This window comes from Paenibacillus sp. J22R160, assembly GCF_059692135.1.
Map to the genome: position 1 here is coordinate 288,358 of NZ_JCAUAU010000003.1, position 57,671 is coordinate 346,028.

Consider the following 57,671-nt stretch of genomic DNA (forward strand, 5'->3'; position numbering starts at 1 on the left):
TTCGGAAGCAGCGGGCGTTTATTCATGGAAGGAAGCGAGGAAAGCAATCGATCTCATTCCACTGGACTTGGTTCTGCTCGACATGGAGGCTTCTGACATGTATGGGGAGGAAGTATGGTTTGACATGTTGGAGACATGTAACCGGAACAACTTAAAAACGATCATTTATACGACCTTGCCTGGCAGGGATGCTTTGGAAGAGCTGCCTATGCAGGCCGCACCGCATGCGATCTTGGTCAAGCCGGTTTCTCGGAGCGTTCTGTACCAAACGCTGCAAAATATAACAGGCAGTTTTGCTTCTGATGCTTCGGACAATACTTCGCATGCCGGGAAACAGGAAAGTAAGGAAGCCTGGCCCTCCTTTCCACGCATTCTGCTTGTCGAAGATAATGACATCAATCAGACCGTGGCTCGTTCCCTTTTGGAAAGTATGAATGGCGTCGTTCAAGTAGCTTCTAATGGTTTTGAAGCCTTGCAGCATCTGGAAACCTCAGATTACCAATTAATCCTAATGGATATCCATATGCCTGTTCTTGACGGAATTGAAACCGCTAAGCGTATTCGGCTTCAGCCCAATTGGCGACACATTCCAATCATCGCCGTCACAGCAGACTCTACCTTGGAGAAGCGCCTAGCTTGTATTCGCGCTGGCATGAATGAAGTGATCACCAAACCGATCATTCCTGACCGCTTGTTCGCCGCCGTGAGTACCAGCCTAAGCTTGAGCGGAAAAATGGCAGCTCCTGGTCTGGATACCGAGGAAGCTCTGGAACGGCTGCTTGGCAAAACCGACATTTATCACCACATGCTGCGGAGATTTCATGCACAGTCCAGAAATGTGATAGATCAGCTAATTACAGCTATTCAACAAATTAAATATGAGGAGGCCTTGCAACTCCTGCATACACTGCGCGGTTCGTCAAGTAACCTGTCTGCCAATCGCTTGTATGCCGCGGCAACCGCGCTCGAAGAGACGCTGAAGATGGCCACTCCTCTGGATGAATCAAAAACCATCCTGATCCAAAACCAGCTGCAATCCCTTGCGATTGCTTTGGAGGAGGTTTTCCACACTATCCAAAAATTGCTGCTTGATTGAAAAATGTGCGGTTTTATGTCACTATATGCATAGGGCTCCCGCTGCTGAGAGCATGCATTTTATACGTATAGGTGGTTTAATATCATGACAGTACAAAGCACTCCATACCGCATTTTGTTGTATTATAAATTCGTTACTGTGATAGATCATGAAGCATTAGCTCGAGAACATTTGGCTTATTGCAAAAAGCTCGGCGTCAAAGGGCGTATCCTGATTGCCCCAGAAGGCATCAACGGCACTCTGTCAGGGACCGTGGAACAAACCGACGCCTATATGGCTATGATGAACCAAATGCCTCTTTTTAAAGATATGGTCTACAAGATTGATGAGAGCGAAGGACATGCTTTCAAGAAGCTGTTCGTTCGTCCTAAAAAGGAGCTTGTAACCTTCCGTCTCGAAGAAGATGTGAATCCGAATGAGCTAACCGGCACCCATTTGAAGCCCAAGGACTTCTATGAAAAGCTTCAACAAGATGACGTTATCGTCCTCGATGGGCGCAACCATTACGAGTACGAAATCGGTCACTTCCGAGGCGCTATTCGCCCTGAGGTAGAAACGACACGCGAATTCCCAGAATGGATTCGCAACAATCTCCATGAATTTAAGGACAAGCCGATTCTGACTTATTGCACTGGCGGTATTCGTTGTGAGAAGCTGTCTGGATTCCTTATTCAGGAAGGCTTCAAAGAGGTTTATCAACTTGATGGCGGCATTGTCACCTACGGGAAAGATGAAGACGTGAAGGGACGCCTTTTCGATGGCAAATGCTACGTGTTCGATGAGCGGATTTCGGTCCCAATTAACCGAACAGACGAGGACATCGTCGTAGGCAAATGCTACCACTGTGGCAAGCCTGAGGATCGCTACATCAACTGTGCGAACGATTTGTGCCATTTGAAGCATGTATGCTGTGAGGCTTGCGAAGAGGAGCATAACAGCTTCTGCTCCACGGAATGTGAAGAGAAGACGCTAAGCTCACTTGAGGCATAATACAAATAAGATGAACCTAGCGGGAGATCGCAGATCTCCGCTAGGTTCTTTATTGTGCCGAGGGGACTCAGATTCGGCATTTGAAGGGTCGTAGGGGCAATTGATGGAAACCTGCGGCAAACTTACTATACATAAAAGATTCTACAAAAATATACTGTTCATTTTAGTTTTAACGTCCGACAGGCTGTACTTTTTTGCAATTCCGAATCGACGCCTCCAAAACTCTCAATATAAGTGGAGATGGAGCGTCTTTGCTTACAAATTCATGTGCAGATTATGGTTTTTCTGTAATTATATATACGCCATTGACAACGGTGTTAAATGTATAAGCAACCTCATTGGTATGTCTCGTTGTACCTTGTATTACAGGGACCGTATTGCCGTTTTTGTCTTTGACAACGATACCGTTCGCCCATGGAGATACCAAGGTGACTGATTTACCAGCGTCGCTGATGATTTCCGCTGACAGCACTTTACCGTTTTTCAATTCGCTGGAAACACGGAATGCATTTTTCGCGCGCAAGGTGACGAATTTGGCATCAACGTTTTTGCTCCATGCCGGGAATAAACGCATTTCGAACGTTCCTCCTGAAATGTCATTCAGCTCGTTCTGCAGCAGCATGCTGTTAACACTTTCAAGTGCACCGCTATTTTCATAAGAGGCACCGCTGTCATAGAACTTCTTGCTATTGTAGATCATGTTCAGCGTTCTATGGAATGCGTTGGTTAATTTATCAGCATCAACTCCTATTCTTGCGGCAATGGTGTACGATTTGGAGAACCCATTGAGTGTACCGCCATTGAAATGCGGATTAAAATAATCGCCATACTCGAAGGTATCCTTGGCAATTTGAAGAAGCGCAGGGTCTGACCCTATGTTGATCAGTTCACTCGGATGAACGGAGCCTTCCATAACAACAGGCTGGTTGTTATTCGAGATCTGAGCTGCCCACGGTAAATCGTAGTATTTAACTTGAATGGGGTTGCTGCTCTCAACGCCGCCAACAAAAATCGCTTTGTTGTGGCTAAAGCCAAGTGCGGCCAACTGGCTTACGGTAGTCGGGTTGTTCGTGCTTGTTGGAATCGGAGCCAGGTTGGCAAGTACCTCCGAGCATTTAGCAACCAAATCCGCATCTACATTTAAACGCTGCGCCATTTCCATATAATCTCTGAAAGTTGATCGGATATAGCCCATATCCATGGAAGCGTTGATATTCCATCCTCCTTCGTTATTTGCGCTATTATACACCCAGTATTTACCATCCTCTTTCTTAATTACAAAATCACAGTAAAATTGCACCACTTTTTTGATAGCGGGATAAATAAACCTCTTCAGATCTTCGTCATCCCTGTTGTACAGCCAATCCCATTCTAAGGCACGGGTGAACAAAGCAACGTTTGTCTTTTGGTCGCTTGACAATTGAGGGATCCTTTCGCTTGCAATCGGTGCAGGGTCCAACATTCCGTAATAAGCCATTATCGGCAGCGTATGCCTGTCGGCTTGAGCGCCCTGATATCCCCTATCAGCCGTTCTTTTTTGCTCAAAACTTAAAGAATTCACGAGATCCGCGTAATAGGGCTGAAGCATATCTGTGCGGTTGCTGGAATGCACCCCGTAGAATGGCGCTTCATAGTTATAGTTCAAAACGGCATGACCATCGGCTGCTGAATTATCATTCGTATTGAATAAACCGTTTAAACCACCTACTACATTCGGCTGCTCGGCCCAATCAGGCGTTTGACGAATGGCGGAGCCCAGTATATAAAGCGTTGTGTAGTAGTAATTTTGTATGACCGGGTCGGCTAACTTCACATACGATTTCAACCAATAATTTTTCCACCAATTCAGATGATATGCACGGGCTGTACCGATCGACGCTTCCGTTATGGCATTTAATTTCTGTACAGCGGTATTTTTCACAGTCGTTATATCTTTGGTAACGAGGATAGAACCAGTTCCTTGCGGCCCTTTCAGTCCGCTGTGCGTATACAACACGGTAGCGATTTTCGCCGTCTCCCCCAGATTCAGTGTCAACACAATGGTGTTGCCTGCTCCCATCTGATAGTTTCCCGCGATCACTTTGGTTGCCGTTGCTCCCCGGAAAACAAATCCGCTTTCATTATCTCGGGTCAGCCAAATCGCATTTCCGTCGGTTCCGCTAACATTGGTGACTCCGCTAGTTTCCGGACTCGTCAATTGAATTCTTACTTTTTGCGGCCCAGCAGCACTGCTGTCCAAGGTAACATTCGTAAACATGGCGTTCTGGTCATCCGCGACCCAGGTCTTGTAGCTGACTAAATTGCTGTTATACTCCATTTTGCTGCGGATTTCGGCATTCAGAATATCGCGTTCGTGCGAGAATCGTCCGTTATTCGTCTTAGGAGGATTGATCACATTGGCGCCGTTATTATACAAATCAATATCCGTAATACGCGCGGAGGTCATATCATTGGGGAAATGCAGCGTTGCATATTGGGGGGCTACAGGTGTCGTTGTGTACACCCTTAAGTATTTGGCGGTGATAGGTGCAGCAAAATCAAACGCATTGCTATAAACAGACGAATACACACTGCCGGTCACGCTCTTTATCGTCGTCCAATTGGTACCATTATTTGAAGTTTGGATATCATAGTCATAGAGGTTATACTTCGTTTCATCTGGAAAAAGTACACTATGATGCTTGATTACGATCTTGTTGAATGTAAATGACTCTCTTCCTTGAACACTGATCCATTTTGCCAAAGGACGCGGTAATCCGGTTGTTTGTGAAACTTTTTGCGTATAAGATATCCATTCTGTGCCCTCATTCGAATCAAAGGCATAGGAGGGACTATAATTTTGCGGATTCGCCTCATTATCTCCGGAAGAATTAGAAGAACCGAATGAGAACGGAGGTTGAGGGCTCGGAGGCACTGGAACAATGGGGTCACCGTTTGCAAATGTTAACCTGGCATTCATGATTTTTTTACCACCCCAAGCATTGCCGCTGGCAAGGAAATAGCTTTGCTGATTTTTCAAGGCATCGGAGACGACACCAAAGGTTCCATTGCCCATCAGCATGCCCGAATTCATATACTTGTTGTTAATGCCCGTATCCACTTGGGTCGACTGTATAGCTGTAAGCCCGGACAAGAGTGAGTTCAATTCAGGCCAATTGACTTCCGCTGAAGCTGGAACGATACTCATCGTCGTTTCATTGCTTTCAGAAGGGAGAGCCACACTATTTCCGGCAAAATCAGCCTTAACCATATACGTGCCTACGTCTATCGGAGGAGCGCTTCTCCATGTTGCACCAGGCGTTAGCGCTTTATATTTGTAAATATAAGGCACCTGGATCGGGTACGATACAGCCCCTGTCATCGGAACATTTATTCCTGTATAAGTGAAGGACTTGCTCTCCAGAGAAAGGTTGACGGTTGCTTTGCTTATCGTGAGAAGGGCGACATTGCTCACCGCACTGTTGTACGTCTCATTCCCTGCAAATGTAGCCTTTACGTCGTATTGGCCGATTTGGGATGGGGCGGCTTCTGTAAAAGCTTCTGTCACGCCATGCTTTTTATACAGATACGTATAGGGTACTTGCGTATAGTCAGCGTCTCCCTTGTAAGCGATGGGAGCGGTTGCGCCATCCGTATACCAGTTGATTGGTTCGCCCGTGTAACCGACTGTCCGATTATTCAAGGTAATGACTGGATCCCTGTTATACAATGTACTCACGGCATCGCTGCTGCTGAAGAGCTCAATTTCAGCCAGACGAGCTTCCATTCCGCCTGCGGCTTGTCCTACAGATTGCTCTGGTGTGCCATATTCTACTTTAAAATAACGGGCCGTAACAGGCGCTGCAAGTATACGCTGCGTGACATCATAGATGTTTTTATCCACCTGATCTACTTGAGTCCAGTTGACATCGTCCGTGCTTACGCTTACTTTGAAGCTTTGAGGATTTAAACCCTTGTCTCCAATTACCCCATTGTGGTGAAGCACATATTTGGAAATCGTCTTATCTGAGGGAAACTGAACTTTCAGCCAATGCGGCCTTACATTATGGTTAGATGTCCAGGTAGAGATAGCGCCCGAGACGCTCCCATCTATCGTTCTGACGGCCTTCATGCCATTCCACTCACTGCTCGCTGTTACCACAACGCCCGGCAATTTGGTCAGTGATTGCTCGTTTGGCGCTGCTAAGACGACATTTGTCTGAAGAGATACGAACACGCATGCCGCCAATAGACCGGCAACTGTTTTCCTAATAGCGAGTTTCGCAATACGATAACTGTTGAACATAAAAAACCTCCTTTTTTGGGTTTGCTGAAGTCGACTTCTAGTCCATAGACAACCTGCAGAAAGAAGCACTAACTATTAATAACATTGTAGTAGCTAAGCGAATAGTTACTTTTACGATAGAAGTATCATCACTCCTCCACGGGGTCTGCTGACTGCTGACATGCACTCACCTCCAATTATTTCCCAAGCATCAGCGATTACAAATTCAATATAATCAAGTCGTCTAGCGCACGTATACTGCTTATTTTTTATCCGAAACCGTCGATCTTCTGTACTTTTTGAAGAAAACCACCAAGTAAAAAACAAGCATTTGAATAATAGTATAAATGTGGAAAATTCCAACTCTTTAAATAAGAAATGACGAAGGTAATAATTACCCTCGCCACTTCTTAAACTTACTTTTTATTCGCTACCTTCCATGCATCAATTTGCGTTTGCATTTCAGCCAGCAGCTTGTCCATGCCTGCTTTTTTCAGCTTTTCATTTAATTTTGGCAAATGGACGTCTGGATCCAGCGCTCCTGTAATTAAGCCCGCTTTAAATTCGCTGATGGCGGAAGCACATTGCGCAAGCTCACTTTTCACTTTAGAAGGATCGAAGCTGAATCCAAGCACTTTAGACGAAATAGCTGCGCTGTTCATATCCGGTCCTGCTGGGTACCACTTTGGTTGCAATGGGCTCGTACGATAGGAGTTAAACATGTTGCCGTACTCCCATCCTGAAGCAACGTTGTAACCACTGTTAGGTATCGTTTCAATCAGATCTTCGCCTGTTTTCTTGTAGTGCTTGCCTTCAATTCCATAGTTCATAAGATTAAATAACTTAACGTCCGAATACATCAAATCATAAAACATCATGGCTCGTTCTGGATTTTTCGATGTACGGGGAATAGCTGTCAAAGTTCCAATAATAGAGCCAGTACTCATATAAGGTGCAGAAAATTGCGCGGTTAGGACGTTTTCTGGCTTCCCATTGCCGTAACGATCCGCTTGGTTAGCTGGTACATCAGGGTTCATAACGGCTGTTCTTGTAATATACTTACCAGCCTTCTCATCCGCATCAAGATCCGTAATAGTAGGTGCGTCTTTGCGGATAATGCCTTTTTGATACCACTCATGCATCAGTTTCAGGAAGTTGACATACTCCTTTGTCTCAAAGAGATTGACGACCTTCGTATTGTTGTCATTGATAAGAAGCACGCCTGGATTCGTATCCGCGAAGTACTCAATGCCAAGCGCCGACCCAACATAACTAAGTTGATCGTCGTTGCCTTTCACGCGAAAGGCATATTTATCTTTCTCGCCAGCGGCTACTTTTTCTAAGAATGGAGTCAAATCTTCAAGCTTCTTGGCTTTCGACGGATCAAAGCCGTATTTATCCGCGTAGGTTTTATTGATAAGCATGCCTGGTGTCCTTGCCAGAACCTGCGTATTAATAATGCCATACAATTTACCGTTAATCTTAGGGGCTTCCCATGCTTTTTCAGGTACCTGTTTTAGAATGTTCGTGCCATACTTCTTGAGCAGATCTGTGACATCCAGATATGCGCCTTTATTCACAGCAGAAACATAATCATTCGTCCAGTTCGATGTGTACATCAGATCTACACTTTCTCCTGATGCAAGCACCGCTTGCATTTTTTGATCGTAATTTCCCCAATCTACGAACTCAATATCGAGCTCTGCATTAATTTTTTCTTTTGTAATTTTGCTCATCTCTGCAAATACCGCTTTGGCATCGGGGAAGGCGCCTTGAGGCAAGTACCATTTGAGTTTCACCGGATCAAGTTTCTTTGTCTCTGTTCCCGGAGCCATTGTTTCTTTGGCGGCCGGTGAAGGTGAAGATGTAGGTGGGGTATCCCCCGTTTTACCGCAACCTGCAAGGATTGCAGAACTTAATAGAATTGCACCTAATACAAGTGAGATCGATTTCATTTTTCTTGTTTTCATTTCTTGGCCTCCCTAATTTTTCTATTATATTGAACACTCAAATGAGTGTAACAACCTAACCTTTGACTGCACCTAAGGTAAGACCTCTAACGATGTATTTCTGAAAGAAAGGAAATACGAACATCATCGGACCAATCGCCAGAACAGCAATCGCCATACGTGCAGATTCGCCTGGAATCTGATCCAGATTAATATTAAGCCCTGCCTGCATATGACTAGTCAAATGTTCCAGGTTGGACATGATACTTTGCAACAGGTACTGCAGGGGAACGAGATTGCTATCCGAAATATAAAGCATTGCCAACCACCAATCATTCCAATAGCCCAGCGCGTAAAATAAACCGACAGTAGCCAATGCTGGTTTGGACAACGGCACAATAATACCGGCGAATATGCGCAGCTCGCTGGCCCCGTCGATTTTTGCCGATTCGATGACCTCGAACGGCATGCCCATCAGAAACCCGCGCATGAGCATGGCAAACCATGCGCTCACACCATAAGGCAGGAATAAGGCAAATATCGTATCCTGTAGATGCAGAATCTTGGTCATGACCATGTAGGTAGGCACAAGCCCGCCATTAAAAAGCATTGTAAAAAATACATAAAACGTCGTAATGCGGTGGTATCGGTAATCTCTGCGTGTCATGACGTAAGCGACAGTGGTTGTTAGAACGAGGCTCAACATGGTACCCACGACCGTTACAATAATCGTAATGACATAGGCATTGATTAACTGCTTTGGTGTTTGCAGCAGATACGTATATGCCTTGCCTGTGATATGTTGAGGAATGAGGCTGTAACCATAATGAGCGATATCTGAATCGGAGGTTAAGGACACAGACAGCACATAGATAAGCGGAATGACAGTTACAATTGAAGTTAAAATGAAAAATAAATGATTTAAACCTTGAAACCATTGCTGTGCTCGACTTCGGATCGGCATAGCTATCTCCCCCTTCAGGCTAGAACAACGCGCTCTCGCTGTCGATTTTTTTGACGATCCGATTCGTTATAAGAACAAGCACAAGCCCGACAAACGATTGATAAAGTCCAGCAGCCGATGCCATACCAATGTCTCCTACGACCCTTAGAGAACGATAGACATAGGTATCGATAACATCGGTAGTGGCGTATAAGGCTCCTGCGTTGCGGGGAACAAAATAAAACAAACCGAAATCAGAATAAAAGATTTTGCCGACATTCAGCATAAAAAGCAAAAGGACCAATGGCACAATTAATGGATACGAAATACGCAAGATCTGCTGAAATCTGGATGCTCCATCCATGGCTGCTGCTTCATAATAGCTAGGATCAATTGACATCAATCCGGTATAGAAAATAATTGCCGTGTAGCCAACATTTTTCCATAGATACGTGAGCACCAGGATAACAGGCCAGTACTTAGGATCGGAGTACCAATCAACCGGCGATATATTCAGCCATTCCAGCAGCTTATTAACGGCACCGTAAGCAGGATTTAGCAGGATATACGTTAAATAGCCCACGACGACCCAAGATAAAAAATAAGGGAAAAAGAGTATAGTTTGAAAGGCTCTCACTGCTTTTCTTCCAAGCTCAGCTAACAAAATTCCGAATACGACCGATGCCGCCAGCCCGATAACAATGAACAGTGCGTTCAGCATCAGCGTATTGCGCGTTACTCTGAGTGCATCCTGGGATGTAAAGAAAAATTTAAAGTTGTCCAGACCCGCCCAATCACTTCCCCAAATCCCCTTAGCATAGTTAAAGTCCTTGAACGCTAGCACAGCCCCAAACATCGGTAAGTAGGAGAAAGCAAATACAAACAACAGTGCCGGAAGGGAGATTAAAAATAAGCTCCTGTTTTTTCTCAAATAGTTTAATTCTCTCTTCAGTGCAATCACAGTTTCACTCCTTAGGGTAAATTATTATTCAAACCTGATTGGCACCCTAAATGTAAAATACACATGGAGAAATGGTAAACTGCTCATTTTATTCTTACTTGTTGCATCAACCGTACTTTTTAGATTGTCGCCTGTTCACGAACTGTATTTTTTTGTTATTACACAAAAAACCGTTACGCAGCAAGGCTTTAGCGGCCTATGTTCACGTAACGGCTGGTCTCCTCACACTCGATCCTTTACCCGTTTGGCAATAAATTCACGTGGAGTTGTTCCAAATCTGGCTTTAAATACTTTATAAAAATAACTCTCATTTTCAAAACCAACTTTACGAATAACATCTTGAATGGTTAACTGCGAATTCTCCATCCACTCAACGGCCTTCTCCAGCCGCACCCGATTAATATAATCAGGAAGAGACATTTGTTTGTAAGCTTTAAAAATTTTTCCGACCTTAGCAGGGGAGACTCCAATAATTATCGCAATCTCTGCTGCCCCCAAATTCAAATCTGCATAACGTTCATCGATCAACTGCTCGATGCGAAGCGCTTTTGTTATATCTTCAGAGACTTGACTGCTCTCTACTTCCTGGTTACTCGTAACTTCATAAATGACCTCCATTAACTTGGTTTGAAACTCGTTGATCGTTTCAATTTCCAGCAGTTCTTTGCTCATTAGAATGGCATTTACTTTAACAGGTTCTTTTCGCGTCTTATTTAACTCATAAACAAGATACTTAAATTGATTGACAGTATGCAGCAAAGACAACATCATATCGCTGTATTCGAGTTTTTTCACTTCATCCAACAAAATAGCAAGTTTATCGGCTGATCCCTTATAGTTGACGTTCCGAACCTGGACAAGCAATTGATTCTCAAGATCAAGCACCCGATCCATAGAGGGGATCTGACCTAATTGCTTGAAATAATCCTGCGTTAACACAGACATTTTGCCAGCGAGGAACCGATACATGGAGACAGAGAGCGCTTGCTGATAAGCCGTCGTTAGATGGGTATGGGCTGTAACGCTTGCACTTAAAGCAGCAGTAATTGAAACATGATAACATTGCACCACATACCTCTGACACTCTTGAAGCAGCACTAAGATGGACGCTTCCGGTATTTCTTCCTGCGGATTCGCCTGTAGAATTACAGCTATGTGATCATTGCGCAAATCAACCGCTTCGGCTAAGCAAGCTTTACGTAAAAATTCCGAGACGATATTCATGATGGCGAATATGAGGAGCTCTTTCTCCTCCATCTTTTTATCAGACAACTGATTATAATTATCAAATTTCAAAACACAGACCATAAAGATTTGCTCCTGCCGGAAAGGCAGCTTGTACGCTTTGCAGCCCAATTCAAATTCCTCTTTAGAAACCGATAAACTGTTTAATACCCACTTGCTTAAAAAACGATTCTGTCTATGCTGCTGACCAGAGATCTTCTCTTGTTGAAACTTCTCAAGCTGATTAGCCGAATTCCTGTAAACATCTTGTAAAAAGATAAACTCATCCCTTGTCGCACTAGTCTCCCCTTGGGCTAGGTGGCTCGAACGCAGCTGCGAAACCAGCTGTTCTACAGGTCTATAGATCCCTCTGGATACTTGCAAAAGAACTAAGAGTGTTACAACCAGGACAATAGCCGTTATGACAATAATGCTCGTTCTTAGTTTTATTAAATAAACGTAGGCTTCATCATAGGGAACTGTTTTGAACAAAACCCATCCGGTATTATCAACCGGGATATAGGAAGCCAAATATTTGGTGCCATCCAATTTTACGTCAAAATAATTTTGCGACTCTCCCAACGATGGATACTTCGCTTGTAATAGTGCTTCTAACCTCGTTCCTTCTTCAGACAACTCCTGACTCACTTCAATAAAATCCTGCTTGTCACTGAGAATGAACATTTTGCTGAGCTGCTCGGCCTCTACATTGTTAATCGCTTTAATATTATTGAACAGCCATTCTAATTTAACATTAATAATGACAGCCCCATCCATACGGCCATGCTCGTCTGTCAGTTCATACATCACATAAGTGATCACTTTTTCCTTTTGTTCATGCTGTGAATCAAGGCTCACATTCATCTCTCGGATGAATGGCTTCAGTGGCGGCAGATCCGATCCTTTAGCTTGAAGCAAACCCTCTAATTCCTTATCTTGATAGATAAATTGTCCAAATGTGGAGTAATAGCGCTGCTTGTTATTGTTATAAATGTATACCGACTGGACGAAGGAATTGCTCCAAACGACGGAGCTTTTCAGCTTATTCATGACATTCATATAGTCAAATGTCTCTTCTTCTTTCAAGTACATTAAAGACCGCACATCATTATTGTTGTAAGTCGATAAAAGTAAATTACGAACCATTGCATCTAGATATTCTATGTTGTATTTGGTCTGTGCAAGGAGCTTCCTGCTATTATTATATTCGTTTTCAAAAACCTTCTCCTGCACGTTATAATAAACGACACTTGATAAAATAGATGTTACTAGTAAGATTAACGAAGCAAACCATAAGTAGATTCGGGCTAAATATTTTTTTGAACCCAGCCTCTTAGGCATTTTCACTCTGCATACCCCCACAATATCCAAAATGAAATTAGTTTACTCTATATATGTAACACTGGAATTTCCAGGATAAATTATATTCTAAATATTTCGACAGCTTTCGTCTATCCCTAAATTTAAAGTTACTTTCTTTTATAGGGGAGTCCCGTGAAAATAGCCTATCTACGCACAAAAAAAGGGTATCCACAAGTTGAAATGCTTGTCGAATACCCTTTTTTATGTACTTAAGATAATTGCTCCACAATGCGATCAGCAAGCGGATACACAAGCTCCTCCTCCAAGGTGAAGTGCCTGAGCAGGATTAAGCAGGCCGTCATTAATTCCGATGCCATCACATGCAGGAATTCCTCATCTATCGGCACTTTCATCGCATTAACACCGTCTACGAAAGTTTGCACAACTCTTTTTGCCAAGTCATGATCCTGTTCTAAAACGGTTATGGAACGGGAGACCGATAGCGCAGTCGTCGGATGCAAATAGGATTGCAGGTGAGGAAACAGCTCGTTTTCCTCCCACTCCGAATGCTGCTCCAGCTCTTCCACCAGTGAAAGAATCAGATCTTGGAGTTCAATCAATTTACACATGCCTATTGAGCAATCCTCGAGGGAGTACAAGGAAGCAGCCATCGTGCGGATTTCGGCAAGCTGCCCGCGCATCTGTAAATGTTCCTCCTTAAGACGTTCTACGAGTATGGGAAAATAGCCCGGATCCACGATATACTCCCTATTCGTTTGAATGCTCAAACGGTCTTTCATTCTACATCCTCCTTTGAGTTCTCCTCTGAAAACTTGATGAAGCAAACGCAAAAAGCTGACCTTTCTGCATTATCATTCTATGCAGGTGGGGTCAGCTATCATGCGAAGGAATAAAGAACGACTAGAACATTTATCGAATACGGCTCTCTGTTAATTGGAACTGATTCATGAGCTGGAGCAGCGATTGCGTAATCGCCCCGACATCTCCCGTCGTTTGGCGCACGTGCAGCATATCCTGCAGCAGTTCTTGCACGGTTTGCTCGACCTCCGCGGAGATTTGGCGGTTCTCCTTGCTCACACCCGCTACCTTCTCCATCAGCGCTACCACTTCCTCCACCACTTGCGTTTTCATGGTGTCATGGGCGCTCGCGCTACTGAGAATCTCAGAGGCCGCCGCAACAATTTGCGTCCCTTCCAATACGACCTTGGTGCCTTCCTCCATCGAGATGAAGGCTTCATTCGCATGGCGTTCGATCTGTTCAATCGTCTCGTTGATCTCCGTCGTCGACTTCTTCGTCAGATCAGCCAATTTACGAATCTCACCTGCGACGACCGCAAAGCCTTTGCCGTGCTCGCCAACTCGCGCAGCCTCAATCGAGGCATTCAGTGAGAGTAGATTCGTCTGAGCCGAAATTTCCTCAATGACTTTCAAAAGCTTTGGTATTTCTTGCGTAGTAAGCAGGAACGTCTGAATGGTCTGATTCGTTTCGGCTACCTTGGCTGAAATCTGATCCATTTTATAGCCGATGCGCCCCACTTCATCCTGGGCTACCGCAATTTGATCCGATGCTTTTTCTTCCAGCTCGCGCAGCGTGCCGCTCATATTTTGCGTAACATCCTTGGCTACGTCAATGTCCTTGAGTTGTCCGCGCAAAGAACGAATCATATTATGTATCTGAACGCTCATCCGACCTGTCGATTGCTCTGTCGAGCCGGTCGATTCATTGAGCCGATCTTGACTGATCTGAACCTCAGCCGCCGCTTGCTTCACTTGCAGCATGATGCCCTCAAGGGAATCGATCATATTGTTGATCCATTTTGCCAACTCCCGGGTCTCATCCCCTGCAAACTCCTGCACGCGCAATCGCTGCGTCAAGTCCCCGCTGCCTTCCGCGTTCAAGCGGATGAACTTATTGATTTGGGCAAGCTGCTTAACAACCTTCTTACTGCCTTTGCGTCTGATGATGCCGGAGCCGATCCAACCGTATATTGCACTGGCAGCAGCTGCAATCGCCGTGCCCAGCCCGCTTGAGATATGACCGTTTAACAGCCAAAAGCCACCAGCCGAGAGTAATATAAAACCTACAATAAATCTAATTTGCAAACTGAACATTTTCCAATCGATGCTGCGAATCCGGTATACCTCTTCCAGATCCCCTTCACACATCATCCCCCATATATCGGGGCAATGCGGCAATTGGAACGTAACTCCTTTCCCAATAACCGATATGTGGCGGTAATCCGAATAACCCGGAAATTCCACGAACAGGTTGTTCCCTTTGGCAATGGTTCCTGCAACACCCGGGTGCAGCTGTCCTGTTGCCGGATCTGTGAAGATCAGCTCCAGCTCCGTATGATCCTTAACGCCGACTATACCGAAATCCGTCCGTACGCCGTCTTTTAAATTATCGCCATGCGTAAAAGTCAGATCCTCAAACCGACTTCGGGACAACGCCGTACCTGGAGCAACCTGCTTATTCAACACCGGCTTCGCCATGAATAAATAGTTGTCGCCTGAGTCTGGATATATGTGTCCGGATTCCCGTTGAATCAAGTCCCCAAGCACATCGTTCGGCACGCGGCCGCAGATAGCCCCTTTCCACTCCCCGTTCTTCGCCAAAGGTAAGATAAAAGCCATCGTCATAGCGTCATGAAACGGCGAGGTGCTTGGACCAATTTGTAAGGTTAGCGGGTCAGAAAATGGCCCAAACAAACATTTCTCCCCTCTGCGTGTCTCCTCTAGCCCCTTCATAAGGCCGCTTCCAGCGACATACGTCTTCCCAACGTGAGCAGGGTAGGTCGAGTAAGTCACACCAGCTCTTTCATTTAATATAAAAATTTCCGAAAAATCAGCCCCACTCTTCAGCGCAGCAGCGAGCATTTTCTGTATAACTGCTGAATCTTGAGAAATCTGCGAAGAATTTGAAGCCGACTCGGATAACATCGCATGCAACCTGTCCAGATGAGACCAATAGGTTTCCACCCAGCTTCGCAATATTTCTGTCCGTGTATGAGCTATCCCTTCAAAGATATGTTCAACATCTTCCTTCAGGTGATGATTCAACCGATATGACCACCAAAGCGGCAATCCTTTCCGAAAACCTAGCCAATCAAACATACCCCGTCCCCCTATATTCACATACAATGTGAATTTTTTTAACATTTATCTTATTCGACATTTTATAGTTGTTTCTGTCGTAACGCAAGACAAAAATAGGAATTTTCGAAAATCTTTAATACTTTTTACCTACAAGGTATTTCCGTCATATTAATTTTACGTCAGCTATATTGACATAATTTTCTGAAAAATCTACAATATAAGAAAATATAGGCATCGCCATCAATTTACGTTATATTCTCTACCACAATTTAAGAATGAAGATCAGAAAGGAGGCCTGGTTTCTGCTTCGGGCCCTTATTTCCATGTAGCTTCCGAATGCATAGTTAAGAAACCAGGAAGCTGCGATGTCAAAACCTGAGAATCTGGTCACCACACCCTATGATCCCCACCCCTTTTACGATGAAATGTTTATGAGCGCCTATTCGGTTCGTACCCATTATCAAACAGTGTTCCGGCAGTTCATGACAATGAAATCTGGCAATTTGAACAAGCGCCAAACCGCTACCATGAAACGGATGATGGAAGAAGGAATTACCTTCACACTCTACAGTCCTGATCAGACCGAAGCGCTCGAACGCACGATCCCTTTCGATCCAATTCCACGTATCATCCCAAGGGATGAATGGCTTAAGCTTGAAAAAGGGCTTGGACAGCGCGTGAAGGCACTCAATTTATTTCTTAAGGACATATACCATGACCAATGCATCCTCAAGGATGGTATTATTCCAAGAAAAATGGTTCTCTCGAACTGCTATTTCCGGCCTGAAATGATGCGTCTATCCATTCCTAATGATGTGTACGTAACCGTTTCTGGCATCGACTTAATCCGCGATGAGCACGGCGAATACTTTGTTCTCGAAGACAACCTCCGATCGCCGTCAGGTTTTTCCTACTTATATAAAAGCCGTTCTATCATGACGCATTTATTCCCCGAGCTCGTGTTTAGCCATTCCATCCAAGATATTGAACAAAGTTTAAATGTGTTTCTATCCGCTTTGCGCAGACTTAGTCCTTCCGGGAAAAAAGATCCGGTTATCGGCCTGCTTACCCCAGGCTGTTATAATTCAGCATATTTCGAGCATACGTTCCTTGCTCAGCAAATGGGGATCGAGCTTGTAGAAGGCAACGATCTCGTCGTCATCGATCATAAGGTGTACATTCGCAGTATCAAAGGACTTCGCCAAATCGATGTGCTTTATCGCAGAATTGACGATGATTTCCTTGATCCACTTGCCTTTGACCCAAGTTCCATGCTGGGTGTCGCAGGCATCATGAATGCCTACCGCGCCGGCAACATCAACATCGTCAACGCTCCAGGCACTGGCGTAGCCGACGACAAAGCCATTTATGCCTATGTTCCAGACATGATCCGCTACTATTTGAACGAGGAACCGATTCTGAACAACGTGCCTACTTACATTCTCTCCAGACCGGATGAAAGGGAGCATGTGCTTCAACATTTGAACACGATGGTCGTCAAAGAAACGTCCCTCTCGGGCGGATACGGCATGCTCATCGGACCTACGGCTTCGGAGAGCGAAATAGCGGATTTCAGACTGAAAATTATAGCGAACCCTGATCGCTACATCGCGCAACCAACCATTCAGCTGTCGAGAGCACCCGTCATGCTGGACGGCCAAATGGCAGCGCGGCATATTGATCTCCGTGCCTTCGTTATCGCAGGTGAATCGATTGAAGTCATTCCCGGCGGACTTACGCGGGTAGCGCTCAAAGAAGGTTCACTCGTTGTGAACTCCTCCCAAGGCGGGGGCTGCAAAGACACATGGGTGACGAATTCGTAGAAATCCACATTTAGATGGGAGGCCAGCGGAATATGGTGATGATGGGACGAACAGCGGAAGCTTTATTCTGGATCGGACGGTATACGGAAAGAACAGAGAATCACGCGAGGTTAATTGATGTATATTATCATATCCGTGAGGAACGGGAGAGCGGCAGCGGTCAAATTTGGAGCCGGCTAATCGATACAATCGGCGACAGAACTGTTTTTAATGAGCAATATAGCAGCTGCACGGAGCAGCACGTCCTTCAATACATTACACTCGATAAAAATAATGTGAATTCCTTACTCGCCTGCACCAATCATGCCCGGACCAATCTGCGCAATATCCGGGAGAAAATGCCCGCAGAGCTGTGGGACATTATGAATGGCTTGTATTTGTGGCTAAAAGAGAAAGATGTCCGCGATATCACAAGCGATTCACCCCATTTATTTTATCGTTTCGTCCGAGACAATTTATCGATGTTTCACGGGGCAGCGACCTCTGTCATGCCGCGCCAAAATGAATGGCATTTCATAGAAGCAGGACGATATCTGGAGCGCGCTGAGAATCTGCTTCGCTTGCTGCAATCCTTATGCCAGGATTACGCCAAGGAGGAAATGTCCTCCTACCCGCTTATGCTCTCTGTACTAAAATCAGTTAGCGGTTATGAATCGTTCCGCAGAGAGTATGCGGACACGGTTAACCTGAACAATATCATCAAATTCCTGATGCTGCATGAGGCCTTTCCAAGATCAATCAGCTACTCTTTTCAAGCGTTGGAACGTTCCTTAAAGAGCATCCAACTCGAAGATCCCGATTTGAACATGACGGTACACAAACTAGCCAAGCTGGCAGGGAAAGTGAAAGCTAACCTAGCCTGCATGGATGAGGAAGATATTTTATCCGGAAAATTGGAAATGACCTTACAGGCTCTCCGTGAATCGTGCAACCTAATGGGCTTACGGATGTCCAAAGTCTTTTTTCCCTCCAGGGAGGAGGTCATTGCATGAAGAAGCTGGAGATTACGCATATTACACGTTATTCCTATACGGATACGGCACAGGACAGTGTCAATGAAATTCGCTTGACTCCGCTGACTGACAATCGTCAATCCTGCTACCATCACAGTATTATCACCGAACCTGTATCTGCTTTTTTTACGTATTCGGATTACTTTCATAACCGTGTGCATGCCTTCACCGTGAATAAAATCCATCGTGAACTCACCATCAAAATGAGCTCTACCGTTGTGACGCACGATAACGATAACATCCCGAGCGCAGCTCTCTCCCCCTATGAGGAGAAGGCGCTGCGGCTCAGTGATGATTTCCAAAATGAATACGCGGAATACTTGCTCCCTACCAGCTACACGGGGCTCACAAACGAGATCAAGACCTATTCAGATGCGATTAACGATCAACATATTTCCTTATATGACTTGCTGAGCACCATCAATACTACGATCCATCGCGATTTCACCTATGATCCCTCTGCTACGTCCGTACAGACCACTGTAGGTGAAATGTTGAAGCTTAGAAGAGGCGTGTGTCAGGACTATTCGCATTTGATGATCGCCGTTTGCCGAGATAAGGGCATACCTGCAAGATACGTGAGCGGCTATCATTTTGTCGGCGATTTGCAAGGAGGCAGCGCTGAATTTACGCAAGCCTCCCATGCCTGGGTAGAGTGCCTAATTCCAGGCAGCGGTTGGTTTGGGTATGACCCTACCAACAACTGCGAGGTCAATTGGCGCTATATCAAGTTAGGCCATGGCCGCGACTACAACGATATTGTTCCTGTCAAAGGGGTGTATCGCGGTGCCGGACAACAAGACCTTGAAGTCATCGTAGACGTCAAACTGATTGAGTAAGCCTATCAGAAATAGGTGAGGAATAGGCACTTGCTTGCTCCTCACTTATGTTTTGGGCACCCAACACTGGGGCTCTGTCGTGATTGTTTCTCCGGTTGAAATAGCTTTCTCGATCATCATCCCGAGATACTGGTCCTGCGAGGCTTCTTCAAGGCTATAGAAGCTAGGCCCTCCAAAGGTGTACTCAGCCATTTTCTGCAGGCAGGCGGCTATAGCAATTTCGTCATCGTATAATCTTGCTGGAGCGAATGGGTTCTCATAAACCCATTTGTCACCGCATAGAATTCCTTTCAGATAATACCCTTCCGCATTTTCCAGCTCGCCTCTGTTCATGCGCTGCAGCTCCAATCGAAGCTCTGCGCATGATTCCTGCTGAATCAGAACCCGATTATCGAAAATTTCCCCGCGTTCTCCTCTAACGGACAAATGATTGAAGCGTGTCCATGAGCGGTGCTGGTCTTTCGTAAAATCATAGATGCCTAGGCGATCGCCAAAATCCAGCCAAGCCAGATCTCTCTGTGAAGGAACGAGTTTATCTTCCGTAGGCGGACCACTCCGTGTGGGACCCTGAACCCACGCGGACTCAAAACGCATCGCCTTAATCCGAACATCTTCGAAATTGACTCCTAACATTTTCCGAATTAAACTGACGCCATGGTATAAATGTGAAATGGAAACCGTTGTTTCCGTAATTTTACCCAATTGCCCGGTACGAATAAGCTCCAAACGCGCTTGCTGAGCTGGATGAAAATGGTACTGCTCCGCTACCTGAACACGAGCACCTTTAAGGGTTAACCGTTCATGCAATAGCTGAAGTCCACCCAAATCAGGTGCAGGTGGCGTTTCCAACAAAACGGGAATCCCCCGCTCCGCCAACGTCAGAAGGTAGTCTAGACTTTGAGAGGGGGAGACGGAGACAACGACAAAATCCGGATGTTCGCTTTCTAAAAGCTGTTCAAGCGAGCGGTATGTCGCTGTCCCCCACTTCGCTTCCATTTCCTTGCCTTTGTCTTCACTTCTGACAACCATTCCGCTAATTTCAAACCGCTCAGGCAGCGCCTGCGCAATTCGCAGAAAATATTGCGCACGAAAGCCGGCACCACCGATCAAGCTGAATTTCACTGGTTTCATCATAACTACCTCTCCCTCTGCCATCATTTAATGAGTTCTGTCGGGTTCATGCCGGTAAATTTCTTGAAAAGCGTGCTGAAATAGGGTACGTTTTTGTAGCCCACACGCTCCGCCACTTCATAAACGAGCATGTTTCTTTCCAACAGCAGTTCTCTTGCCTTCTCAATACGCACGCGTGTTAGGTAGGTATTGAACGTTTCGCCGGTCATATTTTTGAAAATGATCGACAAATGATTCCGCGAGATATACACCTTATCCGACAAATCGGCAAGCGTCATATCATCTGCGTAATGCTCATGGATATATTGTGTCATGAAATCGACAGCTTGTCTGTGTTTGCTGTTCCCTTTCCATTGCCTGCTGCTGAAAATAACAGATATTTTGGCAGTCAGCCAATCCGCTAATTGCCCCGGCAAAGTCAATCCGACCATTTCTTTCACAATCTGATCATTCGGGAAAATATCATCGAGCACCATGCCGACCTCATAGAGACAATAGGCAAAAATGCCCCACAACTCCCCCGCCAGCATTTGCACATAATCCGGTGTTATCCCTTTTTGTTCCTTCAACTGCTGGGTATACTGTGCCACAAGCTGCTGAGCCTGCGATTCCTGGGAAGCCTTCATAGCACCGGCTAATTCAAAATAAAACTTGGCCGGCCGCATCACAAGCGTCCCTTGATCGTTTCTCATCTCCTCGCTATAAACGAACAAATCATAAGCCGAATCAACGCGACGATCCCGTAAATCAATCGCTTGGAACGCTTCCTCCGTCGAATCTGGCATTTCGGTCCACGCTTCTTTGGTACCTCCGATGCCAACACGAATGACCAGCTTCAAATAGCTATTGATGCAATCGATGAGCCGGATCCCCAGCTTGCTAAGCTTCTGCTCCAGCTCTTGCTGTGAACTGTCAGCTGTGGGATGAAGGATAAGTACCGCCCTTGTTCCATGAAGCTCTACATATTCAACAGCTGCAAAAGCTTCGCGCGCCACCTCACAGACGATATTGCTAATCGCAAAACGGAACAAGCTCCAATCCGGCAGAGACAGGTCCGATGTGCGAACATCACGAATCAGGTCGATGCCAATGACTACATGCTTGCTCTCGCACCAAAAACGGTAAGGACCCGGCAGCCGATCCTCATTCCGATAGGAGCTGTCCAGGGTTCCGGCCACCGCCGACTTTACCCACTCTTTTTCAATAAAAGGCTCGTACAGCATTAATTTCTGTTGCAACTCATCCTGCTTGATCCGCTTCTCTTCTTCTTCCATCAGCTCTCCGATGGCTTTTCCAAGAATCGTTTTTAACGTAGGGACACTAATTGGCTTAGATAAATAATCACTAACATTGCACCGAAGTGCCTGCCTCGCATGCTCAAAATCTGAATATCCGCTCAAAATAATAATTTTCCCGCAAAAGCCATCTTTCCTTAGCTGCTCAATCATATCAAGACCATTCATGACCGGCATATAAATATCCGTAATGACAATATCTGGGGCAGCCGTTCGAATGAGCTCCAGTCCGTCCTGTCCGTTCAGCGCTTCTCCAACCCAATCTGCGTCAAGCTCTTCCCAAGGTATCGCTCGTTTCATTCCTTGAAGAACCTGGCGCTCATCGTCAATGATAGCGATCTTCCACACAACGCCTGCCTCCTTAATTTCAACCTTTGTTCAATCATAACTGCTGCTACGTCATATACCATTGGCCCGGAACAGGCTTTTGTTCCAGGCTTAATTATCCCCTATTTGAAAACATACCTTTATACTACCAATTCAGGCTCATCTTTGAAAGAAGAGGAATGCACGATTTATTTTAAAATACAACGAACTAGTCCGCTTTCTCCAGCTGATCCTTTACGGGCGGTTGAGCCAGACGGGGAAGCACAATGATCACACGTGTTCCTCCTTCTGGCCGATCCTGCAGCGTAATGCCATACTCGCCGCCGAAATATCCCGCTATCCGCTCCCTGACATTTCGTATACCATAACCGCCTGTATAGCGTTTATGTTTCTTCTCTACCATTTGCTGAAGACCAATCCCATTGTCATCTATTATAATTTGAAGGTTATCCAGCGTAGCCAGCAGTCGAATTTGAATGTGGCCTTGACTGCGCGAGTTAAAACCATGAACGATCGCATTCTCCACAAAAGGCTGAAGTGTTAACTTCGGGATGAACAGCTTACGAATGTCAGGGGACGCCTCGATGCCATACTCGAGCCCTGTTCTCCACCTCAGCTGCTGAATCTCCAAATAACACTCGATGTGCATAAGCTCCTCATCGATGGTAATAAAGCTGTCCCCATTCGAGAGGCCAATCCGAAACATGCGTCCCATTAGCTCCAGAATACGGCTAATCTCATCCTGACCCGCTTCGATAGCCATCCAATTCAGCTGATCCAGCGTATTGTAGAGGAAATGCGGGTTAATGTTCGCCTGAAGCGCCTCAATTTCCGCCTTTCGCTGCTGTTCGTATCTGCGCTGCAAGGAGAGATATAACTCCTCGATTCGTTCATTCTGTTTGCGGTATCCAGCGAACAAATAACCGAACTCATTTTGATAATCGACTGGAAGCTCCACATTGTTACCGCCTACGGAATAGACGCCCATTGCGCTCACGAGTTTCTTGATGGGCTTCGTGAATTGGCGGCTCAAGAAATGCGTTAAAATCAGCGTTAGCAGGACAGCAGCAATACCAATGATACCGATGACTTCGGCCAGCCTGATACTGCCTGCGGTAATTTGCTGCCAAGGGGTAATTTCAACCAACGTCCAGGTAGAATCGAGTAACTTCGAATAAACCAGGAGGGAATCGCCCGCTTCACTGCTGCCCTTGGTGCGTAAGAAGCCCGATTGCTTCTGTTTCGCATCGCTTTCCATCCATTTGGACAGTTCGTTATGATCGGGGATCTGACCAATTTTCAAAAACTGCTCTCCACGCGAGTCAATCATGAGTCGATTCGTTTCCGAAGAATGTCCCGCCAGCAAGCTTCTGATCTGATCCGCCTTCACGTGAATGACCAATACACCTAAGTATTTGTCGTCATACACGATTTTTCTGGCAAAGCTCAGAACGGGCACATCGCCTTGAAAACTTGGAATTAAATGCTCGATCGACCATGTGAAGTCGTTCCCCGTCAACAGCTCAGACCAAGACTGCTTGTTCAAATCCGCCATGTCTCGAAACTGAATGTAGCTCTTTGCATCGCCTTCTAGCGGTCGATTCATATACAAATCAATCCCTTGGATGAGCGGAATTGAATACGTCAAGTTCGCGAGCGCCTTCTCAACGCTCATTGAACTCCGATAGCGGTCGAACTCATCCTGCTTATTAACCAGGAAGGTGATGAGCTCGTTGTCGCGCGACGTAGATAGAGAGATTTGTTCAATGGTAACAAGCCTTGTCGTGATTTCGTTATTCAACTCATCGAGCAGCTTCTGTTGGTATTGAAACGTCGTTTGGGCAAGCTCCCTTGACGAAATGCTATAACTGGCCCATACGCTGCAAGCCAATACTACAATGATAAATCCAGCAAAACTACGGAAAAACAGATGATCGATTCTAAACTTTTTGAAAGGATTCGTCATGCGGTCTTCGCTCCCATTAAGTATCCGATTAGGCGAAAGAAACGGTAAAACAACGAACTTCCTCGTCGCTTTACCGTTCTATGAATTCCTTATTTGTTTTTCATCTTATCCTTTAATGCCCGTTGTTGCAATCCCTTCGACAAAGTACTTCTGCAGGAACATGAAGACCAGTGTCGCAGGCACAATCGATACAAGCGACATCGCCAGCAGCTGTCCCCACTCCTGACCGGACTGGGAATCATTAATCATCCGGAGAGCCAGACCAACGGTGTACTTATCGACCGAGTTAATATAGAGCAGATGCCCCAAGAAATCGTCCCAGTTCCAAAGGAAGCAGAAAATCATGACCGTAACAATTGCTGGTTTCGTAAGCGGCATAACAATTCGCCAATAAATACCGAACCAAGAGCAGCCGTCTATTTTCGCCGATTCATCCAGTTCTTTGGGAATACCGCGCACGAATTGGATGAGCAGGAAGACGAAGAATGTTCCACCGGCGCCGCTAGCGAGCAAATGAGGCACAATAAACGGCAAGTACGTGTTCACCCAACCCAATTGATGGAACATTGCATACTGCGGGATAATGAGCACTTGTCCAGGAAGCATCAGCGTGACCATTAGCAGTGAGAACCAGAAGGTTTTTAGCGGGAAATCCAATCTTCCGAAACCGAATGCGACAAGTGTGCTGGAGATCAAAGTTACGGCAAGAACAGCAGCTTCTAGTCCGAACGTGTTGAGGTAAAAGTCAGTGAACGAATGTCCCGGAACCGAATTCCAGCCATTTACGAAATTGCTCCATTGCGGCGACGCAGGAAAAAGGTTCGGCGAACTCAATTCACTATTGGATTTGAGCGATGCGCCGATCCACCAGAGGACCGGATAAGCCATCAATAAACTGAAGGCAATCATGAATAGGTGACGGACAGCTTGATTCCATTTGATCGTCATTTGTTCTTTTTACCTCCTGTATCGGTTTCGTAAAATACCCAGTATTTGGAGGTGCCCGCAATAATAGCCGCCACGATTACAATCATAATGAGCATAATCCAGGCCAGCGCAGATGAGTACCCCAATTGGTACCGGCTGAAGGCCCTTTCGTATAAATACATGGCATAGACGTAAGTCGAGTTCATCGGACCGCCGTTTGTTATGACGTAAGCCGAGGTGAACATTTGAAACGCGCTAATAACACCCATAATCAGGTTGAAATATAATGTCGGTGAGAGCATCGGAAGCGTAATTTTAAAAAATTGCACAAACCGGTTCGCTCCGTCCACTCCGGAAGCTTCATACAGATCATTTGGGATTTGTTTGAGTCCCGCTAAGAAAATAACCATGGAAGATCCGAATTGCCATACGGTTAATAAAATAAGCGTCCACAAGGCCGTGCTCGGATTAGTAATCCAGCCAATTCCTTGAATGCCGAACTTCGCAAGGATTTCATTAAAAATACCATCGACGCCGAAAATGTTCCGCCACAGCAAGGACACCGCGATGCTGCCCCCAATCAGCGATGGAAAATAGATCGCCGTACGATAAGCGGAGATCCCTCTCATCGCTTTGTTCAACAGTAAGGCGACTAGTAAAGCCGCAGCTAGCTTCAAAGGTACGGAGGCGAGCACGTAAAGGAACGTGATTTTTACCGATTGTAGAAACTTCGCGTCTGCTGTAAAAATTCTCTCATAGTTATGAAATCCAACCCAACTGATGGGCTCCATCAACGTATAGTCAGTAAAGGAATAGTACAACGATAAAAACATGGGATACGCTGTAAGCCCGAAAAATCCGAGCAGCCACGGTAAAATAAATAAATATCCCGCAATTGGCGCGTCCCAGCGACTTAGGAAAGAACGGCGTTTCTTCGTGCTCGCAGCGGCTTTCACGGCAACGGCTGTGGAACGATTCATGTAAGTTCACCTCTGCAGTTAGTCTGATTGCTTGTATACCTCAAGTATAAAGGCTGCGCGCCAGGTACTAAATGAGAGGAATCATCGAATTCTTTCAAAATATCCCGAAAAGCGGAGATGTGGAGGGATGGCGAGGGGAATAGAGCGGAGAAAGAGTACACCACGATATGCTTAACGCCGATTACTCCGGTTAACTGCTGCCTCCGACCGACTTACAACCGCAGTAACTGGAAACTCCACTTCAATTCCCCACCTCTAAACCACCTCCTGCACCAGTAACTGGAATTTCTACCGCTAATTCGCACACCCTACCCACTTCTAACCCCAGTAACTGGAGTTTCTCCTGCTGATTCGTGTACCACACACTCTTCGACCGCGGCAACTGGAATTTCTACCACTAATAAGTACACCCAACCCGCCTCACCCCAGCAACTGGAATTTCTCCTGCTAATTCGCACACATCAACCACTTCTAACCCCAATAACTGGAATTTCTCCTGCTAATTCAGCCAAATTGTGGCTTATTCTCAAACTATCGAAGATTTAGATGGAGTTTTTCCAGTTATTTCGGTGCCTGAACCTATGTGGATGAAATTAGCGGTAGATTTTCCCTTTATTCTATATCAGCCGTAGGGAACGACGAGGTGTGGAATTTTGTTGATGTGTATGGGATCGTCAATATCTCAAAAAAACTATTGCAAAAAAGAACATTTGTTCTATAATGGAAATAAGAGACGAAGCACGTCCCGATCCATTCCTACGAATGGATTCGGGGCGTTTTTTATTTTGCTAAAGGGGTTGTGATCATGACATTTGAAGAAGCACACGCAACATTGATTCACCTTCATACCGAAAACAGATCGGGAGAGCGTAGGGGCAGACTGGAAAGAGGGCACCAACATGCCGAAATACTGTTTCTAAGGAACGTCTGGTGGCCTCTAAGAGGCAACTTCAAAGATCTTCATCCTGAATATGAAGTACTTGATTGGCGGGGAAGATCCTATTTTGCAGATTTCGCTTGGATGCCGGGATACGTTAAGCTGCTCTTTGAGATCAAAGGCTACGCTTCGCATGTGCGTGACATGGATAGACAGAAATACTGCAACGAATTGAACCGTGAGACGTTTCTTCATGCTATGGATTACCATGTTATTTCCTTTGCTTATGACGATGTTGAGCAGCGCCCAGACCTATGCATCACCTTGCTTCGTATGGTGCTAAGCAAATATCAGCCCAGTCAAAAGCCTGTTTCACGCGTACAGCTTGCTGAAAAGGAGATTATTCGACTGGCAATAGAGCAGTCGCGACCTCTGCGCCCGAAGGATGTTGAGCTTCATTTTGAGATCGATCACAAGACAACTGTGCTCATATTGAAAAGAATGTGCACGAAAGGTCTACTCCATCCTACTTTCAGCGGAAGCAAGGAAAGAATCGTCCGATATGCACTAGCCCGGGAGGCGATAGAGTACTTTTGATGAGTGCAGAATTCATTTGATTAACGCCGATGACTTCTACTATTTTCCGCAACTGCCCCACGTTTCAGCACATATTAAGAGTAGGTTTTCCGGGTTTTCCGGGGTTTCCGGGATTCCCGCTATTACGCCCGAGCCATCACACGCATAAAAAAGAAGCAGCCAAAACCTGCTGCTCCATCACTAATATTAATAAATCTTTCTCCCCAACACATCGGCAATGCCGCTTTTGCGGTAGAAATACGTGTTGATCATATCGCGCCATTCTTTCGCATGCGCAGCCTGTTCCGCAAGGCGATCCGCTACGTGCTTATGCACCAGCTCGCCCACGCTTCCTTCCAGGTTAGCCCACTTAGTCACCAGCTGCTCAGCCCGCTCCACGCCTTCAAAATGCGTGTTATAAATATGCTGAATCACGGTTTGGCCAGAGTGCAGCACATGCGTATACGGCACGTGATGGAAAAACAGCAGCAGCTCATCCGGGCAGTTTTCAACCGACTCGTACGTGTCGTAATTGTTGCCTTTGTACTGCGCTGCATACCCAGTGCCTGTCGCCTTCGTCCGATCGACACCAATGCCATGACAATCCGCAAAGTGGTATGTCCCCCACTTCGAATACTCGTAACCGTCTACGTTCGGACCGTAGTGATGGTCTGGATTTACCATCCAGCCTACACCGAGCGGCGACGTATACGCTTCATAGATGCTCCATGAGTCCATGAGCATGCCCATAACCACGCTGACCAGCTTCTCGTCTCCGCCAAGTGTCATGCGAATCCATTCTTCCGCAATCTCTTCAGCGGACAGCTCTGGATTCCACGCCAAACGGCCGTAGCCATACAGGTTTGCCTGCGCCAACAAATGGCCTGTCCAATTGACATCGTTACCGATATTGGAGACGGCAGCAAAACCGCTTAATCGATTGCCGTGCAAAGAGCCATCGACAATACGTTTAATGCTGGAGCCTTCGCCTTTGGCGTAAGTCTCGAAATCGAGCACTTCTTTCCACTGTGGAACAAGATAGCACAAATGGCGCTGCTGACCGGTATATTCCTGTGTAATCTGGAATTCGATCATTTGATTCGTCGTCTCCATGGCTCCAATTAGCGGAGAAACAGGCTCCCGCACCTGGAAATCCATCGGGCCATTCTTCACCTGCAAAATGACATTATCCATGAATCTTCCATCCAGCGGTTTAAAATGATCATACGCCGCCCGTGCCCGATCGGTCGCACGGTCACGCCAATCCTGCTTGCAGTTATATACGAAGCAGCGCCAAATCACAATGCCGCCGTAAGGCTTAAGCGCCTCCGCCAGCATATTCGAGCCGTCCGCATGATCGCGGTCATACGTAAATGGACCTGGGCGATTCTCCGAATCCGCCTTCACCAGGAAGCCGCCGAAATCAGGAATCGCGGCGTACACTTCAGCTGCTTTAACACGCCACCATTCGCGTACAGCAGGATCGAGAGGATCGGCTGTCGATAGGCCGCCAATTTCAAGCGGGCTGGCATAGTTGACGCTCAAGAACAGCTTGATGCCGTATGAACGGAAGACAGCTGCTACCCTAGCAACATCCGGCAGGTACTCCTCAGTCAAGAATTTCGTTTCCCATTGGTGAACGTTCACATTATTCATGGAAATCGCATTGAGCCCCGAAGAAGCTAGCAGCCTCGCATAATCGCGAACACGTGTCAGATCCTCCGTGATGCGGTTGTTTTCAAAGAAAATCGACTTGCCTGCGTAGCCCCGTTCAATACTACCATCGATATTATCCCATTGATTGATCATGCGCAGCATGTTCACTGGGTTTTCAATAACATCTAACGCTTTCACTGATTGATGAGTGCTGAACAGTCGAAGTAGATGAAAGACGCCATACAAAACACCAGATGCCGATGAAGCACCGACTACTATATTTCCGCTTGCTTGATCCGTTTTGATCGCGAAACCTTCATGCACAACAGTTGATCGAGTCTCTTGGCCAAATGCGCGATCTACCAGCGCATTACCGCCGCCAAATGTGCCCAGCGCAATAACAGCTCTGCCTTCGCCAATCTCCTTACCCAACATCTTGCTGATGCCGCGGGATAGTTCCAGGACGGCCGACTGAATCACTTCATCCTTTTCCGTACAAACAATTCCACTGTACACCGCATATTGCTCAACTAATTCGCCGGGTGTTATTGTATGATATTCTAGCCACGCCTGGTAGCCAGTTTGTTGCGCCTTTATATCGCTCATGAGAAAAATTTCCTCTCCCTGTAATGACTATTCTAATATTTCAATGACTGTATGTTTGTTGTGTCTGTATGTTTATTGTGTCTGTATGTTTATTGTGTCTGTATGTTTGTGTTGTGCGTATTGATGTGTATTGTCTGGCCCACTAAACCGATTGAAAAACCGGCACTTCCGATATGAAATGTACAGGCAGACTGGGAAATAACGCCCCCATCATCTCTGCCAAATATTTCATTCCCGGTTCCTCGCTTTCAGCATGTCCGAGTGCAATTAAAGCCAGCTTTCTCCCTTGGTGAGCGGCATCACGCACATACTCTGGCGTTTCCCATTCGGGACCTTCCCCCGCGATGATCACGTCAACACCTTCCTGGAAGAGAGGAATAGCCATCCCTCCCCCGCCTCTGTACCCCGCAAGCAGCCCTATGCGCGTGCAAGTCATTGACCCATCTCCGGCAACTCGGACAAAAGAGATACCCAGCTTATTTTTCACATACAGGGCAAGCTCCTTCACCGTCATTGGTGGAACCGTCAGCAACGAGGCTGCAGGTCTATTTTCCGTTACAAAGGGTGTCCATTCTAAAGCTTGAATTAAGCCAGTCATGATGCCATCCGGCCGATATCGATGCCAATAATCGTGGAACCGGAAGATGGCAATCCCAGAATCCTCGATAAGTTTTTGCTTCGCTTGATAAACGGGATCATTTGAAAGCATCACAATCTGGTCATGATGATGATAAAAAGTGCCTTCATGCGTTATGAGCAAATTCACATCCATCTCGATAGCCTTTTGAATCACATAATGTGTTGCCATGAACGTCGTTGCAATGCCCTTTACTTCCATCGACGGATCACCGGATTTCAGTGTGTCAACCGTCACATCTAGCCGTCCAACCGGCTCGATTAACTGATTCAGGATATCTTGAACACGGATCGCCATAACCATAACCCCCTTTCTCTTCCGAGTTGTACAAAAAACAGCAAGAGCCGGAACAGGCATGTCCCGGACTCGTTTTTGCCTTATTTCTCGTATGCTTGTGCAGCCACTTTCAATTGTTCAAAAGCTTTCTCTGGTGTCGATTTCCCAAAGCTTAGCTGATCACGAACAAGCGGCCAATCCTTGTCGATGTAATTCGTCCAACCTTTGACGCCTGGATTCCACGTTTGACCGTCTTTCTCGGTTGCGTGCAGGAGCTCAGATCCAATTTTGTCTACGTCGCTCATGCTGGACTCCAGCGAGGCAGCAATTTCTTTGTTGACTGGCAAACCGCGTACGGTTGTCAAAATCTTTGCAGCTTCCGGATCGTTGACGAACCAATCCACGAATTTTTTTGCTTCTTCCGCTTTCTTGGATGTTGCGGAAACGCCCAGGTACAAGGATGGTTTCAACCAGCCGCCCGCTTCAACCGTGCGAGGCATTGTTACGAGTGCATAAGCGCCCTTTTTCAAGCTATCCCATGAACCGTAGTTGCTGGAAAAGCCCATACGGAACAAAATTTTACCGTTAACCATCAAATCCATTTTCGGATCAAACTCTTTATCGGAGGAGTTCACATCCGCAGGTGGCACGATGCCATTTTTGCGCATCTCATCAAAATTACGCGTCCACTCTAAGAAGGTAGCCTGATCAACATTGAATTTCCCCGTCTCCGATACGACCATGCCTTTTCCTTTCGCATATTGGAATGCGGAGTAAGCGAAATAGTCACCAGCATAATCCTTCGTGAAGTATTGACCTTCAGGAAGTTTCGTTTTTGCTTCCTTCGCGAGCGCGAAGAAATCATCCCATGACCAGCCATTTTGCGGTGCTTTCAAGCCAAGCTTGTCCATGGCAGCTTTATCATAGACCATCCCGTATGCTACTGAACCTAACGGCATAGCATATTGCTTGCCTGCAGCCTGGCCACCGGACAATACTTTTGTATCAATTTTAGCCACATCAACACCTGTCAGCGGAGCCAATTGATTGCGGCCCGCCCAATCCGAAATCCAGCCTGGATCAAGCTGCATAATATCCGGTGCATTATTGGCAGCTGCTTGCGTAGACAGCTTGTCCAAATATCCGTCAATACCGGAATACTCAGGCTCAAAAGTAACGTTCGGGTGCTTTTCCGTATACAATTTCAATGCAGCGAGTGTCGCCTCATGACGAACCGTCGCTCCCCACCACATAATGCGCAATTTCACCGGTTCATTCGATGCCGCAGCTGTTGTTGCTGCCGCTGTACCTTGTGAATCTGCCTTACTATTTGTATTGCCGCCGTTTGCGCAGGCTACTAGAGACCCGGCCAACGCGGTCGCTAACACAACTCCTAGAGAACGCTTCCAATTAATCATCGTGTGTAATCCCCCTACTTCGTCAGTGATGTTTTGCTTACATTTATAGTACCAATAGTGGATTATGCTTTATATAAGAGAGATGCACGATTTATTTTAAAATTACCCGATAATGATCATCATTATAGGCAACCTCTGATTCTTATGCAAAGTTTAACATAATACCTTCAAGTAAATAAAAGGAATTCAAGCTCAAATGTGGAATAATAGTAGTTATCAATTAATGAAACGATTAAACCCAAAATGTCTAGGAGGCTGTTTAGCATGAGATCAACGGGGATTGTAAGGAAAGTTGACGAGTTAGGACGCATCGTTTTGCCGATTGAGCTTCGACGCACGCTGCACATTGATATTGGTGACGCGATTGAAGTTTATGTCGATCCGGAGCGTATCACATTGAAAAAGTATATGCCTGCTTGCGTGTTCTGCGGTAATTTCGAGAACATGAGCTACTTCAAAGGTAAAATGGTTTGCAGCTCCTGCGTTGATGAAATTAATTAAAAAAAGCCTCCGTCCGTTAAGCTGACTGTCATCAGCTGCTGCGGCACAGAGGCTTTTTTATTTACTTCACTTCTACGTTCACTTGATTCGGACGATACACAGCTAACAATACACCTTCCCGATCTGTTGCAAACATGACTGTACGTTCCGTTTCAAGCTCAAAGGCATAGCTGCAGCTTGTACCCGGATCTCTCACTTCGATCTCTGTATCTACGCTGTACTCCGACACAAAATATACAGTTATGCGCATCCGCCTCTTAGCACCATTGAGCTCGCGAAAGAATCGCTCGGTATTCGTGCAGTGGAAACACTCCTGTACCGGCTTAAACACCCAGGGAGACAAGCTGAGAAAATCATCCTCTCGTCACGCTTCATCGCGCGAGATTCCGGATAAATGAATAAAGGCATATAGCATTGGCTCCTAGAGCCGCTATACGCCTTTTTCTGTATTAAAAGAGCTTACAATCGAGAGAGTAGGATGGATACGAGCATACCTGCAATCGCGATCCAAAATAAATAGGAACGCAGCACACGCTTTAAGCTCTTATCTTGACGTTCCATGACTGCCTTCTTCCGGGCAGAACTAGAATTCGTCTCCGCATCTAACTCATCTGTAACTTGTGAGCGCCAGTTCACGAATTGAAACCCAATTCCGCTGACCACAACGGAAATCATTAGTAAAATCAAAGAACCCATAAATAGTTTGTCCGAAATGGACTGCATCATATATCTAACCTTTCTGTCTTCGCCTCATTTGCCTTTCTATTATACTGCAAATGTGGCCCTGAATGCACATGAAAGCCCCAATCCGAGGATAACATATGGATTGGGGCTTTCTCATTTTAAAATTATAGCGTTTTATCGCCGGGTTTCCAGTTCGCCGGACAAAGTCCTCCGGCTTGAAGCGCTTGAAGCACACGCAACGTCTCGTCTACAGAACGTCCAACGTTCATGTCTGTAACGACTTGGTAGCGCAGTACGCCTTCTGGGTCGATAATGAACAAACCGCGGTGAGCTGCGCCTGTTTCATCATCCAATACGCCATAAGCGCGTGCTGTTTCTTTGGAGAAATCGCTGACAAGCGGGAATTTCACGGGGCCGATACCGCTTTGATCACGCGGCGTTTGTGTCCAGGCTCTATGCGTGTACACACTATCCACGGATGCTCCCACGATTTCGCAATCCAAGTCTAGGAACTCCTCATAGTTGTCGCTGAAAGCGGTAATTTCTGTTGGACATACATAGGTGAAATCGAAAGGCCAGAAAAAGAAAACAAGCCATTTGCCTCTATAGTCCTCAAGTGAAATTTTTTCTTCTAAAGTTTCCATATTTTTAGTGGACAGCAGTGAAAAAGTTGGTGCTGGCAGCCCTATTTTAGCAAAAGATTGGGAAGGTTGTACGGTTAATTGTGTCATGGTTCGCTCTCCTCTTTATATATCTATTTTTATTTTTATGAGTTAGACAGTTACTTCAGCCAAAGCTTTTTTGAGTTTGGTCACGTTGAGACCTAGAATTTTGTGTTCGCCAATCACCGTTACCGGCAGCGACATCATGCCCATATCATGAAGCTCTTGACCAAATTGATCATTTAAATCAATATTTCTTTCTTCATAGGCGACTTGCTGATCAGTTAAGTATTTTTTTAACTGCTGGCAGTAAGGGCAATTCGTGCTTGAATAAACAATGACATTAGACATATGATTTCATCTCCTCGTAGGTTAAAGGTTATTTATATTGCGGGATCAATTGGGCCCGTTTATTAATAAATTTATCAACAGCCATGGCCGCAATTGCCCCATCCGCTGCCGCAACGACCGCTTGTTTAACAGGTGTGCGTCTAACTTCTCCTGCGCCGAAAACGCCTGGAACCGATGATTGCATCGAACTGTCGAGAATCATAAAGCCTTCCTCATCCAGCGGAACTTGGCCCTGCAGGAAGTCTGTCCCGGGCTTGCTGCCTGATAAGAAGACGAAAACGCCATCCACCTCAAGAACTTCCTCCGTACCAACGCCTGTGCGAATACGAAGTCCCTCTACCTTATTGGTGCCAATCACTTCAAGCGGTTTGGCTTTATAGAGGATGTCCGTTCCCGGTATCTCCGGGGTATGATGAACGCCTTGCAGCTCGGGGCGCGGTACCACGAAGTGGATCTTTTCAGCAAATTTACTTAATGCTTGGGCTTCTTCCAGCGCTTCTTCCGAATCACCGATGACAGCGACCGTTTTTCCTTCAAAAAAAGCTCCGTCACACGTTGCACATGTACTAACGCCACGCCCTAGCAGGTTCTCTTCACCAGGAAGCATACGGTTGCGTCCTTTCGACCCCGTTGCAATGATAATTGATTTGCCTTCATACATACCGTCCGCCGTAAACACGACTTTCGTCTCATCTTCCACATCTACAGCCGTAATTGTCGTTTGAATGAATTCAGCGCCGAAGCCTTTTGCTTGCTCCCGCATCGTATCCAGCAGATCCTTGCCTGACAATTCTCCAGTCACGCCTGGATAATTCGCAATTTTGTGCGTGATGGCCAAAGCTCCCGTGTTCGGCGCCTTGTCAATCACCAGCGTCTTCAAGTTCCCTCTAGATGTATATATGGCAGCTGAAGCTCCTGCCGGACCTGCTCCAATAATAATGACATCGTACATCGCCGCTGCACCCTTTCTATCCGCTCAACTGCTTGTCCACTGATAATCGATATCAGATAATAATTATTATAAATAAATTAAAATGAAAGTCAATACTTTTTAATAATTATTATAAATAAGAAAAAGAACCGAGGATTCTCTTCAGAGAATGTCCTCGGTTCTAACGATCGTGTTAAATGCCAGGATAGCCTGGGGCATATGGATAGTAAGGATTAGGCGGGTAGGGGTAAGGATATCCGTAAGGAGGATATGGATAGTAGGGATCAGCCGCACCGTATAGAAGTGGGGCTACTACCCATGGAAGTGCATTGTTGAAACCGCCGCCGGGGTAGAAACCGCCATGAAATCCAGGGCCGCCGAAACCGGGGCCAATGTGACCAAATCCAGGTCCGAATCCAGGGCCATGACCAATACCACCGTGCCCTATGCCACCAATACCACCAATACCGCCATGCCCAGGGCCACCGATTCCACCAACACCGCCAATACCGCCATGCCCAGGGCCACCAATGCCACCGTGTCCGATGCCTCCGCCATGTAAACCGCCACCAACCGGCGGACGAAATTCTTGTTCTTCAGGTCTCGTCATTAAAGGATCACTCACATTCTTGTATAGTTGAAATGCCTAATACACTGTATGTGTGTGAATGCCTAGTTGGTGAATAGTTCGCTGAAATTGGGCGAAAAATAAACCTGGAACCCTCTATTTACAGAAGGTTCCCGGCTACTTAGTTAATTGAATTCGACATCCGCTTTTGCATCTGCCTCAGCACTCGCTTTTTTTTGTTCATAGGCATCCCTAAACGTATCAACAATCTTTGTATCATATCCATTATCCGATAACTTCGTGGTCAAATCGTTCATCATTTGATTGAAAACCTCATCCGTTTGAGCGATTTTCGAATTTGCCTCTTCAAGTAAACTTTGATCTTTTGTTATTTTATATTGATCCTTTAGCGCTGTGAGTTCATCCTGGCTTTTCTTCTGAAGCTGTAATAACTGTGCCACCGTATCGGATGTAATCGAATCATACGAAGGTTTCGTTACACCTCCGCTGCCACCACCACCGATTACACCTCCGCCTCCAGCTGCTGGAGCTTGAGGATCCGGTTTAGGAGTCTCCGGTATCTTCACCTCAGGATCCTTCTTATCCGGAGCCGTCACAGCTGAAACCGTATAGGTCACAGGATCCCAACTAATCGTTTTGCCCACAGACTCAGAGAAGAAACGAATAGGCACATAGAGACTACTGTCGAAGATATAACCTGGTAAATCCTCAGAAGGGCTCTTCGCGACACCATCGAAAATAAAGGCAACCTTCTCCTTGTATACATTTAGTTTGCTGGATACTAACTTTGTTTTGTCTACCTTTTCATTGCTTTTCGAATAAACCTGCGTGTTGAGCTTGTACTCTTTGATGTTAATTTTGTCTGTTTCTTTAGGTTCGGAAATCGTGACAGTGTATGTATCCGCGTCCCATTTCACTGCCTTATCCAAAGAATAAGAGATGAATCTGATCGGGACATAAGTACTGCCTTCATAGATAAAACCCATTTGACCTTCCGGCGGCGCGTATTCTTTACCGTCGAATGTGAAGTGCATTGGGACTTGATATACATCCACATCAACAGGTGTTTGTGCGGCGGATGCCACGGTACTCATTCCCATTAATAGAGCTAATGATAATCCTGCTGCTGCTTTGATATGTTTTTTCACCTAGATGGACACCTCGTTTAGTTATTTGGGTTGTAACGTATTTTTTTGAAAATGGTTGCTATCAATTTTTCATCAGCCAACACATAGGTAGTTAGTACTATCCTAAGTTCTAAGTGGTATTGATATCACTTTGTTTAATCATAAAATAGTTATTTTAAAAATGAGATCTAAATTTGCAGGAAAAAAGGAGCAATTATGAGAATTACCACATTAGCTGCTTACATTGGTTAAATACTACATCTCTTTTTAATACGTCTATTCAAATGTATTTAAGCATAAAACAATGAGGTGCGACATATTGGTCAATGGTATCGATGAAAACAAAAGTGATCACATTTTTCTGTTTAAAGGCTGTTTATGGGGCTTGCTAATTACAATCCCATTGTGGATTGTAATTATCTATTTACTAACAAAATACCTGTAAACTTTCCTTTCTTAAAAAAGGCTTAAACATAAAAAAGCACCCTATAGGGTGCTTAATCAATAATTTTATAATAAACAGACTTTTCTAATGCTCTCATTTCCTATTTCAAATCGCTGACCCTCTTCTGCCGAACAATGAGTACTAGAATTGGAACCAACATGTTCATGAATCTCATTTACAAACATAGCCTCAGCCATCAGATCTGCTCGTTTAGCAATTGCAAATAAACTAAAATAAAAAACACACCCCACAATCCAAAGAATACTTAATATGATCCAAATCATATTCTACTCTACCTCCCAATAGTTTGTTCCACATAAGAATCAGACGGAGGCCGTATCCGATAGCTGGCTGACATACTGGTTATTTTCCAGTTTAGTCCCTTTAGCTTTGCGTCACTGACTTTCATCAATTTTGCCATTGTCTTACGATTTATGTGATTGTCGTATATAGGATTATTTTAGCAAACGATACAAATGTGACATCAGCCATTAGAACTATTAATTCAATTCAACAATGAACCAAAAGTACTATACAAGTCAGCACCCACCGTTTAATACCGAGAAAGTTCCTACCATGATGATTCACCTACAGTTTCCATGTGAGCTCTCAGCACTACTTAGCTGTAAGAGCTTTCTCTATCTGACCAATTGCACTACTTTGCGCTGCTTGCTTCATAGAATAATAGGTTTGTTTCCACCCATCAATCTCAGCAGAGCCTACTCCCGCATTAATTGAATCCGAGAGAATCCCATTAAAGCTAGCATCGCACTTCGACTCCGCATCCACAAACTTTTGCATAAACATGCTTTGTAGTTCTTTAAGACCTAAATCTTTGTTTCCTTTCTTCGCACTTACCACACCGGAAACAAGATTGTTGATATTTCCTTGGCAGCTGGCTTTCAATGAAGTTAATTTGGAGTTATAAGTTTCGAGAAGTGCTGGATCTATCTTCTGATTTGTAGGAGCAGGCGACGGCGGGAGTTGAACCGTTAACTGGTCTTTTTCATCTTCAACAGAACTCTCTTGTATATTATTCGTCTGTTGGACTTGTTGGCTTTTCTGCGAATTTCCCTTGTCCTGTAACTCTCTAAGGATTTTTTTGCGTTCTTCCGGGTCATACACGCCAATTAACTCAATTGGATAATTAGGGTCAAGTATTTTTAACTCCTTTCCATAAGGTGTAGTAATCGCTCTCAGTGACTCTATTTCCTCTTTTGTAAGCTTAGAAAGAAGTAAATCGCGGATTTTTTGTTTTTCATTATTTGAAAGATTATCACTTGCCTGACCTGTTAAGTAATATACTTCTTTCAGACTAAGACCTGATTTGAGTAGGATAGCCGCTGCATCTAATGCATCTTGCGATTGGATGGGTTTGGATGCAAATTCATTAGCTTTATCAACAGGGGAAGAAATAAAAGAAGGAAGAGTCGCAGAATATGTTTTGTTACCATCTTCTAACCCTTCTCCTTGTTTTCCAACGACATTATTGCTAATAGGTACGTGTCGTCTCAACACATCTTCCACTTGAATAGAATGAATTTTGTAATAAATATATCCTATTGCCACAAATAATATGATAGATACCGAACAAACTATCCATAAAGTCCAGCGGATCCAAGGTTTTAATTTTTTCACAATAGGTACATCCTCATTTCTTGCAGTTCTAACATAACTTCAATTTTTAATATATTTCCTCATCAGACATAAATAGGCTTCCTTTTCACAGCCTGGTTGGCTACTTTCAGTAAATACTTACCATATTCATTTTTAATCATAGGCTCTGCCAAATTTAAAAGCTGCTCCCGCGATATGTATCCTCTATTAAAAGCAATTTCCTCAAGACATGCTATTTTTAAACTTTGTCTCTTCTCTATGGTCTCAATGAACTGTGAAGCTTGTAATAAAGATTCATGTGTACCGGAGTCCAGCCAAGAATACCCTCTACCGAGTATCTCAACATTTAACTGCTCTAGAAGCAGATACTCTTTATTAATATCAGTTATTTCAAGTTCACCACGAGCGGAAGGTCTAATTCTCTTGGCCATCTCAACAACTTTATTATCATAGAAGTAAAGTCCAGTGACTGCATAATTCGACCGAGGTATATTGGGTTTCTCTTCAATCGAAATGGCCTTTCCTCTTTCATCAAAGTCAACGACACCGAATCGCTCCGGGTCATTCACATAATAACCGAACACTGTCGCTCCACTGCTCCGATCAGTCGCTTTTTGAAGCATTTCTGTAAGTCCGTGACCATAAAACAGATTATCGCCTAAGATTAATGCGACGGAATCATCGCCAATAAAGCCTTCAGAAATAATAAAGGCTTGTGCAATCCCATCTGGAGAAGGTTGAACCGAGTAGGAAAGAGAAATACCAATATCCTCACCACCCCCCAATAATTGTTTAAATCTGGGGGTGTCCTCTGGGGTAGAAATGATGAGAATATCTTTGATTCCAGCTAACATCAAAACAGACAATGGGTAATAAATCATAGGCTTATCATATATAGGAAGCAACTGCTTCGATATCGTTTTAGTGAGTGGATATAATCTCGTTCCGCTTCCACCGGCTAAAATAATTCCTTTCAAAATTGAACGACTCCTTTACTGCTTAATAAGTTTTGGACTTTCTTTTATTACAGACGATTTACTCATCTGAACTTCAGTTGTTAAGAAGAGTTGTTCATATTCATTTACTATTTTTGACCAAGAATAATCTTGGTCGATCCGTCGTTTTGCCTTATATGATAAACTAGCAATCATTTCAGGAGAAAAATGATCCATCTGATTAACCATTGACGCAAGTGAGCCTTTTTGTTTATTGAAATAAACAGCCCCATCCAAAGCCACTTCATTATTAAAATTAACATCTAGTAGCAAATTTAACTTGGTTGAAGCCAAAGCTTCCAGTAATGAAGGGTTCGTCCCTCCTACTTCGTGGCCATGCAAATAACCATACGCCAGCTCCCGAATCTTTTTCAACAACTCTTGATCGTAAACAGTTCCAACAAATTTTATTCTAAGATCCGCGCTAAATTGCGTGCGTTCCGATAAACCTTGGAAGAATTGATTCTGTTCCACATTTGTAATAATGACTAAGTCTTTTTTTGTATTCGACCTCATAAATTCACGAATCATTAATTCGTAGTTATTTTCCGGTACAAATCTTCCTACTATTAAGTAGTATTCGTTAACTCTAATACCATGCTGCGCAGTCCAAACTTGTAGTTTCTCTGAATCATCTGATAGATTTGATCCTTCCATATCTGCACCATACGCGATAAAAGCTGTAGTAGGGTTGTATGACTTATACTCTGACTGTATGTAGCTCTTAATACCTTTGGAATCACAGATCAATAGATCCGCATGTTTAACCATCAAACTTTCTGACACTTTCCAATACTTTTTTATAGCGGCATTCCATTTACTACGTTTCCATTCGTGACCATCAGGATTTACGCAAACCGTAACTCCCATTTTCTCCAATTGCCTTTTATAGAAATAAAAAAAAGGCCCTATCCGGCAGGCCAATATATATACGGTACAATTTATTAATTTGTGTTTGCGAATATAATCAATGCATCTGCGGATGCTCAAAACATCATACAGTACCGCGGTCGCCCCACCAATTTTCTTGGTCTTCACATTAAAGCATCGAGCACCATTATGTTCGAATTCTTCGTTGTTATCTGCCAAGCATGATACGTGATAACGAATATTTCCATTTTGCTGCCGCATGGTAAGTTGTTCTACGAATGTTTCGAAACCGCCGTATTTGGCGGGTATTCCTTTTGAGCCTATTATGAATATGTTTTTCATATTAACTTTCTTCCTTTTTTCGGATTATGAGATGCTCATAGATCGATATTATTTGATTGTAATAGCCTTCAGGAGTATATTCCTTACTTTTATCTAAGCAATTCTCCACAATAATTTTATATTGTGATTCGGTTAAATCTAATAATTTATTAATTTTAACAGCTAATTCTTCAGAATTGCCTTTGTCAAATAAATATCCTGTATTACCTTCTTCAATTAGTTCACTTATTCCACCAACATCTGAACCAATTACTGGAGTTCCACAAGAGTAAGACTCAATGATCGTTAAACCAAACACCTCATGCCACATGGCTGGAATAATTGTTGCTCTACATCTTTGAATTTCAGAGACTAATTCAGTTCCATTTTTAAAACCAAGGAATAATACATTATTTATTTGTTCATCGCTAACTCTTTTTTTTAGTCTCTCCTCATCTGGACCAGTACCAATAATTTTCAAAATCATTGAATTGTCGTCTATTTTTTTTACTGCATCTAATAATATATCAATTCCTTTTTCTGGAGAGAGCCTACCGTAATATACAATACTCCTGTCTCTCTCAAAATCAGGAACTAATCCTTTAGAAAAATTTGTTGTTATAAAATTAGCAAGATGTATTAACTTTTTATTGCAAATTCCAGACTTTAATAGTTGATCATACATAAACTTGCTTGGACATATAATGGTCTCTGTTAGCTCATAAGATTTATTGTATTTGTGGTAATATGCCTCAATGGATAAAAGTAAACTTGACACCCTAGATTCTTTATGGCAGTTATTAACAAAACAATTAATAAATTTACCACTAATACATTTCATACATATTTCATTTTTATTAAATAATTTATAGTTCGGACATATTAATTTATAATCATGTGATGTAAACACAGTAGGAACATTATATTTTTTTAGCGAGTGAAATATGGAAGGTGTTAGTTGATGATAAATTAAATTAACATGAGCAATATCTGGGCGGGTATCCTCAATTAACTTGCATAACTTATTGTATGCCTCTTTTGAGTTAACTAATTTAGCTGCACTTTTGATTTTATTAACTATATCTCCACCTTGCTGATAATCTACATTCTCAATAAAATAGTTCTCATATCTACTTTCCTCATTCTGATTACTCTTCATACTAAATACTATTACTTCATGTCCATTGTCTTCTAACATTTTTTTCAAGCCAAAAAAATATGTTTCACTACCACCTTTAATATAGTAAAATTTATTAATTAGTAAAATCTTCATCTAATCACCTTTATATTCCCTGGATTAGTATATCTAGTTCCTGGATTTTAAGAAACTGTATCTTTTCTTAATAAACAATTAATAAACAATTTTAGTTTTTTAGTTTTTCGGTTAACTTTGCTCAGATTAGATCTTTTGAAAATTAACCAAGTTGCTAATCCATTCTTTGATGAATTCCTACATAGCTCAAACCATTCTTCAAATAGAGCATTCTTAATAAAGTCTATTTTCTCTGGTTCATTAGTTGTTTTAATAAGCTCCTTTTCTAACTTTAAAATATTACTTTCCATTACAATCAAATTATTTAATTTTGTATTAATTACATCAAATATTTCATTTCCAATATCAATATTCATTTTCCTATATATCCTCGAACGAATCTTCGCCGAATTAATTTTTTGTTTCTGATAATGTTTTCTACTTATCCCATTAGGCGATAATCTATATTTCAATAAAATTTCTTGTATATTATAAAACTCTAGTATATTGACCGCCCTATTCCACAAGTCAAAATCTTCTGCGTGCTCATATTCCTTATCATAAAATAAATCGTTCTTCAAAAAATCGTTTTTTCTCAACAAAACTGTTGGATGAATTAGGGAACATCTCAACAGCATATGATATTTTATTTCCTCCGAGGTAGAAGGCATTTTATAAACACTATTCTTATGATAGTTGTGATCAGAAAAGGTTTGTGCCCATCCTCCACAAACTGATATATGTGTATTTTGTTCCATAAAATTCACTTGCTTTTCTAGTCTTTCAGGTACACTAATATCATCGCAATCCATTCTTGCAATATATTTCCCTTGGGCAATATTTAAGCCTTTATTTAATGTTGAAATTAGTTTAATATTCTCACCATTATTTATCAATTTAATTCTAGGATCTCTATAAGATTTTATAACTTTTTCACTATTATCGATTGAACCATCATTTATTATTAAAAGTTCAAAATCCCTAAATGTTTGATTCAAAATACTTTCTATTGCTGCTGCTATATATTTTTCTCCATTATAAACTGGCATTAATACAGTAACTAAAGGCATAATTAGCTCCTTGCCAACTTAACTTTTTGATTATTTTCCGACCAGAATCCCTTGAAATATTCTAGCCTTTTTATTTCTTTTACGTCGTAATCAAGGTGCATAATACTGTCTCTAGCAATTCGAATTCTTTTTGAGTTTTCAACAAAATCGGATATTTTCTCCATATTTTTTAAAATATTATCTTCGGTACTCGGCAATTCTAATAAATAAGAAGGAGTTTCCTCAAAAAAATCCGTATCTTTATAACCTATAATTACTGGCAAACCATATGCAAGGTATTCTCTTCCTTTCAAAGGTGATCCCTCACTCATCTGATTTGCATGCATAGATAAACTACCAATTGCGACATCCATTTCCTCAAGAATAATTTCATAAGATTCCTTATTTAAGAATCCATAACATTTTATATTGTTATTAACACTTGTATAATCTTTAAGAATCTCATCAGTTATTCCGATAAAATGAAATTTATAATTTGGCATCTTGTTAGCCATATAGATTATTTTATCAAGTCCATACCACGTGTAATTTGATGTACCCATAAAAACGAGATTAATACTATTCATCTGGAAGCTCTTCTTATCCTTCCAAACAGGATATTGTTTTAAATCTATTCCGTCACCTATAACAGATATCGGCTTGTTTACCGGTACAATTTTCTTTAATTCATTATTCAAAAGAACAAATGCGTTAACTTTTTTCAATAAATAGCCTCTAGTTAATAAATAAAATAGAGTCCATCTGATTTCGTTTATTTTGAAGGATTTAATTGATATCTTAAGTTTATTTGTTATCTCCGCAACATCATTAGTGTTAATTTCCTGTATCGTAATCCCCTTTTTTCGTTTTAAATTTCTAAATGATTTGGAGTAATGGGAAGTTAATCCTCGCACATAAAATATATCAGGGTCCCATGTTTCTACAGGGTTAAATAGTACCTTAGAAAAATAGAAATCCTTTCTTTTTTTGTATCTAATGATTTCTACAAATGGACTATTAGTAAATTGTTCAGGAGCATTATAATTTTCATGTACAAAGATAAATAGTTTAGAAGTTCCCCCTAATTCATTCCACTTAGAAACTGTATTTATAATTTTCTTGTTAACTCCATCATATTTAGGGGAGGGATCGTTTACAATATATGCAATTTTCATGAATATTACACCTCCAAATTGTTAATTAAAATTTAGATTTTACATTAATATCTAGTTGTTCACTATTTAATATACTTATCTTTTTTTCTACAAAATAATTTGATCGCGTGGTATCAGCTAAAATCACTTTATGTTCTTTGTAAATAATAAGTGGAATACTGTATAGGAAAATTGTAAGCATTTCATAATTAAGAATGCTATCCATCATACAAGCAATTATCGCTGCAATAATAAATCCTATCATTTTTTTATCTGATTTATATAATCTCAACAATATAAGCAAAATAAAAATTGTAAATAATGCCCCTCCAATAAAACCATTTTTCATAAATTCATTAAGAAATTGATTATGTGCATTAGTAAAAGCTGCCGAACCATAGAAATTGGTAAAAAGATAGTTCTCTTTTTTAATCAAAACTACGCCATACGGATTTGCATGTATGAAATCAATCGCTGATTGCCAAATATACCTTCTAGCTCCAAGGCTAGCAACATCTCTTTCAGCACTAAGTAATGTGTAGCCTTCTTTGGATGTTAAAATAATCAGTGCAAAAAATAGTGGATAACTAAATCTTTTTATTAATTTATTATTATTAGATAAATTAAATAAAAAGAATATCATCATTAGACTAGAAAATAAAACTGTTATAGAATTTGAAAAGTATATATTAATTAATTGTAGAAGGACAAATAATGTTTTAAGTTTTTTACTTAACTTATTATTTAAAATGATAAAGATAATACCTATCATGCAAAAAAAAGCATATTTTGATTTATGCGACATAAACCAGGATAATCTAGGTTCATTAAATTCGTTTATATATTCAGATGTTGGAGTGAAGTTTATAGATAATGATGATATAGATACTTGCAGTCGACTGTATCCAAATATAAATAATACAAGAGCTAGAATGGAACAACTGATAAAGATTATAGTGGCAAAGTGAATCAACTCTTGCTTAATATCCATACCCTGATATCTTTTTAAATCTAATGAGAGGAAGATAAATGTTATATAAGGAATAATATCGATAATAACCTGTGGTGTATCAGAAACATCAAAATAATAAGCGTTTATTAAGGCGAACATTATATAAAACATAATAATCAGATATATCAACATTTCGAAACGACTAATTTTTATTGTAATACGTTTCACAGATGTATTTATTATAAATGAAGCAATATATACAATGCTGAGCATAGTAGAAGAATATATAACGAACTCATTTTCGCTACCAATCTGCCTATTGATAATTATTCCAAAAGTAAATAATAATAATAATTTTAAAATCATTACATACATATGATTCTCCCTTTTACATACTTTTAACTTATCAATGTATCGGAATAAACAGCTCACATTATTGCCCAACTAGAAATTAGTAAAACTAAAAAAGTGTTTTATTTTTACTTCTTTTCCAGGGAATTTTTTTGAAGTGAGTATTCCATGTTTAGATCGCCAGTAACACATCTCATTTGCTAGCTATAAAATTGACTTTATTGCTAATGTAATACTTTTTAAAATAATAATTATTAACAAATATAGTTATAAAATAAGTAAATGTATTAGCAATCGCTGAACCAATCATGCCATACTGTCTTATTAGTAATAAGTTTAATATCAAATTTATACTAAAAGACCATAGACTTACATAAAAATTAAGATCAATTCTCCCAATGCTCATTAATGTAATTCCTTTGGGCGAGTATAAACTCCAGAACACCAATCCCAACAGCAAAATTTTGAAATAATTAATTGCTAAATAATATTTACTTCCAAAAACCACAGGTATAAAAACTGGAATGATAAATAAAGCTAGTAGTGCTATTATAGTAATAATTAACGTCATTCTCTTCTGATATACATTAAGAACCTCAATGAGCTTATCAATATTATTAGATTGTTCAGATAGATAAGGAACCATAATTTGGTTTAAAGTTGAAGGAACCATCATTAAGGTACTAATAATTAATTGCGCGATGCTATAATATCCTATTTGCTGCTTATCAACACCTAGGTAGTTTGCAATAATAATATTTAGAGAAATTATTAACTGACCTAATAAATTAGCTAAAAATGCAAATCCCCCAATATTAAACAGCTTTATTGTTTCATGCATATTTAGTTTTGAAGATTTAAATGCTCTTAGCTCACTTTTAATTAACGGTACTAGGAGTACAAAAGTCAGCACATTTGAAACTACTATTCCTACTACATAGCCCATAAACCCAAATATATATGCAAGTATAGAACTCACTAATAGTACCAGTATTCTCGATACGCTTTGCACTTTAGACATTGCTTTAATGTTTTTCTGAGCTTGAAGATAAGAAATTGTCAAGCCACTAATAACTAAGAAAGGTAATTGAATAATGTAAACCTGCATTGCAATATTTATAGATGATTCATTTGAAAGCACACCGAGGTTTGACAAAAGGTAGACAATTATTACAACTACAATTGAAATTAATAGATTTAATTTTATTCCTACATTAAATAGTTTGTATTTCTTTTGCTGTCCTATATTCTCAGAACAATATCTAAGAATAGCTGTGTTTATCCCAAGTGTTGCAATAATTAATATTATTCCTAAAAAAGATTGCAGAACTCTTATACCGCCAATGTCCTCAATAGAAAGAAATCTTGTTAAGAATATCTGCCCTCCGAATCCAGCAACCTGAAGTAAAATATTAGCGGATAATAGGTGAAGGAAACCAACATTCAAAATTTTTTTAAAGACTAGTTTTATTTTATTTTGGATTTTTTTTATATTTAAAATTATTTCCTTTATCTCCATTTCCCTTCCCCTTTGAGGAGTTCACATGAATTCTCACTACTTCCATATTAATTCCCTTGTATACTTCTAATACTTTCTCAGCATTGTCTTCTATATGGATATTCATAACTTTTGCTTTTTCTTCCTCATAATTATCAAGGATTCTTATTGTTTTATTATATAAATCGTCTATATCTCTTGACCTAAAGAGAGTAGTTCCTTCCGGTCTATTGCATACATCACTTGCGATAGATGGGACATTAAAAAAAATGGCTTCTGCAATTGAAATGCCATAACTATCCGTATTTGTTGGTCTTATAAACAAATGCGACTTTTTTAAAATCGGATATAATTCTGAGTTTTCCACTTCATATATATATATATCATTCTGCAAATTACTTTTAGATATTACTTCTTTTAATTCATTATAGTAACTACGTTCCTCGTTCGTTTGATATTCTTGTGCTAGTAAAGCAAATATTAGATTTACATTTCTGTTGTTTTCTTTCAATTTCTCAACTAATTTAATTAATAGATCTAATCCATATAAATCTTGTTGGTTATGAAATCTAATATTTCCATTTGCTGAAATCAAAATATTCGAATCAGAAATATAATTCCAAACTTCTTTGGGTATATCACTATTATCTATAAGATTATCATCTGGATTTAAATAAGGTGGAATTACAACAATTTTTCCTTCATCAACATACTTAGCCAACTTAATTCTTTCATTCTCACCCACACATATAAATTTATCTATTCTTTTAATAGAAAATTTAAAAAGAAACTTTTTAAATACATTATATTGTTCCGGATAATCTCTGAAACTATGATATGTTAGTATAATATTAAAATTTAATAGCTTCGATAGCAGTATTAATGGAGTTATTAACCTAAAATTACGATCATGAAAATGAAGTACATCGTATTTTTCCTTCCAAATTGTTAATAAAATTTCATTTGTTTTTCTAAGCCATCCTCTAGATATATTATCTGAGTAAACATGAATATCGCATCCTGCTTTTTCTAAAAATTGATGCAATCTTTTTAAATGGACAGACCTCCCACCATATGGAGAAGGGTACGTTCCAAATAAAGCTATTTTCATTTTCTTACCTCCTCATAACAGTTTCATTCTAGTGAAAATATGTGAATTATTAATAATAACAACTATTTTCTTTGATTTCAGCTTTATTCCATATTGGAAGGAAACATAAGATTCTTCAATAAATGAATCTTTATCTGTAATAAGTTGCATTTTCACGCCTTTATTATTTAGAATAAAACCTTTATCATTTTTTTCGAGTATCACATCAGGATGTAAATTGAAAATCATGCGATATTCTCCAGCCTGATTACCCAGTAGTTGATCTTGTATTTCAAGATAATTCTCAAATAATGAGAACATTCTTTTATGAGTAATTCCTAATTTTTCTTTATATCCATGATGTCTCCCAACAAAACATGTATCATCAAATTTCTCACATATAGAAAAAGTCTGCTCTTTCATATAAAATAAATTATAGATATCAAAATCATTTTGTTCACATTGGTCTATTTTTATCGTATTATGCATTTCCGTAGACCTAAATTGATTCCTCATTTTATAATTAGCTGTATAGATATATGAGCCTGGATCAATAATAAAATCCCTTTCATTAACATTTAATTCAAAACTTAGTTGATCATTATGGCTGTGCCAACCTTCTCCCCTAACAGATAACTCCCCACATCTTATGCTGCAGTACATATTTTCATTTCGAAGAATGTAATAACCGCCATCTTTATAATCTTTAGATTTTAACAAAACAGATGATTCAACGAGATCCTTATAATTTCCTGTTATCCATAAAGCATCCTCTTTATATTTTCTTCCAAAACACCTATAATCATCTCGATCGAAGAATTCCCCCGCAATAGCCAATAAATGTCTATAGTCATTCCTTTCCCAAGACGCATAGTTGGAACAGATCAACAGCCTTCCGTCATCTGCATCTCCAATAATAGGAGATAGACCATTTGGTTTCGTAATATCCACAATGAAATCACACATTTTTTCTAACCTAGCTACAAAGTTATTAGAAAAATAAATCTTGTTTACACTACATAATATGGTAGTTAGTAAAAATAACTCAGTAACAAGACGGTGATAGGAAGTAGAAGCCTCGAAATTAGTTCCATCTTCATTTACTTGAATAAACATTTCACGTTCTAATTCACTCAAAGCAAAACTCATCCATATTTGCGGGTTGTTTCCTCTATGGTTAGATTGAGCTTTATAGCCTTGGAAATAGACCCCCAGCCAAATCAGCCCGATTAAATCAGATATGTAGTGATTACCATTAATAGTGCTGTTTCTCTCCAAATTTTCCATTATGAATCTCCCATGCAAGTATAAACTTTTATTTAACATAGTCCAAAAAGTTTTACTTATTGATGGAGAATTTTTAAAAAAATGGTATCCCACTATCCAATTAACAGCTCGTATTGCAACATCCATTGCACAAGTCCAGTTAACTGACATTTCGACAGGATTCATTTCAATCCAGTCTTTTATTTCTTGCATAAATTCAATAGCATACTTCTCATTATTTGTTATCAGATATGCCTTACCCAAAGTAAAAACGTGTTGAAATCTTGATAATTCCCAAGGAATTTTCACATCAGAATTATTATTTAAATCAACAACCTTTATTTTTTTATAATATTTATTTTTCCATATAAAATTGCTTTTAAAATCTTTGTTCCAAGGTAACTTTTCACCAAGGTAAATTTCATTTGATCCAAGTAGATTAAAAATATGCAAACATATTCTATCAGCATCTTGAATAATCGTCTCACTCAAGTTGTCTATCTCAAATATCTTACTTACATAGAAATCTTTTTTATCTGCATCGATTAAAAATTTACAATCGGTGCTAAATCTATGAAAATGTTGATCATCAAGTGTTATTGGTATATATCTTCTCGTTTGACTTTTTATCGGTAACATTAATTTCGTGCCAATTTTGCCCATCAATACATCTAGAGGCATGTTTTTTGCCTTCTTAATTTTATTAGATAAGTCTACCATTTCTTCCTCCATGGACTGAAAAACTTACTCAAAAAAACCTCTTGTATCGATTACAATTTTCTCTTTCAATAAACTTTTATCAATATTATTGAAAAAGTGATGATTTACCAATAGCAGCACTATGTCTGAAGCTTTGATAGCTTCTTCAGTTGCCATTAATTGAATATTGTCTTCCAGCAATTCTTTCGGCAAACGATTTATATGAGGTTCCACAACATTCAATTTACCAACATTCAGTTTAGATAAGTGGTGCACAATCTCGACTGACGGACTCTCCCTTAAATCATCAATGTTTGCCTTAAAAGAAAGACCCAGACATGCAATAACTGGCTCCTTAAATCGTTCTGCTTTCGCTTTTACTTTCTCTACAACATATCCTGGTTTATAGTCATTAACAACACGAGCTGTCTGAATTAACTTAGCTTGCTCAGGAGCTGCATCTACAATAAACCATGGATCCACTGCGATACAATGTCCCCCTACACCTGGACCAGGTTGTAAAATATTTACTCTGGGATGATGATTTGCTAAACGAATAAGCTCCCATACATTAATATCCAAGTGATCACAAATCATAGATAACTCATTAGCAAATGCAATATTAACATCCCTGAATGAGTTTTCTGTAAGTTTTGCCAGTTCTGCCGTTCTCGCGTTAGTCTCTAGTATTTTTCCATTTACAAACTGACGATAAAATTCAACTGTTTTAGTTGTAGAAGGTTGATCAATTCCGCCGATAATCCGATCATTATCAACTAATTCTTTAAGAATATGTCCTGGCAGTACTCGCTCTGGGCAATGAGAAACGTAAAATCTATCGCATTGCAAATTCGCGTCTCGTGAAACTGTCAACTCTGGTCTTTCTTCCAATATCCATTGAGCTACTTTTTCGGTAGTACCTACCGGACTAGTAGACTCCAAAATAACTAAGTCATCTGCCTTGATATAAGGAGCAATTGATCTAGTAGCACTTTCAACATATGTTAAATCAGGTTTAAATCCATCTTTAAAAGGCGTTGGTACTGAAATAATAAATATGTCAGCCTCTTCAGGCTGCGTTGACGCTTTAAGCTTACCACTTTGTACTGCAGCTTTAACCAGAATGTCCAGATCTGGTTCATAAATATGAACCTGTCCATTGTTAATCATATTGACTGCACTTTCATTAACATCTACGCCGTGAACATTATATCCCTTGGTTGCTAGTAAGCTTGCTGTAGGTAAACCAATATACCCCAATCCTATTACACATATTTTTGAATTATTCATGTGATACTTCACTTATCCTCTCACTAAAATGCATCTTTCGAACCAAATAAAACAAAAAATGTCTTGAAAATTATTTTAAACTCGAGAAGGATACTTTTTTTATTTATATACTCCAAATCCAACTCAACCATCTGTTCAAAGCCCACTTTATTTCTCCCATTAACCTGCCACAGTCCCGTGCAACCTGGTGTGACCAATAAACGCTGTTTGTGGTAACTACTGTACCTTTCTACTTCACGAACAAGCGGAGGTCTAGGCCCAACAAGACTCATATCACCTTTCAAAACATTCCAGAGTTGAGGAAGCTCATCTATGCTTGATTTCCGTATAAACTTACCGATTTTAGTGACCCGTGGATCTTCTTTTATTTTGAACATGTGTCCTTCAATCTCGTTCTTAGCTAGAAGTCCCTCAAAAAGCTCCTCTGCGTTGCTAACCATAGATCTAAATTTATACATTTTAAATAACTTCTCATGTTTGCCCACTCGCTGTTGGTAGAAAAACACAGTTCCCTTTGGATCTTCAAGTTTTATAAGTACCGCAGTTATAAGAAATAATGGGAATAACAAAAGCATGCCAGTACAAGCACCCACAATGTCTATTAAGCGCTTAGTCAACAAGTACAAAGTATTCGGGCTTTCTATTACTTTTATATATCTCTTATTAGTCCTTTTGTAATATTGGTTATTTTCTAGTAAGGGTGTATCATTAGATAGATTCGGCATTTAATCCCTCCTACCCAATAGCATGGGGCAACGTTTCTCGTTGAATAATTTTATTTATTTCTTGAAGTAACGGGATTCTAAGCTCATCATTTTTTAGAGCAAATTCTAACGAAGTAAGAATAAATCCGAGTTTCTCACCTACATCATAGCGAGTGCCAGTAAAATGATAAGCATACACGTTTTGTATTGCGTTTAGTTTACTGATGGCATCTGTTAGTTGAATTTCTCCCCCAGCTCCTGTTTCCTGAAGCTCAAGAAAATCAAAGATTTCAGGAGTAAGAATGTAACGTCCCATTATTGCTAAATTAGAAGGCGCTGTTCCATATGCCGGCTTTTCTACTAAGTTTCGGACATGATATAAATTTTCTTCTTTACTAATGGGGTCAATAATGCCATATCTTTTAGTTTCTTGATCAGTTACTGGCTGCACACCGATCACAGACGATTGAGTGATTTCATATTGTTTCATGAGTTGTTTTAAGCAAGGGGTGCTAGCACTTACGATATCATCCCCTAATAAAACGGCAAAAGGCTCATTTCCAATAAAACGGCGTGCACACCATACAGCATGACCTAATCCTTTGGCTTCTTTTTGTCGAATATAATGAATTTCAACTTTAGCTGGTCTTAATATCTCTTCAAGAAGTTGAAGCTTTCCTTTTTCCGCTAAGTTATATTCAAGTTCAAACGCGTTATCAAAATGATCTTCAATAGCCCGCTTCCCTTTACCTGTAACGATGATAATATCCTCAATGCCTGATTCAACAGCCTCTTCAACGATGTATTGAATGGTAGGCTTATCAACAATGGGAAGCATTTCCTTAGGCATCGCTTTGGTTGCTGGCAAGAATCTTGTCCCTAAGCCTGCTGCAGGTATAATTGCTTTTCTTACCTTCCCCTTCATGTGTATCCCTCCATTTTTATCTATTTATTTAAAGAATTAAAAAAACCAGGCATGTTGTCTTCCATGAAAACAACACGACTCGTTTTTTTAATAAAAATAAGGGCATTGAACCCCACCTCACCCCACACCATCGATGATAAACATCTAAGGTGACAAGCACCCACAGCATGGACGAGTATCTACAGTGATAGAGGTTCAGTAGATATTACCTGAAAGTAACTACATTTGTACTACTGTGAAATGTTCAATAACTTCCAACCTATTTACTCTCACCATAGTAGTAATAGTATGAATCTTTGTTTTTTCTATCTACGTTGTTAAGAACAACTCCAAGTATTCTAGCCCTTACATTGTCAAGATTTTGTTTCGCTTTTAGTGCAGCGTCTCTTTTCACTTTGTCAGAATCGATAACCAATATGACGCCATCAGCACGGGTGGCTATGATCTGAGAATCAGTTACTGCAATTGCAGGCGGGGCATCGATAAGAATAATATCGAATTGCTGCCTTAACTCCTCTAACACACCTATCATTTTTTTAGATGAAAGAATTTCTGATGGGTTAGGCGGAATTGGACCCGATGTAATAATGCTTAAATTCTTTATAGATGTATCCTGCAAAACTTCAAGAATGGATAACTGATTTGTTAACAAATTGGTAAGCCCCCAACGGTTGGAAACTTGCAATGTATGATGCATCGTTGGTTTTCTTAGATCCGCATCTATAATTAATACGTTCTTGTCTGCTTGAGCATAAGCTACTGCAAGGTTAACTAGTGTAGTCGATTTACCCTCTCCAGGTCCTGCGGAGGTTATCATTAGCACTTTTAATTCTTCATCGATCGATGAAAATTGGATATTGGTTCTTAGTGTTCGATACGCTTCAGAGATGGGTGATTTTGGATTTTGATGGGTGATAATCGGTCTCTTATTGGTTGAGTTTGACACGTGATGGCTCCCCTACCCTTTGTTCAACTGTATTCTTACTACTTTGACTTTGAAAATCTTCCGACCTCATCTTCGTAATCATCGTTAAGGTTGGCAGCCCCAGATACTGCTGCACTTCTTCCTCTGTTTTTAATTTATCGTCCAAGAATTCAAGCAAAAAGGCTATTCCTAAACCAAGCATGAGGGATACAACAAAACTAATGGCAATGTTTAAGTTTTTATTCGGCTTTACCGGTATTGGTTGATCGATATTTTTCGCTTCATTCAACAGTGAGATATTATCCACTTTCATAATCTTAGGTATTTCACTTTGAAATACTTTAGACACGGCATTCACAATGTTTGCAGCTCGTTCATACGAAGCATCTTGAACGATCAGGGTCATAACTTGTGTATTATTAACCGAGCTGACTTTTACGGTCTTGACTAAATTCTCGGCACTTATTTTCAATTCCGGGTAATCCGTGACTACCTTGTCCATAATTCTAGGGGTTTTAATAATTTCCTTATATGTATCAATCAGTCTAATATTCAAATTTACTGTATTAATGTCGACTTGGGATAAACCAACTTGATCATTCGATTTATTAACGATTAGCTTCGTTGATGCCTCGTAAACCGGCTGCATAAAAAAGTAACTAATAACACCTGTTGTAATCGTTGCTAGTAAAACAATTGTGACTATCATCCACACCCTTTTTTGAACAATTTTTATATAATCCCTTAAATCCAGTTCCATTCCGTTCCCTCCATATCTGTTCTGTCTATATGTGCCGGTATTTGCGAAAATTCAAGGAACCCCCCTCTAATTCGAGAGGAGGATTCCTCCATTTGCTTATTTATTCAATAAACGATAAATTACTACTGCTGCTTGAGCACGAGTCGAATTTGCATTAGGATTGAAAACATTGCCCTCTTCACCAATAATGATTCCTTCGCTTGCTGCAAGTGCAACGCCATTTTTCAAAGAGCTGTTAATCTCGTTTGCGTCAGTAAATCCTTTAAGAGCTTCATCAACCTTCGCTGGAGCCATAGATACTCCTTTGAGCGATAGCGCTCTGGAAGACATAACTGCCATTTCAGCACGTGTAATTTTCCCAGTCGGATCAAACTTACCTGCTTCTTTCCCGTTCACAATGCCACTCTTAACAGCAGAAGCAACATAGACTTTGTACCAATCCGCATCGCTTACATCATCAAAGTCTTCCGTTGCATTGGCTTTTTCTAAGGAGAACGTTTTGACGATCATTTTCGCGAATTCGGCGCGTGTCACGAATCCATTTGGATCGAAGGCTTTTTCAGCACGCCCTTCTAAAATTCCTTTCGCAGCTGCGACTTGAATTTGTCTGCCTGCCCATGCTTTAACAGAAGCTGTATCTTCGAAAGACACTTTATTCTCGACTACGGTATACGTGGAGAAGGAGTTACGCAGACCTTTTAACGACCCATTTCCGTAGCTTCCACCGTAAAATTCTAATTTCCCGTCTACAATTTTGGCCAGTGACAACAATTCGGTATCGAATTGATTGCCGTTAGGTACCGGAATCGTCACTTCAACAGGTTTACTAAAGCTTTCTACTTTACTGCCGCCTGATGCAAATTCAAATTCATATACACCAGATGCCACAGGCAGTTGTGTTACACTCGTTGCGACAGACGAATCTTGATTAGTCACTTTAAGTGTTGTATCCGCACCGAATTCAGAAGGGCTTACCGCAAGTGAAAGTCCGTTCATGGAAATCGCGATTGTATCTACCCCATTTGCGATTGCAGCCGCTAACAGGTCTTTCGCTAACGGAATTTCTGTTGTTTTGGCAGTAATGGCTCCGAAATCAAGGGTAAGCTGAATTTTTGCTTCCTTCGCGTCCGGATTCAATGCTTTCAATTGGTCATTAAGCGCTTTGGCTTGTGCTGCAATGTCCTTCAGCTTGCTTACGAGTTCAGACACATTTAATTGCGGCTTTGCAGTGTCGCCTTGGATCGTAATTAGAGATTTAAGTTCTAAGGTTGCTAATTGTTTAATGGCATTTTCAACTTTGGTTTGAGCTTCCTTGAAGATCTCTTGCTTTCTATCTTCGGTTGCCCCGTTTAGTTCCTTCAATAGGCTGCCTAAATCTGGTTTTGTGGGATCAGTTGTAGCAGGCGGAGGTGTGACACCGCCACCGCCACCACTAGGACCTGTGCCAGGACTCGTGCTAGGAGGCGATAACGTTAATGCGTCCTTAGAAATATAGAGCAATAAGCCTAATTTCGTATCTCGCACTTCTATCTTTGCGGAGGCTTGGGTAGTTCCAGTCAAAACAAATGCTTTAGCAACTCCGTCATATTTAATGCCAGATCCTACAGCACTCCAATTCAGTAAATTCGGAGGCAATGGGTACTCTTGGTTGTTATAAGTCACACTTAGAGAAGGAAATTCCACAGAAGATGTACTTCCGTTGCTTTTTGCATATTTAATTCTGTCACCTAAAAGATATCTCAATCCAGCAGATTCAAAGGCTGTTCTAGCATCTTTGGCAATTGTTGAGTTCGATTGTGCATCGACATAGTTCGCGATTCTGTTTTGTACAGCATTCAGATCACCTAAGGTAATACCGTACTTGTTCAATAATTTAGAAATGAGCAGATCGCTGTGTGCCTCTAATACATCTTTAGTTACAATGTCATTAATTTCTTTTTTGATAGCTTCTGAATCCACTGCGCCACCAATAATGATGACCTCTGCCACTTTTGCCAGAAGCTCATCTTTTTTGCTATTCAAAGCATCAAGTGCTGCTTGTTGGAATGCGATAATGTCACTCTTTTTCAAACCGTCTGGTTCATCAATGCCAGGAAGACCGACCGATGTGAACAGTAAACTGATCGCAATTCGGTTGTTCTCGTCTTGGATCAATTGGTCAATGGAATTAGAGTCTCCTAAAAATAAGTCTAAAGCATTAATAAGTTGTGCAACGGACGCGTATTGCAAAGTTGGAGCATTATCTTTAATTTTGTCCCAGACTTCTGCCGTCAACTCATGCTGTAAGTTCTTATCTGTAATAGGATGATCTTTTGCGTATTGCTTAACTGAATTCACCCTGGCAAGTCCTGCTGCATCTCTAGCTAATTCAGCTTGTAAAGCATTAAGTTGATCTAAAATTGTACTTGCTGAAGCCACGTTAACAGTGAATCCTAGCTTACTTGCCAAGCCTTTCTCACTCAACGGT

46 protein-coding genes and 1 riboswitch (2 of these 47 only partly in view) are annotated in these 57,671 nt (G+C 41.6%); of the genes, 8 read left to right on the plus strand and 38 right to left on the minus strand.

Features of this window, described 5'->3' with window-relative positions; all coding sequences use genetic code 11:
- Both AC58UW_RS08405 and trhO read left to right on the plus strand, forming a co-directional pair.
- Positions 1-1,096, plus strand: the 3' end of a protein-coding gene (locus AC58UW_RS08405; protein ID WP_497420239.1) for a response regulator. 2,663 nt of this gene lie to the left of the window's left edge; the window shows 1,096 of its 3,759 coding nt (coding positions 2,664-3,759); its start codon lies off the left edge, out of view; the stop codon is at positions 1,094-1,096.
- Between the two features lie 84 nt (positions 1,097-1,180).
- Positions 1,181-2,086, plus strand: coding sequence for an oxygen-dependent tRNA uridine(34) hydroxylase TrhO (trhO, locus tag AC58UW_RS08410; RefSeq protein WP_497420240.1), 906 nt, complete (start codon positions 1,181-1,183; stop codon positions 2,084-2,086).
- Positions 2,087-2,360: 274 nt separating this feature from the next.
- On the opposite strand, the gene AC58UW_RS08415 is transcribed toward trhO, so the two are convergent.
- The 7 genes from AC58UW_RS08415 to AC58UW_RS08445 form a co-directional block, all read right to left on the minus strand.
- The gene (locus AC58UW_RS08415; protein WP_497420241.1) at positions 2,361-6,371 is read right to left on the minus strand and encodes a discoidin domain-containing protein; all 4,011 of its coding nucleotides are present in this window, start codon (positions 6,369-6,371) and stop codon (positions 2,361-2,363) included.
- Between the two features lie 395 nt (positions 6,372-6,766).
- The gene (locus tag AC58UW_RS08420; protein WP_497420242.1) at positions 6,767-8,320 is read right to left on the minus strand and encodes an ABC transporter substrate-binding protein; all 1,554 of its coding nucleotides are present in this window, start codon (positions 8,318-8,320) and stop codon (positions 6,767-6,769) included.
- A 55-nt stretch (positions 8,321-8,375) separates the two neighbouring features.
- Positions 8,376-9,263, minus strand: coding sequence for a carbohydrate ABC transporter permease (locus tag AC58UW_RS08425; protein ID WP_497420243.1), 888 nt, complete (start codon positions 9,261-9,263; stop codon positions 8,376-8,378).
- Positions 9,264-9,282: 19 nt separating this feature from the next.
- Positions 9,283-10,203: an ABC transporter permease gene (locus AC58UW_RS08430; RefSeq protein ID WP_497420244.1), complete on the minus strand. Its 921-nt coding sequence runs from the start codon at positions 10,201-10,203 to the stop codon at positions 9,283-9,285.
- A gap of 222 nt (positions 10,204-10,425) precedes the next feature.
- Entirely contained in the window at positions 10,426-12,768 is a 2,343-nt protein-coding gene (locus AC58UW_RS08435; RefSeq protein WP_497420614.1) for an AraC family transcriptional regulator, read from the minus strand.
- A 230-nt stretch (positions 12,769-12,998) separates the two neighbouring features.
- Positions 12,999-13,529 (minus strand): hemerythrin domain-containing protein, encoded by a 531-nt coding sequence (locus tag AC58UW_RS08440; RefSeq protein WP_497420245.1) that lies wholly within the window; start codon positions 13,527-13,529, stop codon positions 12,999-13,001.
- Positions 13,530-13,659: 130 nt separating this feature from the next.
- Positions 13,660-15,867 (minus strand): methyl-accepting chemotaxis protein, encoded by a 2,208-nt coding sequence (locus AC58UW_RS08445; protein WP_497420246.1) that lies wholly within the window; start codon positions 15,865-15,867, stop codon positions 13,660-13,662.
- A 347-nt stretch (positions 15,868-16,214) separates the two neighbouring features.
- On the opposite strand from AC58UW_RS08445, the gene AC58UW_RS08450 reads away from it, so the two are divergent.
- The 3 genes from AC58UW_RS08450 to AC58UW_RS08460 are packed head-to-tail and all read left to right on the plus strand — an operon-like array spanning position 16,215 to position 19,524.
- Positions 16,215-17,672 carry a circularly permuted type 2 ATP-grasp protein gene (locus AC58UW_RS08450; protein WP_497420247.1) on the plus strand — a complete coding sequence of 486 codons (1,458 nt, stop codon included), beginning with the start codon at positions 16,215-16,217 and terminating at the stop codon, positions 17,670-17,672.
- 32 nt (positions 17,673-17,704) lie between these two features.
- The gene (locus tag AC58UW_RS08455; RefSeq protein ID WP_497420248.1) at positions 17,705-18,664 is read left to right on the plus strand and encodes an alpha-E domain-containing protein; all 960 of its coding nucleotides are present in this window, start codon (positions 17,705-17,707) and stop codon (positions 18,662-18,664) included.
- Entirely contained in the window at positions 18,661-19,524 is an 864-nt protein-coding gene (locus AC58UW_RS08460; protein ID WP_497420249.1) for a transglutaminase family protein, read from the plus strand. The genes AC58UW_RS08455 and AC58UW_RS08460 overlap by 4 nt, the downstream gene beginning before the upstream one ends.
- Before the next feature lie 45 nt (positions 19,525-19,569).
- On the opposite strand, the gene AC58UW_RS08465 is transcribed toward AC58UW_RS08460, so the two are convergent.
- From AC58UW_RS08465 to AC58UW_RS08485, 5 genes are all read right to left on the minus strand, one after another.
- On the minus strand, positions 19,570-20,658 hold the full coding sequence (locus tag AC58UW_RS08465) for a Gfo/Idh/MocA family protein (RefSeq protein ID WP_497420250.1): 1,089 nt from the start codon (positions 20,656-20,658) through the stop codon (positions 19,570-19,572).
- A 20-nt stretch (positions 20,659-20,678) separates the two neighbouring features.
- Positions 20,679-22,298, minus strand: a complete 1,620-nt coding sequence (locus AC58UW_RS08470) for a response regulator transcription factor (protein ID WP_497420251.1) — start codon at positions 22,296-22,298, stop codon at positions 20,679-20,681.
- 187 nt (positions 22,299-22,485) lie between these two features.
- The gene (locus AC58UW_RS08475) at positions 22,486-24,243 is read right to left on the minus strand and encodes a cache domain-containing sensor histidine kinase (protein ID WP_497420252.1); all 1,758 of its coding nucleotides are present in this window, start codon (positions 24,241-24,243) and stop codon (positions 22,486-22,488) included.
- Positions 24,244-24,348: 105 nt separating this feature from the next.
- A complete protein-coding gene (locus tag AC58UW_RS08480) occupies positions 24,349-25,191 on the minus strand; it encodes a carbohydrate ABC transporter permease (RefSeq protein WP_497420253.1) in 843 nt (280 codons plus the stop codon).
- Positions 25,188-26,150 (minus strand): carbohydrate ABC transporter permease, encoded by a 963-nt coding sequence (locus tag AC58UW_RS08485; protein ID WP_497420254.1) that lies wholly within the window; start codon positions 26,148-26,150, stop codon positions 25,188-25,190. The genes AC58UW_RS08480 and AC58UW_RS08485 overlap by 4 nt, the downstream gene beginning before the upstream one ends.
- Positions 26,151-26,955: 805 nt before the next feature.
- Between AC58UW_RS08485 and AC58UW_RS08490 the strand changes: the two genes are divergently transcribed.
- A complete protein-coding gene (locus AC58UW_RS08490) occupies positions 26,956-27,624 on the plus strand; it encodes a hypothetical protein (RefSeq protein ID WP_497420255.1) in 669 nt (222 codons plus the stop codon).
- Positions 27,625-27,810: 186 nt separating this feature from the next.
- On the opposite strand, the gene AC58UW_RS08495 is transcribed toward AC58UW_RS08490, so the two are convergent.
- The 3 genes from AC58UW_RS08495 to AC58UW_RS08505 all read right to left on the minus strand — a co-directional run bounded on the left by AC58UW_RS08495 (position 27,811) and on the right by AC58UW_RS08505 (position 32,196).
- Positions 27,811-29,865, minus strand: coding sequence for an alpha-glucuronidase family glycosyl hydrolase (locus AC58UW_RS08495; RefSeq protein ID WP_497420256.1), 2,055 nt, complete (start codon positions 29,863-29,865; stop codon positions 27,811-27,813).
- A 142-nt stretch (positions 29,866-30,007) separates the two neighbouring features.
- Positions 30,008-30,799, minus strand: coding sequence for a Nif3-like dinuclear metal center hexameric protein (locus tag AC58UW_RS08500; RefSeq protein WP_497420257.1), 792 nt, complete (start codon positions 30,797-30,799; stop codon positions 30,008-30,010).
- An 80-nt stretch (positions 30,800-30,879) separates the two neighbouring features.
- Positions 30,880-32,196 carry an ABC transporter substrate-binding protein gene (locus AC58UW_RS08505; protein ID WP_497420258.1) on the minus strand — a complete coding sequence of 439 codons (1,317 nt, stop codon included), beginning with the start codon at positions 32,194-32,196 and terminating at the stop codon, positions 30,880-30,882.
- 264 nt (positions 32,197-32,460) lie between these two features.
- Here AC58UW_RS08505 and AC58UW_RS08510 point away from each other — a divergent pair, with 264 nt between their 5' ends.
- Together AC58UW_RS08510 and AC58UW_RS08515 are read left to right on the plus strand one after the other, a co-directional pair.
- Entirely contained in the window at positions 32,461-32,697 is a 237-nt protein-coding gene (locus AC58UW_RS08510; protein WP_497420259.1) for an AbrB/MazE/SpoVT family DNA-binding domain-containing protein, read from the plus strand.
- 265 nt (positions 32,698-32,962) lie between these two features.
- Positions 32,963-33,091, plus strand: coding sequence for a hypothetical protein (locus AC58UW_RS08515; RefSeq protein WP_497420615.1), 129 nt, complete (start codon positions 32,963-32,965; stop codon positions 33,089-33,091).
- A gap of 65 nt (positions 33,092-33,156) precedes the next feature.
- Here AC58UW_RS08515 and AC58UW_RS08520 read toward each other — a convergent pair whose 3' ends face one another.
- The 23 genes from AC58UW_RS08520 to AC58UW_RS08630 all read right to left on the minus strand — a co-directional run.
- Positions 33,157-33,423: a hypothetical protein gene (locus AC58UW_RS08520; protein ID WP_497420260.1), complete on the minus strand. Its 267-nt coding sequence runs from the start codon at positions 33,421-33,423 to the stop codon at positions 33,157-33,159.
- Positions 33,424-33,545: 122 nt separating this feature from the next.
- Entirely contained in the window at positions 33,546-34,112 is a 567-nt protein-coding gene (locus tag AC58UW_RS08525) for a peroxiredoxin (RefSeq protein WP_315955284.1), read from the minus strand.
- 42 nt (positions 34,113-34,154) lie between these two features.
- Entirely contained in the window at positions 34,155-34,394 is a 240-nt protein-coding gene (locus AC58UW_RS08530) for a glutaredoxin family protein (protein WP_497420261.1), read from the minus strand.
- Between the two features lie 28 nt (positions 34,395-34,422).
- A complete protein-coding gene (locus AC58UW_RS08535) occupies positions 34,423-35,346 on the minus strand; it encodes an NAD(P)/FAD-dependent oxidoreductase (RefSeq protein ID WP_497420262.1) in 924 nt (307 codons plus the stop codon).
- 172 nt (positions 35,347-35,518) lie between these two features.
- Positions 35,519-35,950, minus strand: a complete 432-nt coding sequence (locus AC58UW_RS08540) for a hypothetical protein (RefSeq protein WP_497420263.1) — start codon at positions 35,948-35,950, stop codon at positions 35,519-35,521.
- Between the two features lie 128 nt (positions 35,951-36,078).
- On the minus strand, positions 36,079-37,062 hold the full coding sequence (locus AC58UW_RS08545) for a stalk domain-containing protein (RefSeq protein WP_497420264.1): 984 nt from the start codon (positions 37,060-37,062) through the stop codon (positions 36,079-36,081).
- Between the two features lie 489 nt (positions 37,063-37,551).
- On the minus strand, positions 37,552-37,770 hold the full coding sequence (locus AC58UW_RS08550; RefSeq protein WP_497420265.1) for a hypothetical protein: 219 nt from the start codon (positions 37,768-37,770) through the stop codon (positions 37,552-37,554).
- Between the two features lie 55 nt (positions 37,771-37,825).
- Positions 37,826-37,915: riboswitch (cyclic di-GMP riboswitch) on the minus strand.
- 186 nt (positions 37,916-38,101) lie between these two features.
- Positions 38,102-39,124 carry a hypothetical protein gene (locus AC58UW_RS08555; RefSeq protein ID WP_497420266.1) on the minus strand — a complete coding sequence of 341 codons (1,023 nt, stop codon included), beginning with the start codon at positions 39,122-39,124 and terminating at the stop codon, positions 38,102-38,104.
- A 62-nt stretch (positions 39,125-39,186) separates the two neighbouring features.
- Positions 39,187-40,080, minus strand: coding sequence for a glucose-1-phosphate thymidylyltransferase RfbA (rfbA, locus tag AC58UW_RS08560; RefSeq protein ID WP_497420267.1), 894 nt, complete (start codon positions 40,078-40,080; stop codon positions 39,187-39,189).
- 15 nt (positions 40,081-40,095) lie between these two features.
- The gene (gene cps2T, locus AC58UW_RS08565; RefSeq protein ID WP_497420268.1) at positions 40,096-41,310 is read right to left on the minus strand and encodes a beta 1-4 rhamnosyltransferase Cps2T; all 1,215 of its coding nucleotides are present in this window, start codon (positions 41,308-41,310) and stop codon (positions 40,096-40,098) included.
- A 1-nt stretch (position 41,311) separates the two neighbouring features.
- Positions 41,312-42,562 carry a glycosyltransferase gene (locus AC58UW_RS08570; RefSeq protein ID WP_497420269.1) on the minus strand — a complete coding sequence of 417 codons (1,251 nt, stop codon included), beginning with the start codon at positions 42,560-42,562 and terminating at the stop codon, positions 41,312-41,314.
- Positions 42,563-42,609: 47 nt separating this feature from the next.
- The gene (locus AC58UW_RS08575) at positions 42,610-43,611 is read right to left on the minus strand and encodes a glycosyltransferase family 2 protein (protein WP_497420270.1); all 1,002 of its coding nucleotides are present in this window, start codon (positions 43,609-43,611) and stop codon (positions 42,610-42,612) included.
- 2 nt (positions 43,612-43,613) lie between these two features.
- A complete protein-coding gene (locus tag AC58UW_RS08580) occupies positions 43,614-44,765 on the minus strand; it encodes a glycosyltransferase family protein (protein WP_497420271.1) in 1,152 nt (383 codons plus the stop codon).
- A gap of 25 nt (positions 44,766-44,790) precedes the next feature.
- On the minus strand, positions 44,791-46,071 hold the full coding sequence (locus AC58UW_RS08585; protein WP_497420272.1) for an O-antigen ligase family protein: 1,281 nt from the start codon (positions 46,069-46,071) through the stop codon (positions 44,791-44,793).
- 169 nt (positions 46,072-46,240) lie between these two features.
- Entirely contained in the window at positions 46,241-47,566 is a 1,326-nt protein-coding gene (locus tag AC58UW_RS08590) for an oligosaccharide flippase family protein (protein WP_497420273.1), read from the minus strand.
- The gene (locus AC58UW_RS08595; protein ID WP_497420274.1) at positions 47,520-48,656 is read right to left on the minus strand and encodes a glycosyltransferase family 4 protein; all 1,137 of its coding nucleotides are present in this window, start codon (positions 48,654-48,656) and stop codon (positions 47,520-47,522) included. Before AC58UW_RS08595 ends, AC58UW_RS08590 begins: the two co-directional genes overlap by 47 nt.
- A 12-nt stretch (positions 48,657-48,668) precedes the next feature.
- Positions 48,669-50,633 carry an alginate lyase family protein gene (locus tag AC58UW_RS08600; protein WP_497420275.1) on the minus strand — a complete coding sequence of 655 codons (1,965 nt, stop codon included), beginning with the start codon at positions 50,631-50,633 and terminating at the stop codon, positions 48,669-48,671.
- A gap of 12 nt (positions 50,634-50,645) precedes the next feature.
- Positions 50,646-51,890 carry a UDP-N-acetyl-D-mannosamine dehydrogenase gene (gene wecC, locus AC58UW_RS08605; RefSeq protein ID WP_497420276.1) on the minus strand — a complete coding sequence of 415 codons (1,245 nt, stop codon included), beginning with the start codon at positions 51,888-51,890 and terminating at the stop codon, positions 50,646-50,648.
- Positions 51,891-51,913: 23 nt separating this feature from the next.
- Positions 51,914-52,615: a sugar transferase gene (locus AC58UW_RS08610; protein ID WP_497420277.1), complete on the minus strand. Its 702-nt coding sequence runs from the start codon at positions 52,613-52,615 to the stop codon at positions 51,914-51,916.
- A 10-nt stretch (positions 52,616-52,625) separates the two neighbouring features.
- Positions 52,626-53,519 carry a UTP--glucose-1-phosphate uridylyltransferase GalU gene (galU, locus tag AC58UW_RS08615; protein ID WP_497420278.1) on the minus strand — a complete coding sequence of 298 codons (894 nt, stop codon included), beginning with the start codon at positions 53,517-53,519 and terminating at the stop codon, positions 52,626-52,628.
- A 259-nt stretch (positions 53,520-53,778) separates the two neighbouring features.
- Positions 53,779-54,465 (minus strand): CpsD/CapB family tyrosine-protein kinase, encoded by a 687-nt coding sequence (locus AC58UW_RS08620; RefSeq protein ID WP_497420279.1) that lies wholly within the window; start codon positions 54,463-54,465, stop codon positions 53,779-53,781.
- Positions 54,446-55,204 carry a YveK family protein gene (locus AC58UW_RS08625; RefSeq protein ID WP_497420280.1) on the minus strand — a complete coding sequence of 253 codons (759 nt, stop codon included), beginning with the start codon at positions 55,202-55,204 and terminating at the stop codon, positions 54,446-54,448. The genes AC58UW_RS08620 and AC58UW_RS08625 overlap by 20 nt, the downstream gene beginning before the upstream one ends.
- 96 nt (positions 55,205-55,300) lie before the next feature.
- On the minus strand, positions 55,301-57,671 hold the 3' portion of the coding sequence (locus AC58UW_RS08630) for an S-layer homology domain-containing protein (protein WP_497420281.1). 71 nt of this gene lie beyond the right edge of the window; the window shows 2,371 of its 2,442 coding nt (coding positions 72-2,442); its start codon lies off the right edge, out of view; it ends in the stop codon at positions 55,301-55,303.

Excerpts from the sequence above, each read along its gene's own strand:
- AC58UW_RS08580 (WP_497420271.1), bottom strand. The coding sequence starts at position 44,765 with ATGAAAATTGCATATATTGTAAACGATCCCTCCCCTAAATATGATGGA.
- AC58UW_RS08600 (WP_497420275.1), bottom strand. The coding sequence starts at position 50,633 with ATGGAGGAAGAAATGGTAGACTTATCTAATAAAATTAAGAAGGCAAAA.
- AC58UW_RS08485 (WP_497420254.1), bottom strand. The coding sequence starts at position 26,150 with ATGAATCGTTCCACAGCCGTTGCCGTGAAAGCCGCTGCGAGCACGAAG.
- AC58UW_RS08455 (WP_497420248.1), top strand. The coding sequence starts at position 17,705 with ATGGTGATGATGGGACGAACAGCGGAAGCTTTATTCTGGATCGGACGG.
- AC58UW_RS08440 (WP_497420245.1), bottom strand. The coding sequence starts at position 13,529 with ATGAAAGACCGTTTGAGCATTCAAACGAATAGGGAGTATATCGTGGAT.
- trhO (WP_497420240.1), top strand. The coding sequence starts at position 1,181 with ATGACAGTACAAAGCACTCCATACCGCATTTTGTTGTATTATAAATTC.
- AC58UW_RS08520 (WP_497420260.1), bottom strand. The coding sequence starts at position 33,423 with ATGATGCAGTCCATTTCGGACAAACTATTTATGGGTTCTTTGATTTTA.
- AC58UW_RS08505 (WP_497420258.1), bottom strand. The coding sequence starts at position 32,196 with ATGATTAATTGGAAGCGTTCTCTAGGAGTTGTGTTAGCGACCGCGTTG.
- AC58UW_RS08445 (WP_497420246.1), bottom strand. The coding sequence starts at position 15,867 with ATGTTTGATTGGCTAGGTTTTCGGAAAGGATTGCCGCTTTGGTGGTCA.
- AC58UW_RS08420 (WP_497420242.1), bottom strand. The coding sequence starts at position 8,320 with ATGAAAACAAGAAAAATGAAATCGATCTCACTTGTATTAGGTGCAATT.
- AC58UW_RS08535 (WP_497420262.1), bottom strand. The coding sequence starts at position 35,346 with ATGTACGATGTCATTATTATTGGAGCAGGTCCGGCAGGAGCTTCAGCT.
- AC58UW_RS08500 (WP_497420257.1), bottom strand. The coding sequence starts at position 30,799 with ATGGCGATCCGTGTTCAAGATATCCTGAATCAGTTAATCGAGCCGGTT.
- AC58UW_RS08425 (WP_497420243.1), bottom strand. The coding sequence starts at position 9,263 with ATGCCGATCCGAAGTCGAGCACAGCAATGGTTTCAAGGTTTAAATCAT.
- AC58UW_RS08550 (WP_497420265.1), bottom strand. The coding sequence starts at position 37,770 with ATGATTTGGATCATATTAAGTATTCTTTGGATTGTGGGGTGTGTTTTT.
- galU (WP_497420278.1), bottom strand. The coding sequence starts at position 53,519 with ATGAAGGGGAAGGTAAGAAAAGCAATTATACCTGCAGCAGGCTTAGGG.
- AC58UW_RS08570 (WP_497420269.1), bottom strand. The coding sequence starts at position 42,562 with ATGAAGATTTTACTAATTAATAAATTTTACTATATTAAAGGTGGTAGT.
- AC58UW_RS08510 (WP_497420259.1), top strand. The coding sequence starts at position 32,461 with ATGAGATCAACGGGGATTGTAAGGAAAGTTGACGAGTTAGGACGCATC.
- AC58UW_RS08490 (WP_497420255.1), top strand. The coding sequence starts at position 26,956 with ATGACATTTGAAGAAGCACACGCAACATTGATTCACCTTCATACCGAA.
- AC58UW_RS08450 (WP_497420247.1), top strand. The coding sequence starts at position 16,215 with ATGTCAAAACCTGAGAATCTGGTCACCACACCCTATGATCCCCACCCC.
- AC58UW_RS08525 (WP_315955284.1), bottom strand. The coding sequence starts at position 34,112 with ATGACACAATTAACCGTACAACCTTCCCAATCTTTTGCTAAAATAGGG.
- AC58UW_RS08530 (WP_497420261.1), bottom strand. The coding sequence starts at position 34,394 with ATGTCTAATGTCATTGTTTATTCAAGCACGAATTGCCCTTACTGCCAG.
- AC58UW_RS08610 (WP_497420277.1), bottom strand. The coding sequence starts at position 52,615 with ATGCCGAATCTATCTAATGATACACCCTTACTAGAAAATAACCAATAT.
- AC58UW_RS08435 (WP_497420614.1), bottom strand. The coding sequence starts at position 12,768 with ATGCCTAAGAGGCTGGGTTCAAAAAAATATTTAGCCCGAATCTACTTA.
- AC58UW_RS08480 (WP_497420253.1), bottom strand. The coding sequence starts at position 25,191 with ATGACGATCAAATGGAATCAAGCTGTCCGTCACCTATTCATGATTGCC.
- AC58UW_RS08465 (WP_497420250.1), bottom strand. The coding sequence starts at position 20,658 with ATGATGAAACCAGTGAAATTCAGCTTGATCGGTGGTGCCGGCTTTCGT.
- AC58UW_RS08415 (WP_497420241.1), bottom strand. The coding sequence starts at position 6,371 with ATGTTCAACAGTTATCGTATTGCGAAACTCGCTATTAGGAAAACAGTT.
- AC58UW_RS08590 (WP_497420273.1), bottom strand. The coding sequence starts at position 47,566 with ATGGAGATAAAGGAAATAATTTTAAATATAAAAAAAATCCAAAATAAA.
- wecC (WP_497420276.1), bottom strand. The coding sequence starts at position 51,890 with ATGAATAATTCAAAAATATGTGTAATAGGATTGGGGTATATTGGTTTA.
- AC58UW_RS08585 (WP_497420272.1), bottom strand. The coding sequence starts at position 46,071 with ATGTATGTAATGATTTTAAAATTATTATTATTATTTACTTTTGGAATA.
- AC58UW_RS08475 (WP_497420252.1), bottom strand. The coding sequence starts at position 24,243 with ATGACGAATCCTTTCAAAAAGTTTAGAATCGATCATCTGTTTTTCCGT.
- AC58UW_RS08575 (WP_497420270.1), bottom strand. The coding sequence starts at position 43,611 with ATGCCTTTAGTTACTGTATTAATGCCAGTTTATAATGGAGAAAAATAT.
- AC58UW_RS08495 (WP_497420256.1), bottom strand. The coding sequence starts at position 29,865 with ATGAGCGATATAAAGGCGCAACAAACTGGCTACCAGGCGTGGCTAGAA.
- cps2T (WP_497420268.1), bottom strand. The coding sequence starts at position 41,310 with ATGAAAAACATATTCATAATAGGCTCAAAAGGAATACCCGCCAAATAC.
- AC58UW_RS08460 (WP_497420249.1), top strand. The coding sequence starts at position 18,661 with ATGAAGAAGCTGGAGATTACGCATATTACACGTTATTCCTATACGGAT.
- AC58UW_RS08625 (WP_497420280.1), bottom strand. The coding sequence starts at position 55,204 with ATGGAACTGGATTTAAGGGATTATATAAAAATTGTTCAAAAAAGGGTG.
- AC58UW_RS08595 (WP_497420274.1), bottom strand. The coding sequence starts at position 48,656 with ATGAAAATAGCTTTATTTGGAACGTACCCTTCTCCATATGGTGGGAGG.